This window comes from Acerihabitans sp. TG2 (assembly GCF_035013185.1).
Classification (GTDB): domain Bacteria; phylum Pseudomonadota; class Gammaproteobacteria; order Enterobacterales; family Enterobacteriaceae; genus Acerihabitans.
In genome coordinates, this window is record NZ_JAYGJO010000003.1 from 115,344 (window position 1) to 172,616 (window position 57,273).

The following is a 57,273-nucleotide window of genomic DNA, read 5'->3' on the forward strand; positions in this document are numbered from 1 at the left end:
CGGCGGTAAACTGCCCTTTTAACGACTGCACATCGTGCTGGACATAGGTGTTAATGCTGTCCCAGTGGGCACCGTCCTGACTGCTGTTACTGTAAGCGGAATAGTTGCGTAACCGCCAGCCGCCGAGATTGGCTCCGCTGCGCAGGTTGAGATAATGATTGTCGCTGCTGCCTGCTGGGTTATCGTACCAGGTCGTGGATCCGGAATAGGCATAACTCAGCATCAAGGCAGGCAAACCCTGGTCCCATTGCGCCGGATCGACATAGCCGCGCGCCTGGGCATCCAACGCGGCCTGGGGCACACTCAAATCGAGTCGCAACTGCTGAAAGTTCAATTTGCTGCCGGCGTCGGGAATGTACTGGCCCAGCACGGTAATGGGCTGATCGTCCGGCCGATCCCGCAAGGCTGGAAAGGCGGCGCGCTTGACCCCATAGTCGGCCAACTGCCGGGCGGTCAGTTCGGGCTGTAGCCCCGCCGTCGATGCGACAAAAGTGACGTCGCGGGTATCCACCCGGTTGCCATTGAGATAAATATCAACGCGATAGACTCCCGGCAACTGGCCGCCAGCGTCGGCGAACGGGCTGAGATCAATGGATTGCGTTGGTGTCCCCTTGAGTGTCAGCGCGTTGGGATTAAAATAATCCTGTGCCGACAGCGGCGACGCGAAAATCAATGATGAAACGGTCAAGGCCGGCAGAAGGGGCGGTTTGTACCACCGGTTAATCACTAACGGTGACCTATCGGTCGGCTGGGATCGTTGTTTTATCATCTTCGTTCTCTCAACCTGAACCGGGTAAATCACGCGTCCATGGTGATTACAACGGCACACTTGCCGGCGCGGACGTGCCGCCAAAATCATTGATCGCCCGCCAGCTCACATTCCCGCGCGCGCCGGTGGGCAAAGGCCAGCGTAATGTGCCCAGGGGGGCAATCATGCCGGGATGCTTAATCTCCTGGCCCCCCACACGTAAACTGGCAAAGGATATGTAGAACGGACTGGGATTGCGGGCGATGAGCTCCCCTCCCTGGCGGGAAAACGTTAGCGTTTGGTACGCCAGTGTGGCGTTACCGGCCAGATTTTTTGGGCGATAGAACAGCTTGATCCGGGTATTGACGCTGATCAGCAGTTGATTAGTGGCGTTTTTGTCCGTGGCGGGAATGGATTTGATATTCAACCAAAATACGGATTCTCGGTCTTCGGGCAGGTGACCGCCGGCGCGCACAATACGCAGCACATTTTCCTGTTCCGTATCCAATCGGAACAACGGCGGGGTGATAATAAACGGGACCCGTGTTGTGTCCCCCTCCTGCGGATTATCAATCCAGGACTGGATAAGAAAGGGGCGTGAACGGTCCGGATTACTGACCGAAATTGAGGCTTCTTTTTTACCGGCATCATACACCACCCGGGTTGCGCCCACGACCACGCCGGCGTCAGCCACACCGGCCCAGGCCAGTCCGGCCAACGCGCAGAGTGTTTTTAACCACAAATTCATCGCCATCCCTCGCAGGTCCATTTATCTAATAGGTTTGACCGGTGGGCTGTTGTGCTGCCATACCGCCCGGGTGACCGCTGTCGATGCCACTCCAGCAAGCTAAGGGGGCGATCAGTTGTAGATGACGGTAAAATTGGCTGTGGCGGTATAAGCACCCTCCACGATGGTCGCTGCGGTGGAGACCAGTTTGGCCACAAAGTTCAGCGTTGCGCCAGCGATAGGCACATCTCGGGGTGCGGAGTCGACCCCGAGATTGATGGCCGTGCTGCCGTCAGACTCGAACAACGCAATGCCAAAACCACTGGCCACCGAGCCGGAATCCAACGCCAGGAGTGTCGGATTGCCCGCATCGGCACTGCCGGAAAAACGGATGCTAATATTGGTCGGCGCGGTAGGACAATCGTCTATGACGATAGCCACGGGGGTTGGCAGTGCCGTCGCGCCAATACCTGCGGTGAGTCCGACATTACTGATGTTCCCCATACTAATAGTCTGGGTCGTGGAGGCGGTCGCAACAGTACAGGCGGCGGTCAGGATGGTGCCGGTAAAGGTAATAGTGCCGGTATCGGCGGCCGTGGCCTGGCCGCAAGCCATAATGCCGGCGATGGCTAATGCAGGAAGGGTTAATTTAATGGTCATAATAATGCCCCTGGTTCAGTTACATGGTCTGTTGATGGTTCAGTTCACGCGGCTTGATAAATAAAATCGGGTTTCATCGCATCGAATTATCATTACGCAATGGCTGTTATGTTGGTGACGTGCTAAAAACGGTTAAGGGTGAAAAATAACACCACCTGGCTATTTTTTGAGACAATTAAGCATGATGATTGAGTAAATACGCTATTAGGTAACTGACTGTAAATAGATGAAAGTTTATTTTTTTTAAAAAAATATAAAATTTTAGATAAATTATTTTTTTTAGTTTATTATTTCATTCATATGAATATTATCGATGTAATCTGTTGTTTTTTAGTGTTCGAGATAATATGAATAAATATAAGTAATTAATGTTAATGCTCTTTAATGACAAAATAAAGGCGATAACTCAATCTACGATTAACTATGTTGTGATCCTATTTTAGTTTGCCAGCATGAAACCGAATACTTAATCGCATAACATTATCTCGTTAGTACCAATAAATGTGAGCTAACATCAATAAATAACCAGGGTAATGACATTAACCAGCGCAAATAACATTCACTCAGCATCGGGCGCCAGATGGCAATAGGTAATAAAATTTATGTTTGGGCAGAATACGGCGTTTCTCATTGATATAAATTAATTATCAATTCTCGCGGATGTGACCTGTGGCGGGATGTGTTTGCGCGATGAGATGGCGGCGGTGAACGCCACCACCGTCATCTGATGCTGCCCCACGCTCAGAACCAGCGCGCGGCGGCAGTCGTACGCACTGGCTTCAAATATCGCGTTCTTTCAGCGCCCGCTGACGATCATAATATTCATTTTCAGCGGCAATGATTTCATCGAGCAGTGAGTCTACATCGGCTTTTTGTGTATCTTCGGCGAAGTGCCCGGTCAGAATGGTTTCCGGCGTCAGTTTACCTTCTTCATACAATGCCCAGATTTCTTTTGCATAATGGGTTTTCAGCAATTGCGGCGCGAAGCGGCCATAGTATTCGGTCATATTGCCCACATCACGCTCGAACATCGATTCGGCATGATTGTTCGCCGAGGCATCGACGGCCTGGGGCAGGTCGATAATAACTGGCCCGTTGGCATCCATCAGCACGTTAAATTCTGATAAATCCCCATGCACGATACCCACACACAGCATGCGCACAATATTGCGGATCATGGTATCGAAATCGGCCACCGCTTCTGCTTCGCTCAGCGTCACATCGCTCAGACGCGGTGCAACCACGCCGTCGGCGTCGGTGATAAGCTCCATCAACAGCACGCCATCCAGACAAATATACGGTTGAGGTACCCGTACACCGGCATTTGCCAGGCGAAATAGCGCATTGACTTCCGATGTCTGCCACGACTCTTCTTGCTGTTTCCGGCCGAACTTTGAGCCTTTTTGCATCGCACGGGTGTTACGGCTGTTACGGACTTTACGACCTTCCTGATACTGCACAGCCTGCTTGAAGCTGCGTTGGGTCGCTTCTTTGTAAACCTTGGCACAACGGATCTCTTCACCGCATAACACAGTGTAAACGTCGGCTTCTTTGCCACTTTTCAGTCGACGGACCACATCGTCTATCAGGCCGTCATCCACGAGGGGTTGGATTCTATTTGGAATTTTCATGCAGCCTTGTACCTTATTTCAGCGCATGAAGGAATGGCCTGCGCAATATTTTTGCGGGACAGGAATTATCTTGTAGCACTGAGTAGTCGCATTATCGGTTATCTTGCGTATGCCCGGGGTGAAACCATTATGCCACAATATTCATGGAAGCTGGGCGTTATGCGTGGTTTATTCGGTGATAATCAAGACAGTTACTCTATTCACTGGGTCGAATTGTCACCGCGATGCAGTGCAGATAGACAGTAAGATACCGCCAATCCAGTGTCAACAACGGCCTAAATGTCTTTGGGTGCACACACTCATGTTTAGGCGATATCGTCAGGTTTTCACTGACAAGAACATGTCCTGACGCCACACCTCCGGGATGCGCGCAAAGGCCATATTCACCCGCGTGATCCGAGCCTAGGGTGAGAGTGTGTGGAACGGGTTGTGTGATGTCATGATCTTGGCGAGCAGCGTATGCCCCTAATGGATGAACATGGCGTTGATACATCAGTTCCTTTTGTTGGTACCGCCCGTCCTGCATAACCGGGGTATCATTCATATAATGGAATCTATTGATGAGAGTTTTTCATTTATATAGGCGCATTTGCTATTTTTAAATGAAATTAATTGAATTGGATGTAAAAAAAATTTAAAAAACTTGTTAATTTTTTTAAAAGTAGATAAATTGTTAACGTAATGTTTTATTTAACACCTATGTGGATATTATTTTTTACATTGATTGAAAAAGACTACTCATATTCATTAATTTTCCTTAAGTCAGTGCGGGGAATATAACATTTTTTATTTTACTTAAGTCTGTAAAGGACATTTCGACGTCATTGATTTTCAGCAATCTATGTGGGGTATGCAACGTCATTGATTTTTAGCAATCTATGTGGGGTATGCAACATCATTGATTTTCAGCAATCTATGTGGGGTATGCAACGTCATTGATTTTCAACAGTCTATGTGGGTAATGCAACGTCATTGATTTTCAGAAGTCTATGCGGGCAATGCAACATCATTTATTTGCCATAAGTTAATATGGAGAATATAACGTCATTCATTTGCCTTAAGTTAAGGTAGGTAATTGAATGGCATTCATTCTCATTACATTAACCTGGGGGATAAATAGATGACAAACAAACTATATTGGTGATTTTTTAAATAGGCAGGGGAAATAATGAAAAGCTGGACTGTTAAAAATAAAATAATCTTTATTCTGGCAAGTATTATTGTTTTTTGTATGTTGCTGACGAGTTTTTTACTCAATAATCAAAGATTAAGTGATTATAAAATAAAAGAATTATACGATACGGATTACCATGCGGCCTCCGATTTGGCGGTGATCGATGGATTACTCACTCGTTCAGATATTAATATATACCGGATGATGTCTACAAAAGATCCGGTTGCAGTTCAGGGTTGGAAAAAAGAAAATGAAGAAAATTTTACCCGAGTTAGCCAATTAATTGCCAAATTCAAAAATCACAGTTATGGTTATGGCGAAGCCTTAACCAATATAAATGACCTTGATCAATCCTACTTGTCGATGCATGACGCAATGCTGGCCACGGTGACTGCAATTGAGTCAGACAATGTAAAACAGGCTGCTGAGATCATTCAAACTCAAGCCAAACCTTCCGCTGAGCGGGTTTTTTCTCAATTGGAGACCATAAAGAACCGGTTAAATGACCTCGCTAAAAAAAGCGTAGATAGTGAATTATCTTCCAGTAAGTTGTCTTTATTAACCTCAGTCGTTATCGCGCTGTTTGTGATGATATATGCTTTGATCACTGGTGTTTATTTGACGCGAGGCATTCTTCGTCAGTTGGGTGGAGAACCTACGGTTGCTGCGGATGCCGTAAACGCTATGGCGGGTGGAGAGCTCAATAGAATTATTCATCTAAATCCCAATGACTCTACTAGCCTATTGGCTCAGTTAAAGAACATGCAGTCTGCGCTTTCATCGTTGGTCAAAAATGTACGCAGTAATGCTGAAAATGTGGCTACGGCAAGTGCTGAAATATCGTTAGGGACGGATGACCTCAGCCAGCGTACTGAAGAGCAGGCCAGCGCGCTGCAACAGACATCCGCAACGATGGAAGAGTTGACATCAACGGTCACCAATAACGCTGAAAATGCACAGCAGGCTAATACCCTGGCCCACAGTACCTTAAATCTTGCCGAGGAAGGGGGAAAATTGGTTGAGGATGTCATTCTTTGCATGCAGGGGATCAGTGGCAGTTCCAAAAGAATAGCAGAGATTATATCTGTCATTGATGGTATTGCATTCCAGACCAATATACTGGCGTTAAACGCAGCGGTAGAAGCCGCGCGCGCCGGCGAGCAGGGTAGGGGGTTTGCCGTCGTGGCTACCGAAGTCAGGAGTCTTGCCCAGCGAAGTGCTGGTGCCGCCAAAGAAATACATAAATTGATCACGACAAGTGTCAGTCAGGTGACCGATGGTGCGGGGCTGGTAGATAAAACGGGCGATATGATGACCAATATTGTCAATGCCATTAAGCAGGTTTCACAGATCGTAAATGAAATTAGTGCCGCGAGTGTGGAGCAACGCAATGGCATTGCCGAAGTGGGTAAGGCCATCAGTCAAATGGATCAGGTCACTCAACAGAACGCCGCGCTGGTTGAAGAAAGTGCTGCCGCATCGGAAAGCTTAAAGGAACAGGCAAGTAGCCTGGTTAAAACGGTCGACGTGTTTATCCTGGCATAAACGGGGCTGTTCTTGAAACGATCGCTGCGTGCTGTGCTTAACGAGGGTCATTCAGGGAGGATAAGATGGTGCAGCACGCGTTTTTACACCGATTTTTTTTCGTGCTCATCAGTGGGCAGTGCCATGTCTGAACCATGGTCGCCTATTGGTTAGTCGAGGTCGTATTATCGACGTTTATCACTGATTCAACGAATGGGGGTGACGCCAGTGTAATTGCGCAGGTAAATAACGCTGGTTCCGTTCCGGTTGCTGTTCGTTGATCAAAGCAATCATCATCTCAAAACAATGAATCGCCAGTTCGTGGCAATCTTGTGCGACGGTGTCGATTTTTACTGATAGCGAATCATACAGATAATGATCATCGAAGCTACATAGATGGATGTCGCTTTCCAGTAGCTTGTGCTGACTCATATAGCGCAAAACTCCTTCCATGAGGCCACAAGACGCGACGTAAAGCGCTTTTGGCGGGCGGCCCAGGCTGGCGCATAAATTGGCAAACATCTCATAACCGGAACTCGGATGATAATTTCCGTACATGACCCATTCTGGGTTTAGGCTCACCCCGGCGCGTTCCAGACCAAGCTTGTAGCCGCTCAGTCGATCGCGAGTCGGCGAAATTCTCGGCTGACCGCCGATAAAGTAAAATTCATCTTGCTGATACCTGGCCACTCGTTCTACCAATGTGGCTGAGGATTCAATTGCTTCACTCGCCACCAGCGGCAACGTAGTGTCCTGCATATGGCGGTCAAACAGCACCACGGGTAATTGCCGGCTGATTTTTAGATATTCCATGTCATTAAGCAAACTGGACGCGACGATCAGGCCATCCACCCGCCGCTGGATCAGGTTGTTAACCACCATGGCCTCCTGGCTGGTATTTTCATCAGTACAGGCGATGAGTAATTGCATACCGTTTTCGCGGCACAAGGTTTCCAGTTCATTGGAGCACGCGGCAAAACCGTAGTTGGTCATTTCGGGCACCACCAGCCCCAGCGTATAGCTGCGCGACATATTGAGAGAACGGGCGTGAATGCTCGGTTGATAATGCTGTTCAGCGGCAACGACGAGGACGCGATCCCGAGTGGCATCGGAGATGCGAAACGCTTTGCTGTGCCCGTTAAGCACTTGGCTCGCGGTGGATTTGGATACGCCGGCCAATTCTGCAATACCGTTGATTGTGACGCGTTTACTTTTTTTCACTGCGTCATATTCTGTTATCGGGATCGTCATTTATTCTATCACGCAATCCGCCAACAACCAGCGACGCAGTGAAATGTGCTGATGTCCGCTAAAAATCAACTGTGCCGGTAGGGCAGGAAAATAACGTGAAGACATCACCGCTTCGCCCCGGTTGATGAAAATCTCCACGCTAGAGCTGTCGCATAGCAGCGTCAGGTGGCATAACTGGCCGTGCCAGAAGCGCTGCTCGGGCTCGCCACTGCGTCGATTGCGCCGCGTAAGCGTTAGCCACTCGCCGTCCCAGTGCAGCGACAGCGCACCGCCAAAATCGGCGTTGAACGGGCTATTTGTCTCAATCTCAATTTCAGCGCGGGTCATATCCCACACTGGCGCATCCTGCACATGACCTTGCCAGGCCTGCTCTGCCGTGCGCAGTTGTTGCAACTCGCGGGTCGGATGTTGGTGAAGTTTTCCAGCATGGAGCGTCAGCTCACGCACACAGGTCATGGTATGGATCCATCCATGAGCCAATGTTGGCTGATAAAACTCGTCGCCATCAGGAATACCCATCCAGCCGATCAGCAAACGACGACCATCCTCACTGAGGGTGGTTTGTGGCGCATAAAATTCAAACCCCAAATCCAGTTCGTGGAAATCGCCATGTGGGAAATGGCCTTGAACATAATCTAACTGCCCGACAAAATAACCTGACTGAAAAGTATTACGGTAATGGTGAGGTTGCGTCGGGAGTCCTTGCGGACAGCAAAGCAGTATCTCGCTGTTTCCCAGTCGAAACATATCTGGGCATTCCCACATATACCCGAAGCTGTTCAACCCGTTCAGTCCCGATCCGGCGGTAGCGCCAAGAGACTGCCATGTCAGCAAATCCGCAGAGTGCAGCTTGGTCGCGTTGGCAACGACCCTTTCGGTGATTTCTTGCGTCATACGCTTAATGATGAGGCGGTGAATATTGAGCATATGCATCAAGATCCCGATCAGCGAACCTCCACCGTAGTGGTTGAAAATGACCAGAACGGTGAGCGGTCTTTCACTTTTATGGTTCGCCCAAGCGCCGATTTGTTCCTGCAACCTGCTGATATTCCAGTGTTTGAAACAGGACAGTTCTTGCATCTTTGTTCGATTGCTCTTTCTGCTGAACCCTGTCGTTCTGCGGCCTTTTTGGCGATGGAGCAGATGAAAACGGCAGGCGGTTATGTCTGTTTTGATCCCAATATCCGTCACGATCTCTGGTCGAATGAAAACCAACTGCGCGACAGTGTGCACCAAGCGCTGTTGCTCGCAGACATCGTCAAAACCTCTGAGCATGAGCTGGAATATCTCACCGGAGAACCCCAAATATCGCAAGGTATTATTCGCCTGTGCCAGCGCTATGATCCTAAAGTACTCTTGGTGACTCAGGGCAAAGACGGCGTATCGGTTTATCACAAACAGAGTGCGTTATTGCAGCAGTACGCCGCACCGAAAGTCACTGCAGTCGATACCACGGGTGCGGGAGATGCGTTTATGGCGGGATTATTGGCGGGACTGTCACAGGGGTGGCCAGAAACATCGACGCCAACGTGGTCGGCGGTTATTCGTCAAGCGCTGGCTTGCGGTGCGTTGGCGACCACCGCCAAGGGGGCGATGACCGCCTTGCCGTATGCCGCAACATTAGCCGATTTTGCTACCCACGCTTGGTGAAGGCCTGAGTAGGCAACGGCCTCAGTCCGGGTGATCTCCACGTGAATGTCCAACGTCGTTACCACAGTAGCGGATATGGGCCGGTTATTCTGGCGTCATCCCGGTGGTGTTAACATCAAACCAGCCCAGGTTATCGAATAACATCGGCAAGCGTCGCGGGGATCAAAGATAACGTCATTTTCCCGTTTCTCCTTTGAGGCGATGGGAGCCTCTGCGGCGGGTACAGAGAAAAACCAACGGCACCGCAATGGCATAAATGACCACCACCGACAGCCAGATGGCGCCGGGCCACGCCTGCTGGAAAACGAAGTAGAGAGTCGAGAAAAACAGCGGCCCGACGATGGATGCCAGGCTTACAACTGATGCCAGCACTCCCTGAAACCGGCCTTGGTGGGTGGGGCCCACCTGCCGGGTAGCCAGGGTCTGAAGTGCTGGGGTGCCGATGCCCCCGAGCGCAAAGATAGGCATGATGGCAAACACCAGCCAGCCTTGATGGGTGAACGCGATGACGATAAGCGCGACGCAGGTACAGGCAATGCCGACAAGAATGGCCCAACGTTCGCCAAGTAATTTGGTCGCCGGACCGGGCAAAAATGCCTGTACCAGCGTTAAGCACACGCCGAAGGTGCCGAGCGACAGGCCGATCCATAGGCCATTCCAGCGGAAGGTGTCGAAACCCCACAGGGCCCAACAGGTACCATAGGCCTCACCGGTGGCACATAGGATAAAAAACACCGAGATAATAGGTAGCAGCCTTTTCATCGAAAAAATCCAACGCAGCGGCCGCAGTGGGTTGAGTTCGCCCAGCGTGATCTTTTGGCGGTTCGGCGTACGGGACTCGGGCAGGATGAATAACGCCAACAAGAAATTGCAGGCGTTCAGCACCGCGGCGGCGATGAAAGGCAGTCGCAGCCAGTAATCGCCGAGCAGCCCGCCTAAAACCGGGCCGATAATGAAACCGATGCCAAACATGGCGTTTAATAGGCCAAAGCGGCGGGCGCGCTGATTCAAGGGCGAAATGTCGGTGATATAGGCCATTGCCACAGAGACATTGGCGCTCGTCAAACCCGCAATGGCACGGCCGACAAGCAACATCCAAAGCTGCGGCGCGACCGCCAGGAGCACATAGTTGATGGCCGTACCCGCTAGGGAAATAAGCAGTACCGGTCGCCGGCCAAGGTTGTCGCTCAATGCGCCGAGCACGGGGGCAAAGATAAACTGCATGGCCGCATAGAGCGCGGTCATGATGCCAATATAGGGCGCGATATTCTGAGTCTGTATCACCTGCTCAAGAAGCCGCGGGAGAATCGGAAAAATAAGCCCAATGCCGGCGGCGTCAAGGCAGATTGTGGCGAAGATCACGACAAGGGATTTGTTCATCCTGGGGTTCCATATTCGCTGAGCCGCATTGCCTTCATCGTTTTCATCATCCTGCCCTTTGCTTTTCGCCCGCGTTACGCCGGGCTATCAGTGGATACGACCCCGACTTCGTGCGCGTGGCGACCCGTGCCTATCTGAAGTTCCTCACCAATATCAACACCTTTTAAAAATAAATTACACAAAAATCGCATGAAATTTTGATCAAGCTGCGTGTTGACTATTAAACATTTACGGCGTAGGTATTTTATGCAAGCAAATAAAGACCCAAAAAATTAAATATCTAAAATGAGTCTCTTTATGGTGTTGGTTTTTTTAGTTAAATATATAAAAATCAAAAAAATATATTAACAACTGATTTATATGCCGATTTATCGAAGGAAATTCACAACCATGAAAATCATGATTAAGAAATTAATCTTGATATCACATTTCCCCTCTGTGGCGACTATACTTAAATCAGTAGAGTAAATAAAAGTAGCACGCAATCCAATACTGATTTTTACATGGGTGTTGAAGGTTTTATTTTATAAAACGATTTATTACAGTTGGTTAGTTGATCATATAAAGATGGTTTCCTTATTGGCCTTGACACATTTTACTCAAAATAGTCACCCTATGTTGGGTGGGCGTGTTCTCACCGAAAGTCAGAACAAAGGAAATAACAGAATGGACGCCAAAGAAATACGTGAAAATATCCATGATCATAATTTTTCATATTTAATGTTGGCACAAAACCTGATTTATCAGGACAAACCCTTGGCAATGTTCCGTCTGGGTATAGATGGTGCGATGGCAGATACGCTGAGAAACTTGGCGCCATCGCAGATGACCAAACTGTCGGATGCCAGCCAACTATTATGTCAGTTTCGCTTTGATGAACATCAGACCGTAAAGTTATTAACTCAGGATTCCCGCGTTGATGAACTACAGCAACTGCATACGGGGATTTTACTGTCGAGTTCGTTTTCGCGCCCCCCCGACGTAAGTCGAATGGGAAAGTAACGATAGTTGGACCGTTCTCCATGCCATGTAGGCATGGTTATGGCGAGCAACGGACAAAAGGGGGTTATTGACGAAAACGCACCGCCTCGATAAAAAAAAAACGCCGTGGTGTGCTGTTTGCGACTGGGATAATAAAGATAATAGCCGGGAAAGGGCGGGCACCAGTCTTCCAGAACACGCATGAGTTGCCCACTTGCCAATTCGCCCTTGACGGCATCTTCAGGCACAAATGCCAGGCCAAACCCTGCGGCGGCGGCATCAATTCTTTGTCGTAAGGAATTAAAGGTCAATTGACCATCGACACGGGCCTTCAGTTCATGATGACCTTTTGCAAATTCCCAGGCATAAATTCCCCCTAGGGTGGGTAAACGCATATTAATGCATTGGTGATGCTGTAATGCTTGTGGGGTATCAGGTATGCCTTTGCTTGTAAAATAAGCGTTGGCACCCACCACCGCCATACGCATCACGGGACCAATTTGCACCGCAACCATATCTTTGGCCACGTGTTCCCCAAGACGAATACCGGCATCATATCGCCCGCTGACGATATCCGTCAGCGTGTTATCGACGGTAATTTCTACATTAATATCAGGATAGTTTGCCAAGAAGATTTTCAGAACGGGCCAAAGAATCGCATCAACTGCATGTTCTCCAGTGGTTATTCTGATATTACCTGCCGGGGTATCGCGCATTTCACTCAAGGTGTTAAGTTCTTCTTCAATTTCAGCAAAACGGGGTTCGAGTGAATTTAATAGACGCTCGCCAACTTCGGTAGGGGCCACACTGCGCGTAGTGCGGGTTAACAACCTGAGTTCCAGACGTTCCTCTAAACTCCGAATAGAGTGGCTTAACGCTGATTGTGATATGCCGAGTTTTGCCGCCGCTTTTGTGAAGCTGCGCTCTTTTGCCACCACCAAGAAAGAGATTAAATCATTGACGTTTTCTCTTAACATTTTGTCACCAGGGTTTTGCTACAAATTTGAAATTACTCTCATTTTATACAGATATCCTTATGGGTGTGAGGTTTATTCATTTTAGTTTTTATCCTTTTCCCAAATATCTTACCTTAAGTAATATCACTCATGGGCTACGGTGTATGACGTGGCCCATGCGGTAAATTGATAAACTCATTAATGAATTGCATTCATAATATTATTTTTATTGCCTCACTAATGTTACTCAATAATTCATAATATAATGTGAAAAAATTTCTTACTGTTATTTTTTTTGACCAACTTGATAGCGTAAAAATAGAGTCTCGATTATAATGCGTTTATTCCGAGGGTGCGGAGATCGTGAATAGATAAATTAACTCAGGTGACATGCAACGTTAGATAATCGCCAAATGGGTTTTTGACCCGATAACCCTACCGATTCTGTCATGTTGGAAAACGGTGCGACGGCAGTAACGTACCCGCATCCGGGGTAAACTGATGTCCATCATAATGATGCCAGTGGGGGGTGTTTGGTGCATCGTTATTTATTCGGTGTGCCGTAAAACCTCGGCCTTCGGGCGGGGAGGATGTCAGCGACAGAGTAAGTTGCATATGCCATAAACGAAGTGTATAAATAGCATATGCCATTTAGAGGTACTCATGCCAAGACCAAAAATTCCAAGAAATATCTGCGGCCGCCCCGCTGACAGCTGCTTCAAACCCAACGGGCTGCCCATGCATCAACTTGAACAGGTCCATCTTGGCCGTGACGAATTTGAAGCGTTGCGACTGGTTGATCTCTTAGGTATGCAACAGCAAGCGGCGGCTGTGGAGATGGGTATCTCTAGGCAAACCCTGGCGAATGTTCTGAAAGCAGCCCGTTTTAAAGTTGTGGACTGCCTGACTCAGGGCAAGGCGCTGATGATGTCCAATGAACCGATGGAGTGACAATGATGATAACGGCTATTGCGATGAATGAAGATCGTGTTGCGGGGCACTTTTCCAAGGCACAAAGCATTGCATTTATCAATGAACGGGGCAAAGAGTTAAGTCGCTTTGCCAACCCTGCATTAAATACCAACTGTGCAGGTAAACAGCATCTTATTGATTTATTATCGAAAAATAATGCTCAACGTGTCGTAGTGCGTAATATTGGCACCCAAATGTTAACCCGGTTGTTAGCCCGGCAATGGGCTGTTTTTCAAGTCAGCGGTGGGTTCCCTGATATGGCAACGTTGGCATCGTCAAATTCCAACGGGTTACTTCCTTTGACCGACCTGAGTCAAGCCCGGCCTTCACCCAAGCATGACGCAAAAAAGTTAAGTGGCTGCAATTGTCAACATGATGGCGACGCGTTGGGCACGATGGTGGCGTCGGGCAGGTGTTGCCAGCAAGATGCGGTTCATACACCTGATCATAGGGGACATGGACAGTGTCACTGCGCAGCAGAACAGCAGGATAACAGCGGTCATGGTCATGGACGCGGTAATGGAAAATGCTGCCATAGCTGATCGAGTAATACATGGATAGTGATAATACGAGTAAACAAAAAAATCTTGATTGTATGGTGTGTGGTGAACATTATCATGGGTTTGAAACGCTGTCATTGTCCTTCATTGATAAAATGGATGGCACGGTAACCACTTCATTTCTGGTAGCATCGCAATATCAAGGTTATCAGGGGATTATGCAGGGTGGTTTGGTTAGCACTTTGCTTGATGAAACCATGACGCAGTGTTTATTTTCCCAAGGGATTAAAGCATTAACGGCGGAACTCAGGGTGCGTTTTATTATGCCGGTGAGAGTGGGTATGCAGATTTCACTTGAAGCAAGATTATTGTCATGTAAACGAAGCATTTACCACGTCGAGGCCTTTGTGACACATAATAAGATAGTGTTATCCAGGGCAACGGCAAAATTCATTGAGCCAAAAAATGTGTTTACCTAATCAGAATATCGTTACTTTCTAGCAGAGCAGTCAACGACTGCTCTTTCGTAAACACATTTTCATTTATCCATATTACTTTACCAATTAGTCAATATCAAAGAATATCTTTCCAATGAGTGATGCCTTTTTCCCAGATATAGCTGTATTTTACCACCAGATTTTTTGCTGTAAGAGCGTGTTGGCCGGTGATCGTGAAAAAATCATCAGATTTCACATCCATAAGACCTTCGGCGATACTCGCCTCATTTGTCACCATATCATTACCGCACCATGGGACTGGCGATAGAGAAAAGTCCTGGTCAGTGTCTCGAGGAATATGAATGGAATCCAAATATTCAAAGAATTCTTCTTTTCCCACTGGGCAATATTCTATAGGAATACCTGAAACATGACTAACCAGTTGGCATAAATCCCTTTGCGATATCGATTCACTGCCAGTAATATTATATGCTCGTTTATCCTCACCTTTTCCTAGCAGTAACAACGCACCCACCAGGGCGCTGTCATCTTTGGCAATATAGGTTGCTTTTCCTTCTCCTGCAGTCGTATACCACTTATTGCCTGATAGCAACGACAGCATCACCGATGTTGTCAGATAGTTTTCCATATAAAGATTATTTCGCATAACATTATAGTTAATACCGCTCTTGCGTAAGTAAATTTCCGTCTCAGTATGGTCGGGAGTCACATAAACATGGGCGTAAGCGGGGTCCGTTGCACCAAGAAAAGAGGTATAGGTAATATGATCAATGCCTGCTTTTATCGCCGCATTTATGACGTTTTTATGTTGTCTGACACGTTTTTCGCCAATCAACACACCAGAAACCATAAACAAGCGCTGCCCGCCGGTAAACGCCACCACTAACTGTTCCGGATTATCATAATCGGCTGCCCGCAGAGTGATACCCAATTGCGACCATCGTTCGCGGATCTTGGCCGGAATGCGTTCAGGTAAAGGGCAAGTAAAAATCAAATTCGCGTGGGTGATGCCCTGAGTCATGAAATGGGTAATGACATTTTCAGCAACACGGCCGCCTAGTTTCCCATCAACGCCAGTGATCACATATTTCATTTTTTTCTCCTGATAAAAACAGTAAATTATTAGTTGAAACGTTACCGATAAAAAAGGTGGGTACGGGGTCCACCTATGCTCAAACAATAAAATATTGTCGTGGGTGTGATACGGGTTTGAACCCGGTGTCACAGGCGGATCCGACCTTTACAGCCGTTGCCCAGCATGGGCGGATTCTGTGTCGGGTGCGGCCTGATAAACGCACCAGCGATGGTATTGGACAGCGAGCCTTCAACGTCGAGGTCTATCGTGTCGGCTTCGACACGACTGGGTTGGTCAAGACCAGTGAATTCAGGCGTGTTTGGACATTGCAGGCTCATATATTCTCCGTTGTTATGGTGTTTAAGAATAGGATAGGCTTGTCGGGTTTCGCCAATAACTGAACGTATTCGTTCACCTTATACGTATTCTGGATCAAAGGTCAATATATCTGTACTATATCGTTCATGAAAAAATGAGGATGATCAAAGAATAATGCGAAGAAAAACTGAAACTCGCCGTTTGCAATTTGTCATGGCCGCTGGGGAATTATTTTTACATCATGGTTTTGCTGCGGTCACGATGGAATCGATAGCGGAAAAAGCGGCCAGTTCAAAAGTGACGCTGTACAACTATTTTTCTTCCAAGGACGCATTATTTGAGGCGTACGTCGTTGAGGTGGGAAAAGGGTTGGTGGAACGGTTGTTGGATGCCCCGGCGAACAGTCACACATTGACTGATACCCTGCATCGTTTGGGTATCTCCTATTTGGAGTTGGTGACCACACCGGAAATTGTCGCGCTTAATCGCCTGATTATTGGCGAGGCCGGTCGTTTTCCTGAGCTCGCTCGCTTGTTTTATGAAATGGGCCCCAAAAAAACCCTATCCCATATCAGTGAAGTCATGAGCGGGCTAATGGAGGAAAAACTGATATGTCAAGGCGATGTGCGAACGTTATCTGTGCATTTCAAGGCGTTGTGCGAAGCCGGTATTGTAGAGAGGATTCTGTGGGGGATAGACCCCGTGCCGACAGAGGCGTCAGGACTGGCGGCATCGGTAGCCTCGGCCACCCAGGCATTCATCCGGCTTTATGCCAATCTGTGAAGGCGGAAAAATTCAGTGGAGTGAACCACGCTACGTAGCCGTGTTTCTGTTCGGATCAGGATCCCTGTAGCCTGTGCCACCCGGGTTGAACAGCGCTCCGGGGCGGTTTTTTTTAGCCGCGTCATATACGGCTTTTTGGTTGGACAACAAGGTCATATCCCGTCCTTGATGATGTTGTTCTGGCGTCACATATTCAAGATATCGGATCCTTCAGAGGAATCCTGCATTTAACGTTTCTCTCTGGCGCGCTCTATTTTTTCAAACAGCAGCATGCCCGCGAGCATTGCGCCAACAAACACAATACCTTTAGTCACTCCAGCACCGAGCAACACCAACCCTGGGCCAGGGCAGATGCCGGCCAACCCCCAACCCAGACCAAACAGGACCGCGCCACCCACCAAACGTTTATCAATGTGTCTTTTGGTCGGTAAGTTCATTTTGCCGCCGAAGACCGACAGCGCACGCGACTTCACCGAACGAAAAGCGAAGAAACCGACACAAATAGCCCCCCCCATCACAAACGCCAGTGAAGGATCCCACACCCGGGTGATATCCAAAAAGCCGATCACCTTGGCTGGGTTTGCCATGCTACTGACCAATAACCCAATGCCAAACACGATGCCAGCCAACAGCGAAAAAAACAGATTCATGTGTGCTCCTTTGAGCGCATTACAGTGTGAACAGACTTGGCTAAATCAGTAAGCCCATCAGCCAGACGGTGACAAAACCCACGCCCATAAACGTCAAGGTCGCCACCAGAGAACGGGGTGATAAACGTGATAAACCACATACCCCGTGGCCGCTGGTACAACCCGAACCATAACGGGTACCAATCCCGACCAGTAACCCGGCCATGATCACCACCGGCCAGGAGGCAGAGATGTCAATGGCAGGAAGCGGTCGAAAGAGGCGATAAAGCACAGGAGAAACGATAAGGCCGATCAGAAAGGCCAGACGCCAGCCACGGTCTGAAGTACCAGGTGAGAGCAGTCCGCCCAATATGCCGCTAATGCCGGCGATACGCCCGCAGAAAAGGATTAATATCCAGGCTGCACAACCAATCAGTACGCCGCCGAAGAAACTGGGCCATGGGGTGAACTGCGTTACATCAATTGTCATAACTCGTACCTTCTGCTTCATCTTTAGGACAGTAAAGTTGATACAGGGTTTTAAGTAATATCAACACCTTCGGATCATCAATGCGGTAAAATATCTGTTTGCCCTCACGGCGAGTCGCCACCAACTGCAGGCGTCGCATCACGCCCAATTGCTGGGACAATGTGGGCTGAACAATGCCTAACTCGCGCTCCATTTGCCCAACCGAATCCTCCCCCTGACTCAGGTGACACAGCAACAGCAGACGGTCGTTATTGGCCAACGCGCGTAACATCGCCACTGCGGTACTTGCCGCGTCGCGCATTCTTTTCTGGTCGATAAGGTTGTTATCCATTGGCTCCCCTTGACATCCACAATGGTCTGCGGTAACACTTAATATTATTATATAATATGATATTGTATAATTAATGCAAGCGTAGCGCACCAGAAGACCAAACTAAGAAGGCATCAGCATGAATAAAATCAAGATAGTGATTATTGGCGGAGTGGCCGGTGGGGCGTCGGCAGCAGTAAGAGCCCGACGTTTATCTGAATCGGCAGAGATTATCCTATTGGAGCGCGGAGCCTATGTTTCTTTCGCTAACTGTGGCCTGCCTTATCACATCGGTGGGGAGATCACCGACCGTCAGCAACTTCTGTTAAAAACCCCGCAGGATTTTATTGACCGTTTTAACATTGATGTGCGTATAAAGCATCAAGTGTTAGACATCGATGCAGACCATAAAGTGGTGCAGGTCAAGAATCAGCATACCGGTGAAATCTACCGTGAGAGCTATGACCAACTTTTGATAAGTACTGGCGGAAATCCCATTCGCCCACCCATGCCGGGTTTTGATCTCCCAGGCGTATTTACACTGCGTACCCTGCCTGATATGGATACTATTCTGGCGCATATGCAACAGCATCCATTAACCCATGCCACCGTGGTGGGCGGCGGATTTATCGGCCTGGAAATGGTGGAAGCGCTGGTTAATCGCGGCATTAACGTCACGTTGTTGGAGTTGGGTGCACAAGTGATGGCCCCGGTTGATGCGGAGATGGTCGAGATATTACATCAGCTGATTCGGCAAAAGGGCGTCGACTTACGTTTACAATCCGGTTTGGCGGCAATCACATCGGCCGATGATACTCATGCCCTACAGCTCCGGTTAAATAATGGCGAGACGTTGGCCACCGATATGGTGTTATTGGCTATCGGCGTTAAGCCTGACGTCCAATTGGCCAAAGGTGCCCAATTGGCACTCGGACCCCATGGCGGGATCCGGGTTGATGAATTTATGCGCACGTCCGATGCCAGCATCTATGCGGTTGGTGATGTGGTAGAAACCGCGGAATGGGTAACCGGTAATACGATGTTAGTCCCACTGGCGGGACCCGCCAATCGGCAAGGACGTATCGCGGCAGCCAATATGGTAAACGGGCACGGATATCGTTGTTATCAGCGCAGTCAGGCAACGGCCATCTGCAAGGTCTTTGATTTTGCCATAGCCAGTGTAGGATTGAATGAAAAAACCTTGCAACGGTTGCAGATGGAATATGAAAAGGTGTATGTCCATGCGCCTAACCATGCCAGCTACTATCCAGGTGGCTCACCCATCTCGCTAAAGTTATTATTTTCCCCGGTTAGCGGCGATATTCTGGGTGCTCAGGCGGTGGGCAAAGCGGGTATTGATAAATGTATTGATGTGCTCGCAGTGGCACAGCGCGCCAACCTGAAAGTTCAGGAACTGGAAGATCTTGAACTGTGTTATGCCCCGCCGTTCAATAGTGCCCGCGATGTGGTTAATCAAATTGGCATGCTCGCGAGCAATGTGATTAATGGCGATACCAAAATCTGCCATGTGGCCGATATTGTAAATATTGATCCGCGGCGGCAATGCATGTTGGATGTCCGTACATCGAACGAGTTGAAAACACTAGGCATGTTTCCTGCGGCATTACATATTCCGGTGGATGAGTTACGTGCTCGTCTTAATGAATTACCGAAAGATAAAGAAATACTCATTGCTTGCCAGTCTGGTTTACGTGGGCATGTTGCTTACCGATTACTGATGCAACACGGTTTTCAGGCGAGAAATCTTTCGGGTGGCTATAAAACCTATAGGTTGTCGGTTGCTGAATTGTAACTTTCCCGCAAGATGCTTTTGACTACAATCATCGAACTCATAGAGGTTAATCGGGTATAATATATTTCACCCGAGCAAATCTTATCAAAAAATATGAGGGTTCATGAAGATATTTACCATTTTTTGGGCATATCTCGCACAGACGCAGTCCAGGTTTCTACGCGTCTTGCATTTGGCCATCGCGTTGTTTGTTATTATCCAGATTTTGAATAGTAACGGAATACAGGGTGATGCAGTGGCACAAGTGAATGAAGTTGGAATGCGTCTTAATTTCACCTGGATGCATATTGTTATTGGTATCATGCTTTTTTTACTTTCACTGGTGCTTACTGCCTATTGTTTATTCACCCGCGGGGTTAAATACTTTTATCCTTATTTATGGGGGGATTTCAGCCAGATAAAGCGGGACCTGAAACAGATATTGCGCTTGAATTTCCCGGAGGCCTCACCCAAAGGGCTGGCAGCCTGTGTGCAAGGCCTTGGTTTGGGTGCGTTGTTGCTGGTGGTCTTATCCGGCCTGTCCTGGTTTCTTCTTTCCCGTATGAACGTTTCTTGGGCGGCAAATGTGCTAGGTTTACATAAAACCTTAACCGCACTGATTGAAGTATACATTTTTGCCCATGGCGGCATGGGCATACTGCACGTTATCCTGAGCCACTATATGAAAAAAGGGGTGCTTCGCTAAGTTAACCTCCCCAGCATCAGCAATGCGGGGAGGCACCTGTGCTATTGCTTGTGCAGAAAATCACCGAAGACAAAGTTGCCCTGGCTATCGCGTGAGAAACTGGCCGGCACCTTGAGTGACGTAAACACCTTCAGGTTGAAGGCTTGGCCCTTACTGTTGACCGAGCGACCCTGGTGAATAAAAAAGTTGCTGTCATCAATGCGACCGACCACCGCATCGTCATAGGTTCCCGGCTTGGTACGCAATGAGATGTTATTTTTGAAGATCCCCTGCTGTTCTGGGCCTGAATAAGGGCTAGGACGGAAGATAAAGTTAAAACGATGGTTGTCGAGCGCGATATTGTTCTCTACCACCAATGCTCCCGGGTTAAAGTTATCGGTAAAGCCATCGAGCACATTACCGACCGCCAGACTGTTGCGGATCTGGTGCGCCACCGGCTGCCCCTCGCCACCCATTTTAAAGCCGTTGCTGGTGTTGTTCATGGCGATAGAGTTCTCAATTACCACCACGCCGTTGGCACCATCTTCAATCTTGTTGAACAGATCGTAGCCATCATCGATGTTATCGTGGGAGAAGCAGCCGCGCAGAACATTGCCTTCGCCCACGCGCATCTTCACGGCAAAACCATCGGCGTTGATCTTACCCGGATCCTGGTTGCCGTAGGACTCGGCGTTGAGGATCAGGTTATGGCTGGCCCACAGCGGACGGCCAATGTCCGCCGGTGAGGTGACCTGAATGCCGGTATCATCGGCATGGTAGGCCACCACCCGCTCAATCAGGTTGTGGCTGCCAAAGATCAAGAAACTCTTCTCGGTAACCTCGATACCCAAGACGTGCCAATAACTGGCGTTTAATTGCAGGCCATGGAACACGACCTTGCCTTTAGCGACCAGATTTTTAACCGCCTTGGCACTGCCGCTGGCGCTGGCGGGAACGGCGGTTGCGGGGTAGTCGCCGTCGGCAAGCCAGAGAGTGCCACCCGGTGACAGCGCGGCGATGGCGCTGGTCACATCAATAGGTGAACCCTGGGTTCCTTTATTGTCTGCTTTACCTTGCGGTGCGGCATACAGGGTGTTGGTATCGGCATAGGCAACTTTCGTCACGTTAAACACCGCTTCTTTGGCACTCTGGTCCGGTCCTTCGCTGGGGGTAAACACCAGTTTGAACTCGCTGCCTGCCGCCGGTACACGGGTTGCGTGGCTAAACATCTTACCCGCCAGCACCGGGGCATCGGCCACTTGTATTTTGCCATCCTGAGACAGGGTGATATGGCCGGCATAGTTGGCTCTGGCCTGAACGCGGTACTGCTCGGTGCCGGTTTTCTGTGACGAGGCAATTTCCAGCATCGGCTCATAAGCCTTGGCCTGAAATGCGGGGGAGGGTGTGGTGTGTGCTGGGCTGAGGTTCAGGCTGGCGTTGCTGATGGTGATCTTGGCGTTGCGTGAAGCGAAGAAACCAACGTAGATATTATCCTTATCGAGCTGGGTCACCAGATCCGCGCCCTTCACGGTTTTTGATACCCATTCATTGCTGCCTAACGCGGCATAAGAGGTAATAAAACCGTCATCGGTGCGCTCCAGCTTCATCTGGAAACTGGGGGTCTGGGTGATATCGATATTTTCCTGAAAACTGCTCTTGCTGATGCTGGCACCGGCATTGCCCCAAGGGTGGATGATGCCCGCACGGCTGATGGCTTGTAGCTTCACCTTATCATGGGACTTCTTGTCTTGGGTCATGATGGCGTTCATGACCATATTGGAGGCCGCCGGAAACTCTTCATAGCCCGGTTTCAGCGGTTCTTGGCGCGGTACGCCGATGATATCGCGTACCAACAGTCCAGCCCCTTCCTGCGCGGCAGGCTTGCCGCCATTCTCGGGTCCAAACTGCTCGACGGTGACTTCCGACTGGAGGGTAAAGTTGACGTTGGCCGGGAGTTTGGTATAGAAAAATGTCAGGCCGTCATGGGTGTTGGCGATCTTGCCCCCGCGACTTTCGATAGTAATAGGGGCGCTAAGGTCAGCACTGGCGCCGGGTAATAACTTCTTGCCGTTGATGGTCACGTCGTTGACGCCGATCTTCTCTGGCAGGACATTAGACGAGAAGTTGACGTCGGTGGACTGACCGAAGGCGATACTGTGCCAATGTAGGGTGCTGGCATTGGGAACGGCGGCGGTGGCGAAGGCACCGGGCATCACCAGTGCGTTAGCCAGCAGTGCCGTCACCAAACGAGAGGATGTTCGTTTCATAATCTTCCTTTTTTTTTCTGTTTAATAACAGATTATTGCAGAAAATGAAACGGCGTTTCTTTTATATCGATCACAAAGTTAATATATTAAAATAATGGTTTATTTTTATTGGAATTATTTTTTATTTTTAAAGATTAATCCGATCAACCATGAAGCACCGCATCCTTTTACCATTACCTCAGCAGACCCACAGGTATTGCGCTTTGCGATTAAACCGCTGGGGACGTTTACACGCCGGTTCGGCCATGTATTACAACCCGGCCAAGCCGTTGAGGTAGACGGGCCTTATGGACAGTTCAATTTTCACTCGCCACGACCTCATCAGGTATGGGTGGCCGGCGGCATAGGTATTGCTCCTTTTATGGCCCGGCTGGAAAAACTGGCTGCAGACGGCGGTAAATCACAGAATGTGGATTTATGGTATTGCACGCGCACCCTCGGTCAAAACCAGTACCCGCCACAGTTGGAAACCCTGTGCGAACAAACCGGGGTGAGGCTGCACCGTCTTATTGATGAACACGGGCAGCAGCTTTCACCAACCCATGTCTTGCATGGTGTTCAGGATATTTCCCGCATCAGTGTCTGGTTCTGCGGCCCCGCTGGATTTGCCAGCGTGTTACGCAGTGAATTCACCCAACTGGGCCTAGATGATCGCGATTTTCATGTAGAGCGTTTTACTCTGCGTTGAAGCCACTGTCCCTGTGGCGTTTTCAGTCCGGCATCAGGGTGATGTGTTCCTGATGCCAACGTTTTATTCCACGCCAGCCTTCATATAACCCATCGCATGGCGGGTCGCCCGGTCATGTCGCGCAATAAAACGATAACACCCACCCGCCAGGAAAGCGCCAATGAACCAGCTGAAATTCGCCACCTGATGCAGCTCAGGGGTAAAGCTGATAATCAGGCCAATCACCACGGCAGGAACCAGCGCGGCGATAGCTTTCGGGTTGAACCCGTTACGGTACCAGTAACGGCCGGAGGAGGTGGCGTTAAACAAGGCATCCACATCCATATGGCCACGTTTAATCAGATAATAGTCCGTCAGCAGGATGCCGAATAACGGCCCGATAAATGCCCCTAGCACGTCCAGGGTGTAATGGATCAATTCCGGTGACTGGAACAGGTTCCACGGCGTCAGCAATACCGACCCGACCGCGGCAATCATGCCGCCAGTGCGAAAGCTGATTTTTTGCGGTGAGCAGTTGGAGAAATCGAATGCCGGTGACACAAAATTGGCCACAATATTGATGCCGATAGTGGCGATGATCATGGTCAGCAGACCTAAGGTCACGGCGACGCTGTTGCCCACACGACTGACGGTTTCGATCGGATCGGTGATCATCTGGCCGAACAGAGATTGGGTACCGGAAACAATCACCACGGTCACAATGGAGAACAGGAGAAAGTTAAACGGCAGGCCCCAGCGATTGCCTCGGCGAATTTCACCCATACTTTTGCCGTAACGGGAGAAGTCGCCAAAGTTCAGCAGCGGGCCGGAGAAGTAAGAAACGACCAGTGCGGTGGCGGTCAGCATTTCCCAACTCTGCTGACCGACGGTCAAAGTTTTGCTCGACAGTGTGAACGAAATATTGCTCAGGCCGGTTTTATACAAGATCCAGCCCGCCAGCAGCAGCATAACCAGATAAACCGCCGGGCCTGCCACGTCGATGAACCGCTTGATCGCGCCCATACCGTGCCAAAATACTATCGCCTGCAATACCCACATGATGCCAAAACAGATCCAGCCCAGTGCCGACAACCCCAGCAAATGTGGCACGGTCAGTGGCGTCAGTGACGGAACAAATTTCAGCACGACCAACATTAAGGCATTCGCCGCCAGATAGGTCTGGATCCCGTACCAGGCGAACGCGATCAACCCGCGGATCACCGCCGGAATGTTGGCGCCGAACACGCCAAACGCCTGACGGCAAATGACCGCGTAAGGCACGCCGGCTTGCTGACTCGGTTTGGCGACCAGATTGGCACAAATTTGCACGATACAAATCCCGCATAGCAGACACAGCAGCACCTGCCAACTGCTCAGACCGAGCGTGAAGAAACTGGCCGCGACCACGTAACCGCCCATGCTGTGCACATCTGACATCCAGAAAGAAAAGATGTTGTACCAGCTCCAGTTTTGATCGCGTGTCGGCGCTAAATCATCATTACATAGCCGCGGGCTGTAATACGGTTTGATGATCCCTGCGCGCTGTTCAGATGACCCCGTGGCGGAGGTGATTTCCTGATTTGGCATAAATCGTGCTCCTGTCATTAACAATAGGTGAGAATCAAAAGCCGAATTCCGGCGATCCAAAGATGAAAAACAGTCACGGAAGTACTGCAGGATTCAGGCCAAATGTCGCTTTTTGTATACAAAAAAAATAATTAACGTATACAATTAATTCATCAGACAGTATATGGAGTAACAGCAATGACCAGTGGCAGCGGGTTGAATACGGCTTATTTTACTGAGGATAAGGACGATCACATTTATAACGCGCTGGTGACGTCAATCGTTGAACACCGGCTCTTGCCCGGCAGTAAATTGCCGGAAGAAGCGCTGGCCGAGGTATTTTCTGTCAGCCGTACCGGCATTCGCCGGGTGTTACAGCGACTCGCGTCAGTGCAATTGGTGACGTTATTGCCCAAACGTGGTGCGCATGTCACTACGCTTGACGCTGAACAATCCCGCCATGTGTTTGCCACCCGAAAGATTCTGGAATGCGCAAACTTGCCACAGGTGATTGCCCATTGTCAGTCCACGCATCTGATGGCGTTGAAAAAATTGGTGCAGGAAGAAGAGCGTGCCCACGACGAGCGCAATGGTGCTATGGCGATCCGCCTTTCTGCGGCCTTCCATGTCCAGCTTCAGGCGATTTCTGGCAACACCGTGCTGACTGAATTTGTCTCTCAACTGACGCTGCGATCCTCGCTGGTGATAGCCGCGTGGGGAGCACCATGGCAGCAGGGGTGTCGCTGTCACGATCATAACGATCTGCTCGATCTGTTAAAAAAACGCGATGTTGCGGGACTGACCAATCGCATGACACATCACTTTGACAGCATTGTTGCCAGCCTGCGTTTTGAGCAGAGTCAGGGGCAGATACCTGATTTCGCAAATATTTTTTCCGAACAAATGGCGGTTGTCGCCAAGGAGACCCATTGATGGCCCCGCCCCTTTGTATACAATTGATCAATCCCAATACCAGCGCGGCCATGACCGACGTGATGGCGAAAACCGCACGCTCGGTGGCGGCGTTGGATACATGCATTCTTGCGGTGTGCCCGCAACAAGGTGCGCCGTCAATTGAAAGCCATTTCGACGAAGCGATTGCCACGCTGGGTGTGTTGCAGCAGATAAAAGCAGGGCGTGAAGCGGGGGTGGACGGACATATCATTGCCTGCTTCGGCGATCCGGGTTTGCTGGCGGCCCGCGAACTGGCGCGTGCGCCGGTGATCGGCATTGCCGAGGCGGCGATGCACCTGGCAACCCTGCTGGCGACGCGTTTTTCGATTGTCACCACCTTAGCGCGCACGCTGACGATGGCGCGCCATTTATTGCATCAGTACGGTTTCGAGCGTCACTGTGCCGCGTTACATGCCATCGACTTACCGGTGTTAGCGCTGGAAGACGGGAGCGGACTGGCGCAGCAGAAAGTCCGTGAACTCTGTATTACCGCCAAAAAATCCGATGGCAGTGGGGCGATAGTGCTCGGCTGCGGCGGCATGGCGGATTTGGCGCAGGAACTGACGTTAGAGCTGAACATTCCGGTGATCGACGGCGTCAGCGCCGCTGTCAAAATGGTGGAGTCGTTGGCGGCGTTGCGCCTGACGACCAGTAAACATGGTGATTTGGATTATCCGCTGGAAAAACCGTTGTCTGGTGCTTTTTCCGGGCTGAATCTGAGAGGTAATGATGTCTGGTATTGATTACCGTTTTACTGATGATTACCCGCGCGACCTGATAGGTTATGCCGGTCAGCCGCCGCACGCCAACTGGCCGGGCAATGCTCGTATCGCACTACAGTTTGTGCTCAATTACGAAGAAGGCTCGGAAAATAATGTCTTGCATGGCGACGCCGGTTCTGAGCAATTTTTGTCGGATATTATTGGTGCGGCCAGTTTTCCTGACCGTCATATGTCGATGGATTCGCTGTACGAATACGGCTCCCGCGCGGGTTTTTGGCGTATCCACCATGAGTTTCAAAAACGTGGTCTGCCGCTGACGGTATTCGGTGTGGCTATGGCGCTGGCGCGCAACCCTGAAATCGTCAACGCCATCAAAGCGGCTGACTATGATGTGGTCAGTCATGGCTGGCGCTGGATTCACTATCAGAGCATGAGTAAAGCGCAAGAAGCGCAGTCCATGCAACAGGCGGTGAGCGTACTGCGCGATCTGTTCGGCAAAGCGCCGCTCGGCTGGTACACCGGGCGCGACAGTCCGAATACCCGCCAGTTGGTGGCTGAATTCGGCGGGTTTCAGTATGACAGCGATTATTACGGTGACGATCTGCCGTTTTGGATGCCGATCAAATTGGACAGCGGCGACGTCAAACCGCATTTGGTGATCCCCTACACGCTGGAAGCCAACGACATGCGTTTTGCTTCACCACAGGGGTTCAATACCGGTGAGCAGTTCTATACCTATCTCAAAGATACCTTTGATGTACTGTATGCCGAAGGTGAAACCTCACCGAAGATGATGTCGGTGGGTATGCATTGCCGGATCTTGGGGCGCCCGGGACGGTTTCGGGCGTTGCAGCGATTTTTGGATTATGTGCAATCCTATGATCGGGTGTGGGTCTGTACGCGGCAGGATATCGCGGATCATTGGATCAAGGTACACCCAGCGGCTTTTTAACGCCAAGCGCTCGGGTGACGACCCATTTACCCCATCAAACTCACATGCGCCGCCACGATCTTCCAGCCACTGGCCATTTTCACCCAGGTCTGCTGCTGACGGCCAATCTTATCGGCGCCTTCCCGGCGGAATTCGGTACTGGCGACCGCCATATCATCGCCAAAGGTGGTGATGACGGTGTTGACCAGTTGGCGCTCCAGCCCTTGCGATGGCCGTGCCGCGCGGAATGCGCGGATAGCGTCGATGCCGTAAAGATTTTCGCCCGCGCCGTAGCGCACGGTACGCGGATCGTGCCAGAACAGCTCGTCGAGTACCGTGATATCATTGGTGATCAGCGCCTGTTCGTAGCGATAAAATGCCGCATTCATTTCGGCGAGGACCGCCGGACGTTCGATATGTTCAGTTTTCATGGTTTATGCTCTTTATGCCATTCTGGACAATGCCGGCTGGCACCACCGGAGAACTGCTGACCTTCACGATACCTTGTTGCTCCAGCGCCCAGGCAGCACGCAGGCAAAGGTCTTCCCGCCACGGGGGGGCAATCAGTTGCAGGCCGATTGGCAAGCCGTTTGCCGTGGTCACCGGTACGGTTACCACGGGCAGGCCGAGGAAAGAAATCGGCTGGGTCAGCATGCCCATATTGGCCCGTGTCGGCAGGTCATGACCGTTGATATGCAGGGTCTCCTGACCGATCAAGGTCGCTGAGCTCGGCGTGGCGGGCGCAATCAGGATGTCCCATTGATCGAACAGGGGTAAGACCTGTTGCTGAAAGTGTTGACGGAAACGCTGAGCCTGCACATACCACGCGGCCGGGATCATGGCGCCGGCAAGCAAACGCTCACGTGACAGCGGCTCGAATTGTTCCGGCATGCTGCGCAATTTCGGCAAATAAAGATTGCCGCCTTCTGAGGCGCTGATAATAAACGCGGCGGTACGCGCAAGTTCGGCCTGCGGCAGGTCGATTTCGTCCTGAGCCCTTAGCGCCTGGGCGACCTGCAAGACGGCGGTTTTGGCATGATCGTCACACCAGGTCGAAAAATACCCGCCGAGCATCGCGATGCGCAAACCGTGCTGACCCTGGCTGAGCTGCGAAAATGTCTCGCGAGTCGGTTGGTCGGCCTGGAAATGATCGTGCGGATCGCGCCCCTGAATGGCGTCATAAACGTACGATAAATCTTCACTGCAGCGCGCCATGGGTCCGAGGTGATCGAGGCTGGCGACAAACGGCTGACTACCACGACGGGAGAGGCGTCCGAAGGTGGGTTTCAGACCGAGAATGCCGCTTAACGAGCTGGGAACGCGGATTGAACCATTGGTGTCGCTGCCAAGGGTGAAATGTACCAGGCCGGCGGCGACGGCCGCTGCCGAACCGCCGGAAGAGCCCCCGGCGATGCGTGTCAGATCGCGTGGGTTGCGTGTCGCACCGTAATGGCTGTTTTCAGTCGTGAAACCGTAGGCGTAGGCATCCATATTGAGCATGCCGGACAGCATGGCACCCTGTGCCGACAGACGCGAAATCGTCCAGGCATCGTGGCACGCGACGGCGTTATGGCGATTGAGGCTGGCACCGGCCAAAGTCACTTCGCCCGCCACATCCAGCAGGTTTTTTACCGCATAAGGGATGCCGGCCAGTGGCGGCAATGTCATCCCGCTGGCGCGGGTTTTATCCACAGCCGCCGCCTCATTTAACAGCCGTTCGCGGGTAATGTGGGTATAGGCGTTGATCACCGGATTGGCCTGTTCAATCGCCTCCAGCGTGGTGGTGGCAATCTCGCTGGCGGAGATGTCCCCCTGTTCAATCGCCTGATGCAACTGGCCGATGGTGAAATGGTCCAATGATGTCATGCGCGATACACCCCGGCGATTTCCAGTCGAGGGTCGAGCGCTAAATCCATTAGCGGTTGTGCCATCTGCGCGATACGGCTGAACTGCACCAGCAATTCCTGGCGACGGTGGTCATCGAGTTCCAGCGCCAGAACGGATTCCATCTGGCGAACATACGCGGCCCAGTCGGTCGCGGTAGGCGTCTTTTCCATCTTATTCCTTACCTATATCAGATCAAAAACCGGCGGCGCTGCCGTTGCTGCGCGGGTCAGCCGCGCCTTCAAACATGCCGTTGGTGTGGCGCACAATCGCACCTGCATGGCCGACAACTTCACTGAAATCCGGCAACAGTTCGACGTTGTGACCCCGCTGGCGCAATCCGTCAAGTGTTGCAGGACTGAAGCGGCCTTCCAGTTTCAGTGAATCGGAGCTCTCGCCCCAGGTTCGCCCGAGCAACCAGCGTGGACCGCTGATGGCCTGCTGCAACGATTGTCCCTGCACCACGTGACGGATGAATACCGCCGCCTGGGTTTGCGGCTGGCCATCGCCCCCCATCGAGCCGTAAACCATGGTGCGACCATCGGATAACCGTGCGGCGGCGGGGTTGAGCGTGTGAAAAGGTTGCTTACCTGGTGCCAGTGCCAGCAGGTGTGTCGCATCGAGGCTGAATGACGCGCCACGGTTTTGCCACAGCACACCGCTGCCCGGCAGTACCACACCACTGCCGAATTCATGATAAATGCTTTGGATAAATGACACGGACAAACCACTACTGTCCATGACGCCCATCCAGACGGTATCACCCGGGCCTTTACCTTTGGCTATGTCGGCGGCGCGCAGCGGGTTAATGTGGCTGGCGAGCGTATCCAGATAGTGCGGATCAAGCAGGCTTTGCGCGTCCAGCGTCATCAGACGCGGATCGGTGATAAAACGATCGCGCAGGCCGAACGCCAGTTTGGTGGCTTCGACCACGCTGTGGATAAGGGCGCTGTCATCCATGTTAACCAGCGGCAGACGGTCAGTCAGGCCGAGGATCGCCAGTGAAACCAGCCCCTGCGTCGGTGGCGACAGGTTATAGATGTCGCCCTGACTGTGTTTGAGGTGTAAAGGGGAACGTCGCTGCGGTTGGTAGGCGGCAAGATCGGCACCGGTGACCGGCATACCGAGTTTTTCCATGTCGGCAGCCATGTTATCGGCCAGTTCGCCGCGATAGAAACTGTCCAGCCCGTGTTTGCTCAGTAGGGATAACGTCTGTGCCAACTGCGGCTGAGTAAATCGACTCCCGGCGCGCGGCACTTCGCCGTTCGGCAGGAACACCTCGGCAAATGAACGAATAGCGTGCAGTTCATGCTGTTTGGCGCGGGTCGCCGCTTCCTGCGAACGGGTCACGGGAATGCCGTGGGCCGCATAGCCGATCGCATCGCGCAGCAGGCGCGACAGCGGCAGTGGCGCACCGCCAAACTCGGCGGAAATGTTCAGCGCCTCTTGCCAGCCGCCGACGGTGCCTGCCACGGTCAGCGCGGCTTTTGCACCACGGTGAGGAATATGGCTTTCACCGGCGTAGAAATCGAGCGACGCGAGAGATCCGGCGGCACCACTGGCGTCGATGGCCAGCGGATTGCCCTGCGCCGGTACTATCAGCCAGAAACCGTCACCGCCGAGTCCGTTCATATGCGGATACACCACCGCTATTGTCGCGGCAGCGGCCACCATGGCGTCGATGGCATTACCGCCTGCGCGTAATACCGCAAGCGCACTCTGACTCGCCAGATGATGCGGCGTGACCACCATACCCTGCGGAGCGCTGTTACTGTTAATCATGGGATGTCCTTCTTGGTGTCTCTTTTTAAGCGAGCTTGCGCGAGCCGCATTGAGCGAGCGACAGGGTCAGCTTACGTTTAAGCAATAGGTGTTCCACTTTGGCGCCGTCTGCCCAGGTTAATTTATCATTTTGCTTGCATTGGCCAGCATAATGCATGTTATGTTCCGTTGAAACATTGGTTACAGAAGGGCCGGAGATGAAACAGATTGATGAGCGTCTACGTGACCATTACGCCGCGCTGACGCCGCAGGAACAGCGGGTGGCCGATTTTATTTTTGGCAGTATTGATGACCTGATGAGTTATAACAGTGCCGAGCTGGCACGGCTTAGTGGGGTATCCAAAGCCACGGTCAGCCGCCTATTCAAGCGTCTTGGCTACCCGAGTTATCGGGATATGCGTGATGAAGTGCGCACGCTGCGTCAAAGCGGAATGCCGCTGACCGACAGCCGCGATGCGGTGCAAGGCAATACCTTATTGTCACGCCATTATAAGCAGGAAATGGCCAACCTGACGCAGTGGATTAACCAGATCGATAGCGGCCAGTTTGGTGCGCTGATCGCCACGTTGAGCCAGGCTCGACAGGTGTATCTGTTGGGTTTTCGCAACAGTTATCCGGTGGCGCTGCACCTGCGCCAGCAACTGATTCAGGTGCGTTCCGGCGTGGTGATGATGCCGCAGCCGGGACAAACGCTGGCGGAAGAGCTGGTGGATCTGAGCCGTCAGGACGTGGTGATTTTCGTCGCATTCCGCCGCCGGCCGCGCACGGTAAAGGCCATACTGATGCAACTTCAGGCACTGGGCGTGCCGACGCTGCTGATATGTGAGCCCCAGGCTCAAGCGCTGATCCCGCTGGCGACCTGGCATCTTGCCACGCCGCTCGACAGCGTGTCGGCATTCGACTGCTATTCTTCGGCGATGAGTTTGGCGAATTTGCTCAGCAATGCGTTGTTGCATGCCATGCTGGCATCGGGTCGTCAGCGGATTCATCAGATCAGCGATTTGTACACTGATCTTGATGAGATCGAGCCACGTTGATTGCCGATTGGCGCGCATTCCAGGCACCCTTTTGGTGCTAAAGCACGCTTAAGGTGCAACGCAGTTTTCTCCATTTCCCGATTTTTGCCCTAATGCAGGGCAAAAAAACGTCCTCAGATCGCCTCTCTATTTTGCTAATAACCTGTCAAAACGTGACTTTGTGCACAATTTTACCGTTGAGAATTTTTTGGCACATTCGTTGCAGAGTTTTATTAATAAGAATCTATTGTTCCAAAATTTTATGACTGGAGATAATCTATGAAGATGAACAAAAGGCTGTTGGCGTGGGTGGGTGCTGCAATGTTGGTCCTTCAGGTATCCAGCGTGATGGCAGATCAGCTGCAGGATATCCAAAAACGTGGTGTGCTGCGTGTGGCCGTCCCTCAGGATTTTCCACCGTTTGGCTCAGTGGGCAAAGATTTGCAGCCGGAGGGTTATGATATCGATATGGCGCATTATTTGGCCGATAAGATGAAACTTAAGTTGCAACTGGTGCCGGTGACCAGTGCCAATCGCGTGCCATACCTGCAAACCGATAAAGTGGATCTGGTGATTTCTAGCCTCGGTAAAAATGCTGAGCGTGAAAAAGTCATCGATTTCAGCAACGCCTATGCACCGTTCTTTCTCGGTGTCTTTGGCGCTAAGGGTGACAAACTGACTGACCTGAAAGCGCTGTCTGGCAAGACGATCGGTGTGACACGCGGCGCGGTGGAGGATCTGACGCTGACCAATGTGGCACCGAAAGATGCCAAGATTCAGCGTTACGAGGATAACAGCACCACCCTGTCAGCGTATCTGTCCGGTCAGGTGGAATACATCGCCACCGGTAACCTGGTGGTGGCGGCGATTGCCCGCATGAACCCGGAAAAAGCCCCGGTTTCCAAAGTGATGCTGAAAGATTCGCCGTGTTACGTGGGCCTGCGAAAAGACGAACCGGCGCTGAAAGCCAAAGTGAATGAACTGATTGCCGCCGGCATCAAAGACCAGACCCTGAACGGGTTATCTGAAAAATGGATGAAAGCACCACTGCCGACTTCCCTCGGCGCATAACCGGGTGATTCACGGAGACCTTTCATGACCTATCAGCTTAACTTTGGCGCGCTGTGGCCTTATCTGCCGGAACTGCTGGCCGGTTTATGGACCACCATTGAGCTGACGGTGATGGCAACGATCGGCGGTATCGCAATCGGTATTTGCGGTGCAGCTATTCGCTGTGGCAACCATAAAACCCTACGGGCGGTCTGGGGGGGGTATGTGGAAGCCATCCGTAATACCCCGTTTGTGGTGCAGCTGTTTTTCATCGTATTTGGTTTACCTAGCATCGGTTTGAAAATGACCGCCGGTGAAGCGGCGCTGCTGGCCATGCTGATTAACCTTGGTGCCTACAGCACGGAAATTATCCGTGCGGGCATTCAGGTCACGCCGAAAGGCCAGTGGGAAGCCGGGCGGGTGCTGGGTTTAACCCGCGGCCAGACGTTCTTGCGCATTGTGTTGCCGCCATCGCTGAAGCGCATTTATCCGGCGCTGGTCAGCCAATGTATTATCGTGATGCTGGGTTCTTCCGTGGTCTCGCAGGTGTCTTATGAAGAGCTGACGTTTGCCGCGAATTTAATTCAGTCGCGCACGTTCCTCAGTTTTGAAGTGTATCTGGTCACCACGTTATTGTACCTGTTGCTGTCAGTGGCCATGCGCCAGTTATTGCTGCTGGCCGGCCGCCGTTTCTTTGGGAGTGACCACTGATGATGACGTTCACCGACTGGGACATCGTGCGCAACCTGCTGTTGGCGGCGCGCTGGACGCTACTGCTGTCGCTGACCGCCTTTATCGGCGGCACGCTGGTGACCTTGCCGCTGCTGCTGCTGCGCCTGACCAAACGTCGCTGGCCACGGCGAATGGTGTATCTGTACTGCGAACTGTTTCAGGGAACACCGTTGCTGATGCAACTGTTTCTGGCCTTCTTCGGCCTGGGTTTGTTTGGCGTTAACGTCAGCCCGTGGACGGCGGCGGCGCTGGCGCTGACATTGTATACCAGCGCCTATCTGGTGGATATCTGGAGCGGCAGTATTGCGGCGTTACCGAAAGGGCAATGGGAAGCCTCGCGCTGCCTGGGACTGGATTTCGGCCAGACGTTATGGCGGGTGATCACCCCGCAGGCGCTGCGCATTGCCATTGCGCCAACCGTCGGTTTTGCCGTTCAGGTGGTAAAAGGTACTGCACTGGCATCGATAATCGGGTTTGTTGAGCTAACCAAAGCCGGAACCATGCTCAATAATGTGACCTATCAACCGTTTAAAGTGTTTGGTTTGGTGGCGCTCGGTTATTTCCTGATGTGCTATCCGTTATCGCGTTACAGCCACTATTTAGAAAAATCGTTGCGTGGAGATAAACAATAATGCCGCTAATCACGATCAATCAGGTGCAAAAATTTTACGGTCAAAACCACGTACTAAAAGGCGTGGATTTGGATATCGACAGCGGCGAAGTGATTTCCATCATCGGGCGCAGTGGTTCGGGCAAAAGCACTTTACTGCGCTGCATGAATGGGTTGGAAGGGTATCAGGACGGCAGCATTAAACTCGGTGGCATGACTGTTACCGACCGCGATTCGCAGGCGCGGGATATCAGTCGCTCCATCGGCATGGTATTCCAGAGTTTCAATTTGTTCCCGCATATGACCGCGCTGGAAAATGTCATGCTGGCACCGCGCCGGGTGCTGAAGATGTCCGGTGCCGAATGCCGTGAGCTGGCGGCGCAGATGCTGGAAAAAGTTGGCCTGTCGGATCGCATGGACTATTACCCGGCCAATCTGTCCGGCGGCCAGCAACAACGTGTGGCGATTGCCCGTGCGCTGGCAATGAATCCGAAGGTGCTGCTGTGTGATGAAATCACCTCGGCGCTCGATCCGGAACTGGTCGGCGAAGTATTGAAAGTGCTCGAGCAACTGGCAAAAGAAGGTATGACGCTGGTACTGGTGACGCACGAAATGAATTTTGCCCGCGAAGTGGGCGACCGCGTAGTGTTTATGCATCAGGGCACCATCTGGGAACAGGGCGAAAGCCGGACGCTGTTTGCCCATCCGCACACCGTCGAGCTTAAACAATTTATCGCCTCCGTTCGTGGCCTGAACGACACTGCACTGTGATCAGACCCGGTATACCCCCAATCATTCAAGTGGCGGGAAAACCAACGCCGCTGCAACGCGAAGGATGACGGGTATCACCCTGCATTTTAGAGGATTAACTATGTTGGATATCCAAACACTCGGACAAATCAATCCGCCAACCCGTTTGTTAATGGGCCCAGGCCCGATCAATGCTGACCCGCGGGTGCTGCGGGCGATGTCCAGCCAACTGGTGGGGCAATATGACCCGGTGATGACGGGCTATATGAACGAAGTGATGGCGCTGTATCGCGCGCTGTATAACACCGATAATCAGTGGACTTTCCTGATCGACGGCACCTCGCGTGCGGGTATCGAAGCCGTGCTGCTTTCCGGTATCCGTCCGGGGGACAAAGTGCTGGTGCCGGTGTTTGGCCGTTTCGGTCACCTGCTGTGTGAAATCGCCCGCCGTTGTCGCGCGGAGGTTCATACCCTTGAAGCGCCCTGGGGTGAAGTCTTTACGCCGCAGCAAATCGAAGATGCCATAAAAGCGGTGAAACCGCGCTGGTTGCTGACCGTGCAGGGTGATACGTCCACCACCATGCTACAACCGCTGGAACAACTGGGTGACATTTGCCGTCGTCATGGCGTGCTGTTCTACTCCGACGCCACGGCGTCTTTCGGCGGCAATGCGCTGGAAACCGATGCGTGGGGCCTGGACGCCGTCTCCGCCGGTTTGCAAAAATGCCTTTGCGGTCCCTCCGGCAGTTCACCGGTTACCCTCAGTCCCCGTTTTGCCGATCATATCCGCCGACGTAAATGTGTCGAGCAAGGCATCCGTACCGCCGACCATGCTGATGGCGACGAAGAGATGATTTACTCCAACTACTTCGACCTCGGTATGATCATGGATTACTGGGGGCCTGAGCGTTTGAACCACCACACCGAAGCCACCAGCATGCTATTTGCCGCCCGCGAATGCGCGCGCATCATTTTGGAAGAAGGCCTGGATAACAGTATCGCCCGCCATAAACTGCATGGCGGCGCGCTGCTGGCGGGTATTCAGGGCATGGGGCTGGAGGTGTTCGGCGACCTCGATCACCGCATGAGTAATGTGCTTGGCGTGGTGATCCCCACCGGGATTCATGGCGAACAGGTGCGTCAAATGCTGCTTAACGATTTCAGCATTGAGATCGGTACTTCTTTTGGTCCGCTGGCCGGAAAAATTTGGCGCATCGGGACGATGGGGTACAACGCGCGTAAAGATTGCGTGCTGCAAACGCTGGTGGCGCTGGAAGCGGTGTTGCACCGTCTGGGTTTTGCGGTGACATTTGGCGCCGGGGCGCAGGCTGCCTGGGATCATTACGCAGGAGATCAGTAATGGTTGATGCCACTACGCTGGCGGCGGTTGGCCAACAAGCCGGACTGGCGGCACAACGGGTGATGGAACGCTGCGATGCACTTGCGGCGATCAGTGAAACGCCGGGACAACTGACCCGGGTTTATCTCTCGGCAGAACATGTGCAGGCCAATCGTCTGGTGGGTGAATGGATGGCAGCGGTGGGAATGCGCGTCTGGCAGGACAGCGTCGGCAATATCTGTGGGCGCTACGAAGGGCTAGACCCGAGTGCACCGGCGCTGTTGCTCGGCTCGCATCTGGACAGTGTGCGTAATGCTGGGCGCTACGACGGCCCGCTCGGCGTATTGACGGCACTGGAAGTGGTGTCGTATCTGCATCACAACGCCGTGCGTCTGCCGATGGCGGTGGAAATCGTCGGGTTCTGCGATGAAGAAGGTACCCGTTTTGGTATCACGTTGCTGGGCAGTCGTGGACTGACCGGCACTTGGCCAGCCGACTGGCTGGAACGTCAGGATGCGCAGGGCATTACGCTTGCACAGGCGATGCGTCACGTCGGGCTCGAACCGCGGGATATTGGCGCGTCACAACGTGCGCTCAGCGATTTTTGCGCCTATCTGGAGCTGCATATCGAGCAGGGACCCTGCCTGCAAACCGCCGATGTGCCGCTTGGCGTGGTGACGGCCATCAACGGTGCCCGTCGCCTGAATTGTGAGTTTATCGGCCACGCGGGTCATGCCGGCACCGTGCCGATGGGGCAACGTCAGGACGCGTTGACCGCCGCCGCCGAGTGGACGCTGGCGATTGAACGCATTACCGCGGCAACCGGCCATAATCTGGTGGCGACCGTTGGCTCGTTGGAATGTCTGCCCGGTGCGGTGAATGTTATCCCGGGGCAGGTGAAGCTGTCGTTGGATGTGCGTGGACCCCGTGACGATGATTTGGCGGCGTTACTGGAACAACTGCTGGCGCAAGGCCATAAGATCGCCGCGCGTCGCGGGCTCAGTTTTGCTGCTGAACAGTTTTACTGCATTCAGGCGACGCAGTGTGATGCGGGTTTACAGCAGCGTCTGAGCCAAAGTGTTACACAGTTGCACGGGCTGGCAATGTCGTTACCAAGCGGTGCGGGGCACGATGCGATGGCGATGGCTACATGCTGGCCGGTCGGCATGTTATTTGTGCGTTGCAAAGACGGTATCAGCCATCATCCCGACGAATCGGTAACCCCCACCGATGTGGCTTTTGCGGTACAGGCCTATATCAATACGGTATTAAGTTTCGGCACAGAGCCGGTATGTGAAAGGTGATATCAGCAGTCTAAGCTGGGTGGTGATCGTTTTATTGGCTACGCAGGAAAAGCAACGCCCCACATGACCACAGGTGGGGCGTTGCTTTTCCTGCATCCGTCAACGCGCTGTGCGCCATGGACGAGGGACGACAATAAAAATAAGCGAACATTATCGGCAAACGCTGGGCAGTCTTGAGGGGAATAGGGGGTGTTGGCCGGAATTGCAGCCATTCTGTCCGGATTTGCAAGAAAATGTACTTTCTCCTAACGTCGGTAACAGTTATATTGGTACTTAATAATTACCGGGTAAAATATTGGATCTATACTCCCATTAATTCGAGTTGTTTGAAGGGGATGATGTAGCGAATTTCTAAACAATCGTTAATCGGCTAATGGGGGTTTTAACACTATTTTGTATAAGTGTGTTTTTATATTTTATACCAAAGAGCATAGCGCTTGGTAAATACTGTTTTTTTAACAAAAAATGCTATTCTTGGTACTGTTTTGAAAAAAAGATTATCCATCAATATACCGGCATTGGATCCTGATTTATTGCCGAGTATGTCTGTTATTTTTTCTTTTTATACTGCTTTTTTTTAACGTTGTCGGCCGGATAATAATGATTATGCTCTATAATAGCAGGATTTTGTATTTTAACGGCATTCAGTCGGTTGGGTACGCCGATGTAACCTATCCGTCGCTGCGGCGTTACTGAGCATGATGCAAGCAGACGCGGACGTCCAAAGGATTGCCATTCTCACTTATCCGGGCTGTTTTTTTGGCGAGGTCATCCAGTTGCTGGAAATGCTGACATCACTGCGTGATTCCATGGTGGTGCCAGATCAAGGCAACAAACGTAATCTGGTTCACCTCTATTCTTTAACTGGCGAACGCCTATTTTCACCCTCATCCCGGCTGATTTATATGGATACCCGGATGATCCAGGGGGCAAAACCATTACAGACGGATCTGCTGATTATCGCCAATGGCGCCTGGCCAGTGGAGGAGCCTGCCGAGTCGGTGTCAGGTTGGCTGCGGGCAACCTGTCCCGGGGCGAAGCAGATTGTTGCGCTGGGTTCCGGCGTACTGCGACTGGCGAGCGCCGGCCTATTGAATCATCGTATCGTCACCACCCACTCGGCGGCGGCGGCATCGCTGGCGGAACATTACCCGCTGGTGTGCGTCGATGCGCTGATGTCTTTGCAAATTGACGGTAATATCTTTACCACCAACGAACATATCAATTTGCGGGAATTGGCAATGCTATTGATAAGAAGGGCATTAATCCACAATCGTCGCCCAATATATCCTTACACGATGCCACAAAGCAGTGCGGGTGTAGCCCCGGGCGATCCTATCTTGATCCAACCGGATTCCATTGCCCATCGGGTCATCCTGTGGTGGCTGGCGCATGTTGGTGAAGACATCAGTATGGAGCGGTCGGCAGCGTTTTTGTCCATGAGCGAACGCAGTTTTCGTCGTCATTTTAAGCTGGAAGTGGGTTACCCACCTTATCTGTTTTTGCTGCTGTTGCGCCTGGAATTAGCCCGCCAGGCGTTAGTTGACAGCCAACTCCCCATCGATAAAATTGCCCGGCGCGGTGGTTTGCACGACGGTCAGCAACTGGCACGCATGTTTCGCAAATTTATTGTCACGTCGCCTCATCAATACCGGTCAGAAAAATCCCGTGGTGGATTGTCGATGCCCCATACCGCCTACGCCGCGCTGTTTGACGGTTGCAGTACGCCCCTGTGGTTGCGGGAACTGCAATTTGCCGCGCAAGGGCAAGTACAGCCAGTGTAGCCTCAGATCATCGTGTTTTTAAGCGTATTTTTTATATCATCATAAATTATGGCGATATAATTGGCCGGAAAAAATAAAAATATAAATCATGGTGACATAAAATAATGACTTGTCATTGCAATACCGACGATAATTTATATTTTTTTAGTGATAGTGTCGTCATTGTTCAGTGAAATGAAATAAAATTTTCCTTATTTGGCCGATATTGCGCTTGTTCAGTCCGTTTTTACCTAGGTTTACATTACTATTCAGTCGCCATAAGCGGTACTCTCTCTTTGAGAAATGGCAACGTTGATGTGCCAAATCCATTCACAATATTAGTCGCGTCTTTCAAGGAAATATCATGTCCTGCAATCGTCTATTTAAAGTCGGTGCCCTGTCCATCCTTTGCCTCGGTACCGCAGTTTCTACCCCGGCCTTTGCGGCCGGTACCCAGAGTGCCAATATTGCGGTTACGGCCTCAGTTGAATCAGCCTGTACCATTTCCACTACCCCGCTGACTTTCCCTGCTTACGCGGGTAGCGCGGTGGTGGATACCACGGCCACCTTGTCGGTAACCTGCACCAACGCGGCGCCTTATGTTCTGGCTCTCGGCCCGGGCACCGGTGCCGACGCCACGACGACGACGCGTGTATTGACCAGCGCCACCACCACCTCCGTGATGAACTATGGTCTGTATAGCGATGCGGCCCATAGTGTAACCTGGGGTAACACCACCGGTACGGATACAGTAGCCGGCACCGGCAATGGTGCGGTCCAAGACGTCACCGTATATGGTGAGATTGCTGCCAATCAGCTCTCTGCACAGGTGGCGACCGATTATATCGATACCGTCGCTGTGACCGTGACCTACTAATAAAAGACCCGTCTAATGTCCAGTAATATCATGCTTGTCCGGGCGCTAATACTGGCAGTCCTGTGGGCCATCGTGCCCCAGGTCTGTGCTCAGTCATTGGCCATTGTACCTATTCGTCAGGATTTATCGTCGGCACATCGTTCCGCCAGTTTTACCTTAACCAACACCTCCGATAGCCCGGCATTAATTCAAATCCGCAGTTACAGCTGGATCCAGAAGGGTAATGACGACAGTTTTATTGCTAGTGACAAACTCACCGTCAGTCCGCCTTTTGCCACGCTCGCCCCAGGTAAATCCCAAACCGTGCGTTTGCTGTTACGTTCCCCGGCCACGAACGGCGAAGAGTCATATCGTATTGTATTTGATCAGATACCCGACCGCCTCGGCAACAAAGTTCAACTGACGCTGCGTTTTACCGTGCCGGTGTTTTCTGCAGGGAGTACGCCTGGCCACGCCGATGTACAGTGGCGCATTGAACGCCAAGGCGACAACCTGACGTTGGTGGCGGTCAATCGAGGATTGGCCCACAGTATGCTGACCGGCCTGAACGCCACCACTGTCGGCGGTGAAGCGCTGAAACTGGTTGGCCCCGGCATGCCCTATATCTTGGCCGGCAGTGAGCGCCGCTGGATCATCAACGATCCCCATCATGTGTTGAATACCGGTTCACGGGTTCATGTGGTGAATCCAGGTCCCCGGAATAAATCGGATCAATGGGTGAATGTCGGCCCGAATCATTGATATCACCACCCCATTGGCGCGTGGTGAGTGGTGTGCTCGCCATGGCGCTGATCTGTCCGTTGACGGCCAGCGGTGCCGAGCCGCCTGCCGGACAAACACTGCTCCTCAATGTGGTGGTTAACGGGCAGGACCATAATAATGTTCAGGACATTATCCAACGACAAGGTGCGCTGCTACTCACCCGCGAACAGCTTAGCGCAGCCGGATTGATCATGGCAGGGAAACCCGGCGATACCGATGGTGGGTTGATTTCGCTTGATACTATTGAGGGTTGGACTTGGCGGCTTGACGCCAATTCACAAACCCTGTTTATCGAGGTGCCGGTGCAAAGCCAGATTGCCCAGCAGTTAACGGCCGATGGGTTGCCGGTCGACCACGTAGCGCCCCATAGTAACACCGGTGCGGTATTGAATTACGACACGACGTTTAGCCACTATGCAGGGCAGAGCAGCAGCAGTGTACTGGGGGAACTGCGTTTGTTCGATGATCGGGGCGTATTAAGTAATAACGCGCTACAAACCCATAATGCTTATCTTCACCAGACAGTACGGCTGGAGAGCACCTATTGTATTTCCGATGTGGCGACACTGCGTACCTGGAACGCTGGCGACTATATCAACGGCGGACTAGACTGGACCCGCCCAGTGCGCATGATTGGCCTGCAGATGACCACCAACTTTGGATTGCGACCCGATTTGGTCACCTACCCACGGCCCGGTATCAGTGGCGAGGTGGCGGTACCTTCATCGGTGGATATCTATGTTAACGGCCTGCACCAGATGACTACCCAGGCGGAACCCGGCCCTTTTGAAATCAATCAACTGCCGGTAACCAATGGCGGCGGAGACGTGTCGATGGTGGTCAAGGACGCCAATGGCAAGCAGACCCAGCAGACCATGCCGTTTTATGCCAGCAACACCTTGCTGCAACAGGGACTGGATTCTTTGTCCATTGAAGCCGGTTCGGTGCGCCGCAAATATGCCAGTCGCTCCAATGATTATGCCGGCGGTGCGGCCTCGGCCAGTTACCGGCGGGGCGTTACCCATTGGCTAACCCTGGAAAGTCATCTGGAAGCCAGCGAACAGGTGGTGATGGGCGGTGTTGGCGCCGGTATGCTGGTCAGCGATCTGGGGGTATTGTCTGCTTCGCTGGCCGTGAGTGGTTACGGCCATCAGCGGGGTACCCAATACGGATTGGGTTTTTCCCGTGACGTGCCTGCCTTGAGCTACGGTGTCAGCATAGTGAACGCCGGTCCGGATTTTTACGACCTGGCCGCGGCTTATGGCGACGGCACCCCCGGAACCACTCTGCGTGCCAATGTCGGTTTTCCCATCGCCGGCAAAGGTTCATTCAGCGTGGTGTATGCCCAGCGGCTAGTTAATTATTATAATGATTATAATTATGAGTCGACGCGAATAGAGACCTCGACCCTCTCCACCACCTATTCCGCGCCGTTACCGTTTTTGCGGGCCTCTGGTTACGTTACAGTACTGCATGATTTTGACTACCAACATAATAGTGGTCTGTTTGTGGGAATCTCCCTGCCCATTGGACGCCGGGCGATGATGAGCACCAGCAGCAGTATCAGCGGCGGGGACAGTTCTCAAACCCTGCAGGCGCAACAATCAGCGGTTAAACCAGGCGACATAGGCTGGAGCCTGGCGGAACAAAACGGGTCGGCATCCACTCAGACGGCTGGGCTTGAATATAAATCCAACTGGGCATTGCTGGGGACCGAGGTTGAACAGGAGGCATCGGGTCAAGCGGTGCGCGGCACCATGCGCGGCGCCCTGGCCGTCATGGACAGTCATATCTTTGCGGCTAATACCATTCAGGACAGTTTTGCGGTGGTGGATACCGATGGTTTACCCGATATCGGCGTGTTGCAGGAAAACCGCCCGGTGGGCAAAACCGATCAGGACGGGTTGCTGTTTGTCGGGGATCTGCGTGCTTACGAGAACAACCGCCTGTCCATCAACCCCAATGATGTGCCGATGGATGTCTCATTAGACAATGACATGCTTAATGTTGAGCCGAACCAACGATCCGGTGTGTTGGCCAAATTCCCCATCCATCACACCCACGGTGCCACTTTGCGGTTGGTGGACGCGCACCATGTGCCGATACCGCTTGGCAGCGTAGCAACGCTGTTAAATAGCGGGGTGCAGGCCATGGTGGGTTATGAAGGCATAACGTACTTCGAGCAACTGACGCAGCACAACCTGCTGAGGGTTACCACCACCGGCCAGCCAGACTGTACATTGACATTCGATTACCAGCCGCAAACCGGCACCATACCGGAAATCGGACCTTTGATCTGTAGCACGGGAGCGTGATTATGCGATTACACAATATAGCGGGTTTAGTGCTGATGTTAAGCACCGGGCCGGCATTGGCCTATGACTGTACCCTTTCCGCCACGCCGCTGAATTTCGGCTCAGTTGAAGGTGTGGCCGGGCAGACGCGTCAAAGTACCGCCACCCTGACCGTGGTTTGTCACAGCGGGGATACCTCGGCCAACGTAAATTACCAAATCCTGATAGATGGGCAGGGGAGCGGGGCCGAGCGTCAAATGACGGTGGGCGACCATAACACCGGTTATCAAGTCTATACCTCGGGAAGTTATCAGCAGGTTTGGAACAATACCGGCAGTGGCATGGTGAACGACAGTTACAGTCTTGCGGCCAATGATACTGTTTCACGCACCTATACCGTTTATGCCAAAATGAAAACCGCGCGTAAAGATCCCCCGGGCACGTATCTGGCAAATCTTACGGTACAGCTTGTGTATTGAGCATGTAGTCGAAAATCGGACGGCTTACTGGAAAAATGGACCACGCCCGACGCCGCCTTCAGCTCTCTGGCCCCAGGTCGGCACACCGGGCGCGGCCGATCCAGGCGGCTCCGCACCGCACCCCGCTGGACGCCGGGCGAGGGGATGACGACACATCACTGCTTTATCGGCGAGTTTGATGGCCCTTATCCCTTTTTTGATGCTAACGGGCTGATAGATTAGATGATGGCATCAGTATAAGCCGAGCAGACGCCACCAAAGCAAGCCGACGACCAACGTAATCATCACGTTCATCGTCACGACACAAAAATTGATTTTGTAAAAGCGAGGACGCTCGAAATATCCCTGAGCAAAATAGATAGGACCGGGGCCGCCGCCATATTCGGTATTACCCCACATGAGGTTACTGAAAATCCCGAAGCAGATGGCAACCATCATCGGTGGGGCGCCTGCGGCGATCGCCGTGGCGGCGAAGGGAGCGTATAGCGCGGCAACGTGTCCTGAGGCGGTGGCGAACAAATAGTGAACGTAAATATACAGCAAGGCGAGAATAACAAAGGTTTGCATGGCGCCAAAGCCATGGACCGAATTGCCCAGTTTGACGGTCATCCAGGGTATGAAACCAAGATCCGACAAGCCTGTAGCCAGACTGATGATGACGCTGAACCAAATCACCGTATCCCACGCGGCATGATCTTGCAGTAGCGCTTTCCAGTCAACGGCGCCCGAGGCGAACAGATAGGCTGCCAATCCCAATCCGACGCTGGTTGCCGACAGGCCGGTGATGAGGCTGGTTCCCCAACCCACAGGGCGAGTAAAAATCCGACTGCGACCTTTTTTTCGGTGAGCGTCATCGGGCCAAGCTCAGCGAGCGCATGGCGGCCCATCTCTTTGGCCTCAGGCGTCTTTTTGAGCTCTGGATTGATGATGCGGTAGACCAATAGCGGCATCAGACAAAAACAGACCATGGCAGGCCCGACCGCAGCAACAAACCAACTGCCCCACGTGATTTCTACCCCCAAAAGGTCTTCGCCAAGCTGCCCGCTAGCGGGTTGGCTGCCATCCCCGGCAGGAATATGAATTTGATGACATTGTAATCTCCTCAATCGAGTGGGTCGTTTGGTTTCAGACCATCAGTTTTTAGCAGCCGAACTCTTTAACACCCGATCCACCATTTCTGGTGCAGAGCATTGCTTCGGGTAAGTATCCGGCTGGATCTTTGCTGCCGTCGGAGATGGAGTTGTGCGAGCATTATCAGGTAAGCCGTCATACGGTTCGCGAGGCCTTGCGCGATCTGACAGAAAGAGGGCTGATTTCTCGGCACAAGGGGATCGGCACGCTGGTCTGCGCACAGGTGAAGGGCAGCATGAATCACCCGTTAGCCTATCTGGAGGACCTGCTGGTACTGGCCAAGAATAATATGCGGGTGGTGAAGAAGATCGACGACATTGTCGCCGATCATGCGTTGTCGTTGGTTATCGGCTGCGAACCCGGCTCCCGCTGGCTGCACATCGCCAGTATTCGTGAAGATAGCCAGAAAAGCGATGCCGCCATCTGCTGGACCGACAGCTACGTCAGTATCGACTTTACCAAAGTCAAGCAACTGGTGCGTAGCGATCCCTATGCGCTCATTAGCGATTTGATTGAAGAACACTATGGTATCCACGGCGAAGAGGTCAGGCAGACCATCTCGGCCGTGGGGGTGCCGCCAAAGATTGCCAAGGCGCTGTGCGTCGAGGCCGGTTCGCCGGCGCTGAGGATTGTCCGCCGCTATATCGATCGCCGCAGAGAGACGTTTGAGACCACCGTATCCATCCACCAGGCGGATCGTTATACGTGTTCGATTGTGCTTAAACGCCAAGCACCCCATAACTAGCCCGTCTGGTGGTGAATGGGCGCGAGACTAACGGCGCTGATACCTGCCGCCGCGGGTAGCCCCGGTGCGGTTAACACTCTATGGCACTGGGCAACTAGGCTAAGGAATAGAGTTTCGCCACTCCCCTGTACTCGGATGAGAGCCGCCCATTGATTTTATTTACTGCTTAATATCAGCTTCAAACCCAGTAAACCCATCACGCCGCCCGCAGTGCGGTCAACCACGGTTTTACAGCGCAGATACGCGGCGCACGGTTTTTCAGCCGAGAGTATCAACGCCACGATGGAATACCAGCCGGCGTTGATACAGAAGGTCACCAGCGGTATTACCGCAAAAAAATAGCTCGGAATGTCCTGTGGCAATAATGCCGAAAATACCCCGGCAAACACGATAGCCCTTTTGGGGTTACTTAGCTGCGTCAGCAAGCCAAAACCATAGGCTCGCCGCAGTGAGATTGCGGATGTTTTATTCAGCTCCTCGACCTGCATCGGCTGACGCGCCGAGCGCAAAATTTTCGCGGCCAAAAAAAGAAGATATGCCCCACCCAGGATTTTTAAGACCCAAAAGGCGGTTGGAACCGCACTAAACAAGGTATGTAATCCGAGTAAGGCCAGCACCGAAAAGATAAACGCGCCCGAACCCATACCCAGGGCGGTGGTTAACCCATGCCGGCGGGATAAGGACATCGCATTCCTGGCCACCACGATAAAACTTGGCCCCGGGCTGACGGTGCTCGCGGCCAATGCGCCGGTAATGGCGATAAGCGATAGATAAGCCTGCATCATGACCTCATGTGATAAGGGAGTGAGAAAAATCCTTCTTTTATCACCCCGAGGTACCGCAATAGTAGGCATGCGCACAGTGCGCTAACGAGCTGCCAATGATAAGCCGTCGCTGATGCGAAACAAATGTAGCCGCTGCGTCGGCAACGCCAGATGCAGTAAATCGTTTTCATTTACGCTGATATTATCGGCCAGATGAAAGGTGGTCTTGCTGCCGTTTTCTTCAATATGACCATACATATAGGTTTCGGTACCGATAAGCTCCGCATAATCCACTCGGAACGGCACGGTGTCGTTATTCGCCTGTGCTTCTAGACGCAGATGGCTTGGACGGATTCCCAATTCGATCGCCATACCAACCTGAGCGAGCTCGGTGTTCACCGGGACGACGATTTTCGGGAAAGCGGCGATCGCTAAGGTGGCCAGATTGCCAGCCAAGGCGGCTATGGTACCCCGGTAGAAGTTCATCTTAGGTGAACCGATAAAACCGGCGACGAAGCGGTTTCTGGGGTGACTAAACACCTCCAGCGGCTTATCGAATTGTTCGACGATGCCTGCGTTGAGAATGGCGATGCGATCGGCCATGGTCATCGCTTCGATCTGATCATGGGTGACATAAACGATAGTACTTTGCAGACGCTTATGTAGGTTGATGATTTCGGAGCGCGTGTCAACGCGCAGCGCTGCGTCAAGGTTAGACAAAGGTTCATCAAACAAAAACACGCTTGGCTGGCGCACGATGGCCCGGCCAATAGCGACGCGCTGACGCTGACCACCGGATAAAGATCGGGGTTTACGGGCCAGATACTGCTCGATTTGCAGCATTTTGGCTGCCTCCAGCACCCGCTGTTGGATCTCGGCTTTCGGCATCCGGGTATTTTCCAGACCAAACGACAGATTCTGCTCCACGGTCATATGCGGATACAGGGCATAGGTCTGAAACACCATGGCAATACCGCGGTCGCTAGGTGAAACGTGCGTAACGTCGTTACCGCCAATGCTGATCTGGCCGGACGTGCATTCTTCCAGGCCCGCGATAAGACGCAACAGCGTGGATTTACCGCAGCCCGACGGGCCGACAAACACCACAAACTCCCCATCTTTGATATCCAGATCTACCCCTTTGATGATCTGCGTATCGCCAAATGATTTGGTGATAGTTGCCAGCGTAAGTTGTGCCATCAGATTGCTCCGTCCTCGGCTAAAATGACAAAATTTATCATGTGGGCTAACGGTAAACCCGCGACGCGATAAAAGCATAGCGCCATAGTGAGGTAAAAATATTTAGTTCGTCAATATGCCGAACTAAATAATTGCAAATATGTGACGAAACCCAAAGAAGCGGGATTTGAATCAAACACTGGTCAGAGACCCGGCTGGCTATGCTTCGGCAACTGAATTTTTTTTGGTAAATCTTCTAGCCCAAACAAGAGGTTGTGAAGTTTATTCAGTGAAATAGCCACGGCGCCGGTTAAGGTGGCCTGTGCGCCCAGCGCACTGCATTCCAGCGCTACGGGATGGGGCGAACAGGTTGCAAGGTAATAGCGTATGCGTTCAATTAGCTCGGGGCGAGAGCCGATATTGCCGCCGATGATTATTTTTTCCGGATCAAACATCGATGATATCGACAGCATCAATAGTGCGACGATCCGTGCCGTTTCCTCAATGGCAAGAATGGCGGCAGGCTGTTTGTTCACATAATGCTCCAGGATTTCACGCACCGACGTATCCGCAGGACCGCCGGCGAAATGATAACGACGGCTGATGCCCGCCGCGCCAATCACTGACTCTAGGGTACCCTGGCGCAGATTTTCCGGCGCATAGGCATCGGCGCCCAGCGGCAGATATGAGACCTCGCCTGCCGCGCCCAGGGCGCCCCGCAGCAGTATGCCATCGAGCAGCAGCCCCATGCCGATGCCGGTGCCAAGCGAAACGAAAACCAGGGATTGAGTATCCTGGCCCCGCCCGCGCCAATACTCCCCGATAACCGCCGCATTCACATCGTTTTCGATCAGCACTTCGCAATTGAAGGACCGCTGCATGGCGCTGAGCAGTTCAAATCCTTCCATTTTATTCAGATTGGGGGCAAAGGCGAGGGTGCCGGTTTTTTGATTTACCACCCCCGGAATCGCCATACTCACGCTGTGGAGCTTATGCGGTTTTATTGCGCATCGCATAAGCATTTCATCCTTGAGCCGACAGAGTTTGTTGACCAGATTATCCCCGCCGGTGTTGTCGTTGGCTTCTTCATAATGGGCGATCTCGATACCCTGCAGGTTAACCAGACTAAGCCGAATGGTGGTCGCCCCCACATCCATACCCAATACGTAAAACAGGTCGTCGGATATTTCATAATTCATGGCGGCACGGCCCACTTTACCGGATGACAGGCCGCATGGTCGCACCCAGCCACGTTCTTCCAGCGTGAGGATCACCTCTGACATGGTTTGTTTGGAGAGTTTGGTTGCTTTAGCCATTGCGGCACGAGAGGCCGGGCCTGAATGCAAAAGATACTCCATCACGGCATGGACTGAAATTTGGCGCAATACTGGAACATCATTATTTATATCAATCATTTATATACTCTCGATACTAAGCTGATCCGGTTTAAACGCCCAAACAGACTGAAAAAAAAGGGACAACCCGGTAGCAAAAGTGCTACCTACCTCTCTTTTTTGCAATTTTTCCGCGATAAATCCATTGGGCATATTGACGTCAAACACCAGGAACGCTATTAATTCGTAAGGTTGATGAACTAACTATATCGCAACCCGCTGCTGGAGAAAAGGACAGCATATGGCGAACCTTAGGCCACTTAATAAGACAATTTCATTAGTATTATCACAATTGGAGCGTCTGTCATCACAGCGATCCTCCGACTGGGTGTCAGCGCTGGATGTTTCGCCCGCGGTTGAGCAACAAGTGCTTGATATGCTGGAACAACAGCAAATCATTCAGCGGACCTTACAACGCGTTCAACTGCACCCGCAGTCGCCGGTGGTGATGGGGTTCGATCTGGGGGGCACCAAAGTAAAAGGGCGCTTGGCGGCATTAGACGGCCGGATACTTGCGCAAACCGTGCAGTTTACGCGCAAGGGCGACGAAACGGCGGCGCTCGATCAGATGGGACAGTTGGCCGGCGATATGCTGCAACAGGGCGGTGTCGATCCTCGGCGTCTGCAGCATGTTGCTATTGGTATTCCCGGTGCGATTGACCAGCAGGGCAATGTCAATCTCTCGCCCAACCTGCATCTACCCTCACGATTGCCGCCGGTATTTACGTTGGCCGATGGACGGCAGTGCCCGGTGACCTTTGAGAATGACGTCAATTTGGCGGCGCTGGGGGAATACCACCAGGGGCATGGGCAAAACAGCGATTCGCTGGTGTTTATCGCCTTTGGCACCGGCGTCGGGATGGGCATTATCATCCAGGACTACATCATCCGCGGTCATACGGGCATGGCGGGGGAGATCTCATTATTGCCGTTAAGCGCCACACCCTATGATGATGCGCAGGTGTCCGCCTGCGGAATATTTGAAGATCGGGTCGGCAGCCATGCTATTCGCCAGCGTTACCCGCACGGCGATACGGCGGTGATTGATATTTTCCGTCAGGCCGAACGGGGTGATGTTCAGGCCAAAGAGGTCATGGCAACAACCGCACGCATCGCCGCCCTTGGCGTGGCCGCCGCCATCAGTCTGCTGAACCCGGAGTGGTTGATTCTGGGCGGCGGGATTGGCGCCAGGCCGGCATTTTATCAGCAAATCCAACATTTCGTGCACCAGTTACTCCCGATGCCCGTTCAGCTAACCGGCAGCGCGCTGGGTGATGATGCTGGGGTGATCGGTGCCGTTTACCTTGCCCACCAGCGCTGTTTGGACGCGATTGTTCAGGCAGATAGCGAGAGGATCCCAGTATGACATCCGTTAACCCTTGTCCATCCGAATGCGCGCTTATTCCGCAAAATGATGGGCAATTAGCCGGCCAATCGGCAATGTTGTTACCCTTTATGGCGCATCGCCTGCAGGGCACTTTTTCGCCGCAAGGCGTGGTGCAATTGGCGTTATGGGGCAGCGGTTCTTTTGGCAGCATCTATCTGTCGGCGTTTGACGGTCCTTATCTGCTGGCGCCTAATCGGCTAACGGCAGGCCGGCAGGGTTTTTATGTGGCTCAGTCGCAGCCGGTTATTTTGCTCAGCAACACGCGCTTCCAGCGTTTTTATCCGGCGCGTAAGCGAGCCTGGTGGGATCAGTTGGGAGGCAAATCGAATAAAGCGCAATCAGGTTCACTGCGGCGTTGGACGTTGCCCTGGGGCGTGGTGATAATTGAACAGCGCGGCGCGGATGTACTGATTGCCGCCGGACAGGATAATGTGGAGGCTGAACGCGGCCTGGCGTTGAGCGCCGAACAAATCCGCCAGGAAGCGCAACGCTATATTACCTATTGCGACCGTCTCCCTCTGGCGCAGCCGCTGATGCGCAGCATGGTACTGCAAAGTACCCATGCCGCGTTATCCAGCATTCGCCACGACCATAACGGACGTTTTGCCGGCCTCGCTGCGGGCCTGGATTACAGTGCGCCCGCCCGCACCTATTACCGTGATGGATACTGGACGCTACAGGCGTTGCTTATGCTTGAACCGCACGTTGTGCTAGAACAAATCCACCTGCTGGCTACGGGCATACAGCCAAACGGGGAAGCGCCCAGCGGCGTGATTCACAATGGTCCCGGATTGTCCGAGGCCTGGGAAGCGGCGCGGCTGAATAATCCGGCGGTAACTGAGAATCACAGTCGAGCGCAGGACTGGTGGAGCGACCATTTCGACAGCCCGTTATTTTTTATTCTGACTATCGCCGACTATGTGCGCGCCACCGGCGATCGCTCGCTATGCCGGCAATATTGGCCGCAAATCAGCGCCATAATTTCCCGCTATGAGCGCTTTATTCAACACGATAACGGCTTGCCGCGCAAACCGGTCAATAACGATCGCGATTGGGCGGACAATGTTTATCGTTCCGGTTACGTGGCTTACGATTTGGGACTGTGGATCGGTGCCGTGGATGCGGTCGCCGACTGGGCGCAAGGGCAGGATCCAACGCTGGCCGTGCGCTGTGAAAAACTGGGTGCAGATGCGCGCCGCCATCTCGATGATGCCTTGCTGCAACCCGCCGGCCATTATGCCGACTATGGTGATCCAAGCGATTTTGTTGAAGATCATTTAACGCTGGATAGCCTGACGCTACTGCGCTATGGCGCGGTGTCCGCTGAACGTGCGCGCCAGGTGCTGCGCCAAGTACAAACCCGCTTGGAAACCCGCTATAACCCCCAGCAGAAATATGGTGACTGGGGCGTTATGTGCGCCTGGCCGCCGTTTAAACGTCGCTGTGATACGCGGGCAAAATCGGCGTTTGTAATGCGCTATCACAACGGGGCCGACTGGCCGTATCTCGACGGCCTATACGCCGATACCCTACTGCGCTTTGACCTGCCCGGCTGCGAATATCCCTTGACCCGCTGGTGGCAGACCTGTCTCGAACAGGGATGGGCTGGGGCGGTGGAGTATTTTTCTCCGCCGTTCGGCCGAGGATCGTTGTTGCAAGGATGGAGCGGGATGCCCGCCGCCGTGGTGATGAAATACCCCCATCATTTTCAGCCGGACCCGTCATAACCCTTTTTTGCGACCGTGTTTAACGTTGTTACATTGATCAGGACAATACATTATGAAAAAGCAAGTTGCTATCGCAGTATTGACCGGCGCCATCACCTTGGCATGTTCGTCCCTACAGGCTGCCGAACTCACTGTCATGTGGTATGAAACGGACAAAAATGAATCCACTATTCTTAAGACGTTATTGAGTGAGTACACTCAGCAGCACCCGGCAACCACGTTTAACCTGCAGTTGGTACCTTACGACAATGTGATCCAGAAATTCCGGCAATATGCAGCGTCGGGTTCAGGTATGCCGGATATTTCCAAAACCTCTTCCATGGAGGCGGTGATCCGGCCTTATCTCGTCGATTTCAATCAATACTTTGGCAAAGATTATCTTGATCATTACATCAAAGGCTGGGCCGACGGTGCGCGTCTGGACGGCAAGGCTATCGCCGCCCCCTTATATGTTACCTCAACCGGTCTGCTGCTGAACGCCGATGCGTTTAAGAAAGCGGGCGTGGCGTTGCCTGACATGAAAACCGGCTGGACCTGGGAAGAATTCCTGCCGAAAATCAAAGAAGTTGCTCAGAAAGCGCATATCCGCTATCCCTTGGTATGGGATGTATCCGCCAGCCGTTGGATTATTCATGAATACCAGTATGGAAATTATGTGTTTTCCACGCAGCCGCCTTACAAAGTGGTGATGGATAAGCAGAAGGCCGCGAAAACCCTCGCCGATTTTGTCCATATCGCCGACGAGTATCTGCCGCGCGGCCAATGGTCGGGGGCGAGTTCGGACAACCCCAAAGAGTTGTTTATCGGCGGCCAGGCGGTGGCTTGGATGACCGGCAGTTGGCAGCTTAGCTCGCTGGCGCAGCGCGCCAAATTCGACTGGCGTGCCGGTTATACACCGAAAGGTACCGTCAGCTCCAGCGTCTATGGCGGTGAATATGTCGTGGCGTTTAATACCAGCCAGCACCTGCAGGAAACGACTGACGTGGTGAAATGGCTCACTTCACCGGCCATTCTAAAGCGCCTTTCGGTACCGATTGGTATGATCCCGGCAACGCTCTCGGATGAACCCATCGATTATAACAATGCGAAAATAAGTCAGGCGATGGCGCAGATGCAGCGTGAACTGGTGGATAGCCCCGCCTACGCGGCGACCGACCAGGCAAACCAGGCAATGCAGTTTGTCTGGGCGCCGATTAAGGATGCGGTGATGCAGGCGGTAACGCATCAGATCACGCCGGAACAGGCGATTGATAAAATCACCAAGGCGGCATCGGATGGGTTAGAGGCGGCAAAATGAACGCGATCCATCAGCAGCCAACGGCCTTGCGGGAACCTCAGGGCAGCTCATCGTGGTTAACGCGCCATGGCAGGACGCTATGGCCTTATTTGCTGATCTTCCCTTCGCTGGGATTGTTGTTGCTATTCACCTTTTACCCGTTGGTGCAGGGCTTCTGGATGTCGATATTCCAGCGCGGAGTGGTGGTACTACCACAGGTGCCCAGCACGCTACCTAAGTTTGTCGGCATCGACAACTTTATTCATGTTTTCGGCGATCCGGAATTTCAGCAGGTTCTGCTGAGAACCGTAATGTTCGTCGTGTTTGCCGTGCCGCTCAATCTGGTGGTGGCGTTGGGAATGGCGCTGCTGCTGGCGCCGCAAATCCGAGGTTTTGGCCTGGCGCGTACCGTGGTGTTTTTCCCCTCAATGATCAGTTTGCTGACGATCGGCATTATGTGGAAATGGCTGTTTGGCTACAACTCAGGGCTGATTAATTATGTACTCAGCCTGCTGAACGTCAATCCGGTGCCCTGGCTGCAGCAGGATACCATGGCCCAGATTGCCGTGGTGATTGTCTGGGTGTGGGCCAGCGCCGGTTTTAATATGATGATACTGCTCGCTGGATTGACGGCGATCCCGGAAGATCTCTATGAGGCCGCCCGCATAGACGGTACGAAGCGCTGGCGTACCTTTGCCAGGATCACGTTACCCCTGCTGCAGCCCAGCGTGGTGGTGGTCATCGTACTGTCGTCCATTGAAGCGTTCAAAGTCTATGAGTTGGTGATTTCACTGACCGGCGGAGGACCCGGACGCTCGACGGTCTACCTGATCCAGACCATCTATGAAAACGCCTTTATGCAACCGGCCACGGCGGGCATTGCGGCGGCGCAGTCGGTGGTGCTCTTCGTCATTTTGTTTGCTCTCTCGGTAGTCCAACTTCGCTTGTCGAGGAATATCAAATGAATCGTTCATCTCATCGGATGCGCTGGTTAATTATTGGCATTATGCTGGTGTTTTTTCTGCTGCCGCCGATCTGGATTTTTTCCAATGCGCTCAAGTCAGTGGATGAGATTTTCGCTTGGCCACCGTCGTTATGGCCGCAAAACCCATCATGGGATAACTTCCTCGATGTGTTTCAAAACACTAATTTTGTCCAAACGCTGAGAAATTCTTTTTTTGTTTCCATAACGTCGGCGGCGATTTCGGTGTCCATCAGCGTCATGGCGGGATATGCGTTGGCAAAGTTTCGCTTCTATGGCGATACGCTGATTTTCATGATAATCATGTGCGCATTGATGATCCCGCTGCAAATAATATTGATCCCCATTTTCCTGCTGCTACGCGATTTACATTTGCTCAACAGCCTGTGGGGCGTCATTATCGCGCCGGCCGCCACGCCCACCGGGGTCTTTCTGATGCGGCAGTATATCCGCAATATTCCCGATAGCTTGCTTGAGGCGGCGCGTCTCGAAGGCACCAGTGAATGGCGGATCCTATGGCGCATTGTCGTGCCATTATCGCTGCCCGCGATTGCCACCCTCACGGCGTTCAACTTTGTCTGGCGCTGGAACGACTTTTTATGGCCATTTCTGGTGATAAGCGATCAAAGCCAATGGACGGTACAGCTGGCGCTGGCCAGTAATGTCGGCCAGTTTGACATTAACTGGCCACGCCTGCTGGCGATGTCGGCGTTGGCCGTGGTGCCGATGCTGGTGATTTTTCTATCGCTACAGCGCTACTTTATGAATGGCCTGATGGCGGGTGCGGTGAAGGAATAACCTTACCTTGAGTGCTAATTGTTGGGAAGGCTCCTGCTGTCGGGACCCGCTGACCACAACCTCGACCGGCAGAGCCAGCACGTGCGGCGGAGAACCCACATGGACAGCATTGTCCATAAGGTCGTTAATCATCGATTTTATCGGTTATCCTGGCGGCTTCGCCCGTGTCGTCATCGGGCAGATAGTCCAGAATGTCGCCGGGCTGGCAGTTCAGCACTTTGCACAGCACTGAAAGCGTGGAAAATCTCACCGCCCGTGCTTGTCCGTGCCCTGCCCGGGTCATGGCGAATGATAAAGTACGCTCGGCTTACCCGAACGGTAATCAGCTCGCCGGCCCTCGGCTGGCTAACCGGGCGCGACCAATCCAGGCGGCTCCGCGCACCCCGCTACTGTCGCCGTGCTTCGCCGGTACAATACGGGTTGTGAACTGGTCGGTAAAAACATGCTCCGCCACCCGTGCCGCCAGATCCTGGCGGGCAGCCAACGCATTAGACAGGCCGCCACCGAGCACGATAACCCCGGGGTCGACCAGATTGATGATTGATGCCAACAACTTTGACAACTGATCCAGATACAGCTCAAACCGGTCAACCGCCGCCGGGTCTCCCCGCGCCGCCAGTGCTATCACCTCCCGCGCGGTGGCCGTTATGCCGGTGGCCAGCGTAAAGCGCTGGGCCAGGCCAGTGCCGGACACAAACAGTTCCGCGCAGTTTTGCTGCCCGCAGTAACAGCGGAACGGCGGCCCATCCCGATCAAAGGCATAACCAGGTAGCGGGTTGTGGCCACACTCCGCGGCATTGCCATGACTGCCGGCAATAATCCGTTGACCGATAGCCAGTCCTCCGCCGCAGCCGGTGCCAAGGGTGACGCCAAACACGATGTCGTGCGACTGTCCTGCGCCATCCACCGCCTCCGAGAGAGCAAAACAATTGGCATCGTTACCGATCGCCACCTCCCGTCCCAGCCGCTGACGCAAATCCTGCTGCAAAGGTTGGCCGTTAATCGATAAAATATTGGAATTTCTGATAAGGCCGGTCAGCAGTGATACGCTGCCCGGCAATGCAATGCCGATTGACAGTGGCGCCGGAAATCGCGTTTTGAGATCGCAGATGAGCTGACAGACAAAGGTGAAAAATTGCGGATAACTCTCGGTTTTGGTGGCACTGCGGTGTCGATAAAGCTCGCCTCCCTCAGCGGTGAGCACCACCGCCTCGGTTTTCGTGCCGCCAATATCCAAACCTATATGCAACATAGTGTATTCCTGGTGCAATGTTCAACAGGATGATACGCGGGCGGTGTCATCGGGGCCTGCCCGACACCGCCCCCGGTGAGATAACACCCGGACCGGCGGTTGCCGCCTGCCCGGTGGGGCTTAATACAACGAGGCTTTGCCGGTCGACCCGAACAGCGACATTTTGTAACGGATCACCTCTTTGGCGGCCAGGAT

General features: G+C 52.5%; 54 protein-coding genes and 3 pseudogenes (2 of these 57 running past the window's edge). 31 read left to right on the top strand and 26 right to left on the bottom strand.

All coding sequences use genetic code 11. From position 1 onward, the window contains the following. The 4 genes from SJI19_RS03760 to SJI19_RS03775 form a co-directional block, all read right to left on the bottom strand. Nucleotides 1-769, bottom strand: partial view of a fimbria/pilus outer membrane usher protein gene (locus SJI19_RS03760; protein ID WP_323476936.1) — the 5' end (the start) only. The gene continues 1,784 nt to the left of window position 1, outside the view; the window shows 769 of its 2,553 coding nt (coding positions 1-769); its start codon is at nt 767-769; its stop codon lies beyond the left edge, outside the window. A gap of 46 nt (nt 770-815) precedes the next feature. Beyond that, nucleotides 816-1,490, bottom strand: a complete 675-nt coding sequence (locus SJI19_RS03765; RefSeq protein ID WP_416347498.1) for a molecular chaperone — start codon at nt 1,488-1,490, stop codon at nt 816-818. 117 nt (nt 1,491-1,607) lie between these two features. Beyond that, nucleotides 1,608-2,135: a fimbrial protein gene (locus tag SJI19_RS03770; RefSeq protein WP_323476938.1), complete on the bottom strand. Its 528-nt coding sequence runs from the start codon at nt 2,133-2,135 to the stop codon at nt 1,608-1,610. Nucleotides 2,136-2,914: 779 nt separating this feature from the next. Next, the gene (locus tag SJI19_RS03775) at nt 2,915-3,766 is read right to left on the bottom strand and encodes a PA4780 family RIO1-like protein kinase (RefSeq protein ID WP_323476939.1); all 852 of its coding nucleotides are present in this window, start codon (nt 3,764-3,766) and stop codon (nt 2,915-2,917) included. Between the two features lie 1,168 nt (nt 3,767-4,934). Between SJI19_RS03775 and SJI19_RS03780 the strand changes: the two genes are divergently transcribed. Beyond that, nucleotides 4,935-6,485: a methyl-accepting chemotaxis protein gene (locus SJI19_RS03780; protein WP_323476940.1), complete on the top strand. Its 1,551-nt coding sequence runs from the start codon at nt 4,935-4,937 to the stop codon at nt 6,483-6,485. A 177-nt stretch (nt 6,486-6,662) separates the two neighbouring features. Here the strand turns inward: SJI19_RS03780 and SJI19_RS03785 are convergent, their stop codons facing one another. Both SJI19_RS03785 and SJI19_RS03790 read right to left on the bottom strand, forming a co-directional pair. Further along, complete coding sequence (locus tag SJI19_RS03785; protein ID WP_323476941.1) at nt 6,663-7,685, bottom strand: substrate-binding domain-containing protein; 1,023 nt, start codon at nt 7,683-7,685, stop codon at nt 6,663-6,665. 30 nt (nt 7,686-7,715) lie between these two features. Then, entirely contained in the window at nt 7,716-8,609 is an 894-nt protein-coding gene (locus SJI19_RS03790; protein ID WP_323476942.1) for a GH32 C-terminal domain-containing protein, read from the bottom strand. Here SJI19_RS03790 and SJI19_RS03795 point away from each other — a divergent pair. Next, nucleotides 8,601-9,365, top strand: coding sequence for an aminoimidazole riboside kinase (locus SJI19_RS03795; RefSeq protein ID WP_323476943.1), 765 nt, complete (start codon nt 8,601-8,603; stop codon nt 9,363-9,365). The genes SJI19_RS03790 and SJI19_RS03795 overlap by 9 nt on opposite strands. Before the next feature lie 174 nt (nt 9,366-9,539). On the opposite strand, the pseudogene SJI19_RS03800 reads toward SJI19_RS03795, so the two are convergent. After that, nucleotides 9,540-10,766 (bottom strand): annotated as a pseudogene (locus tag SJI19_RS03800) (TCR/Tet family MFS transporter); the annotation flags it as partial. A gap of 645 nt (nt 10,767-11,411) precedes the next feature. On the opposite strand from SJI19_RS03800, the gene flhD reads away from it, so the two are divergent. Further along, on the top strand, nt 11,412-11,747 hold the full coding sequence (flhD, locus tag SJI19_RS03805) for a flagellar transcriptional regulator FlhD (protein ID WP_323476944.1): 336 nt from the start codon (nt 11,412-11,414) through the stop codon (nt 11,745-11,747). Nucleotides 11,748-11,811: 64 nt separating this feature from the next. On the opposite strand, the pseudogene SJI19_RS03810 reads toward flhD, so the two are convergent. Continuing rightward, nucleotides 11,812-12,703: pseudogene (locus tag SJI19_RS03810) on the bottom strand (LysR family transcriptional regulator). 642 nt (nt 12,704-13,345) lie between these two features. Between SJI19_RS03810 and SJI19_RS03815 the strand changes: the two are divergent. From SJI19_RS03815 to SJI19_RS03825, 3 genes are read left to right on the top strand one after another with little or no spacing between them, the layout of a single operon-like run. Beyond that, complete coding sequence (locus SJI19_RS03815) at nt 13,346-13,633, top strand: DUF134 domain-containing protein (RefSeq protein WP_323476945.1); 288 nt, start codon at nt 13,346-13,348, stop codon at nt 13,631-13,633. Nucleotides 13,634-13,635: 2 nt separating this feature from the next. Next, a complete protein-coding gene (locus tag SJI19_RS03820) occupies nt 13,636-14,196 on the top strand; it encodes a NifB/NifX family molybdenum-iron cluster-binding protein (RefSeq protein ID WP_323476946.1) in 561 nt (186 codons plus the stop codon). An 11-nt stretch (nt 14,197-14,207) separates the two neighbouring features. Continuing rightward, the gene (locus tag SJI19_RS03825) at nt 14,208-14,633 is read left to right on the top strand and encodes a PaaI family thioesterase (protein WP_323476947.1); all 426 of its coding nucleotides are present in this window, start codon (nt 14,208-14,210) and stop codon (nt 14,631-14,633) included. A gap of 94 nt (nt 14,634-14,727) precedes the next feature. Here SJI19_RS03825 and SJI19_RS03830 read toward each other — a convergent pair whose 3' ends face one another. After that, nucleotides 14,728-15,705, bottom strand: coding sequence for an NmrA family NAD(P)-binding protein (locus SJI19_RS03830; protein ID WP_323476948.1), 978 nt, complete (start codon nt 15,703-15,705; stop codon nt 14,728-14,730). Between the two features lie 128 nt (nt 15,706-15,833). Further along, nucleotides 15,834-16,025 carry a hypothetical protein gene (locus SJI19_RS03835; protein WP_323476949.1) on the bottom strand — a complete coding sequence of 64 codons (192 nt, stop codon included), beginning with the start codon at nt 16,023-16,025 and terminating at the stop codon, nt 15,834-15,836. Nucleotides 16,026-16,179: 154 nt separating this feature from the next. Between SJI19_RS03835 and SJI19_RS03840 the strand changes: the two genes are divergently transcribed. After that, complete coding sequence (locus SJI19_RS03840) at nt 16,180-16,788, top strand: TetR/AcrR family transcriptional regulator (protein WP_323476950.1); 609 nt, start codon at nt 16,180-16,182, stop codon at nt 16,786-16,788. 227 nt (nt 16,789-17,015) lie between these two features. Here the strand turns inward: SJI19_RS03840 and SJI19_RS03845 are convergent, their stop codons facing one another. The 3 genes from SJI19_RS03845 to SJI19_RS03855 are packed head-to-tail and all read right to left on the bottom strand — an operon-like array spanning nt 17,016 to nt 18,238. After that, a complete protein-coding gene (locus SJI19_RS03845) occupies nt 17,016-17,438 on the bottom strand; it encodes a DUF6691 family protein (protein WP_323476951.1) in 423 nt (140 codons plus the stop codon). A gap of 40 nt (nt 17,439-17,478) precedes the next feature. Beyond that, nucleotides 17,479-17,907 (bottom strand): YeeE/YedE family protein, encoded by a 429-nt coding sequence (locus SJI19_RS03850; protein WP_323476952.1) that lies wholly within the window; start codon nt 17,905-17,907, stop codon nt 17,479-17,481. Continuing rightward, the gene (locus tag SJI19_RS03855; protein WP_323476953.1) at nt 17,897-18,238 is read right to left on the bottom strand and encodes a metalloregulator ArsR/SmtB family transcription factor; all 342 of its coding nucleotides are present in this window, start codon (nt 18,236-18,238) and stop codon (nt 17,897-17,899) included. The genes SJI19_RS03850 and SJI19_RS03855 overlap by 11 nt, the downstream gene beginning before the upstream one ends. Before the next feature lie 118 nt (nt 18,239-18,356). Between SJI19_RS03855 and SJI19_RS03860 the strand changes: the two genes are divergently transcribed. After that, on the top strand, nt 18,357-20,030 hold the full coding sequence (locus SJI19_RS03860; RefSeq protein WP_323476954.1) for an FAD-dependent oxidoreductase: 1,674 nt from the start codon (nt 18,357-18,359) through the stop codon (nt 20,028-20,030). A 103-nt stretch (nt 20,031-20,133) separates the two neighbouring features. Then, entirely contained in the window at nt 20,134-20,715 is a 582-nt protein-coding gene (locus SJI19_RS03865) for a cytochrome b/b6 domain-containing protein (protein ID WP_323476955.1), read from the top strand. 41 nt (nt 20,716-20,756) lie between these two features. On the opposite strand, the gene SJI19_RS03870 is transcribed toward SJI19_RS03865, so the two are convergent. Continuing rightward, nucleotides 20,757-22,961: a right-handed parallel beta-helix repeat-containing protein gene (locus SJI19_RS03870; RefSeq protein WP_416347494.1), complete on the bottom strand. Its 2,205-nt coding sequence runs from the start codon at nt 22,959-22,961 to the stop codon at nt 20,757-20,759. A gap of 94 nt (nt 22,962-23,055) precedes the next feature. On the opposite strand from SJI19_RS03870, the gene SJI19_RS03875 reads away from it, so the two are divergent. Continuing rightward, nucleotides 23,056-23,649, top strand: coding sequence for a hypothetical protein (locus SJI19_RS03875; RefSeq protein ID WP_323476956.1), 594 nt, complete (start codon nt 23,056-23,058; stop codon nt 23,647-23,649). 63 nt (nt 23,650-23,712) lie between these two features. Here the strand turns inward: SJI19_RS03875 and SJI19_RS03880 are convergent, their stop codons facing one another. Beyond that, complete coding sequence (locus SJI19_RS03880) at nt 23,713-25,215, bottom strand: NCS1 family nucleobase:cation symporter-1 (RefSeq protein ID WP_323476957.1); 1,503 nt, start codon at nt 25,213-25,215, stop codon at nt 23,713-23,715. Nucleotides 25,216-25,392: 177 nt separating this feature from the next. Here SJI19_RS03880 and SJI19_RS03885 point away from each other — a divergent pair, with 177 nt between their 5' ends. Genes SJI19_RS03885 through puuE form a run of 3 tightly spaced genes read left to right on the top strand, consistent with a single transcriptional unit; the run spans nt 25,393 to nt 27,822 of the window. Continuing rightward, entirely contained in the window at nt 25,393-26,127 is a 735-nt protein-coding gene (locus SJI19_RS03885; protein ID WP_323476958.1) for a GntR family transcriptional regulator, read from the top strand. Beyond that, nucleotides 26,127-26,891 (top strand): aspartate/glutamate racemase family protein, encoded by a 765-nt coding sequence (locus SJI19_RS03890; RefSeq protein WP_323476959.1) that lies wholly within the window; start codon nt 26,127-26,129, stop codon nt 26,889-26,891. Before SJI19_RS03885 ends, SJI19_RS03890 begins: the two co-directional genes overlap by 1 nt. Further along, a complete protein-coding gene (gene puuE, locus SJI19_RS03895) occupies nt 26,878-27,822 on the top strand; it encodes an allantoinase PuuE (RefSeq protein WP_323477072.1) in 945 nt (314 codons plus the stop codon). The genes SJI19_RS03890 and puuE overlap by 14 nt, the downstream gene beginning before the upstream one ends. 26 nt (nt 27,823-27,848) lie before the next feature. Here puuE and hpxZ read toward each other — a convergent pair whose 3' ends face one another. From hpxZ to SJI19_RS03915, 4 genes are read right to left on the bottom strand one after another with little or no spacing between them, the layout of a single operon-like run. Then, complete coding sequence (gene hpxZ / locus SJI19_RS03900; RefSeq protein WP_323476960.1) at nt 27,849-28,232, bottom strand: oxalurate catabolism protein HpxZ; 384 nt, start codon at nt 28,230-28,232, stop codon at nt 27,849-27,851. After that, nucleotides 28,222-29,667, bottom strand: coding sequence for an AtzE family amidohydrolase (locus SJI19_RS03905; RefSeq protein ID WP_323476961.1), 1,446 nt, complete (start codon nt 29,665-29,667; stop codon nt 28,222-28,224). Before SJI19_RS03905 ends, hpxZ begins: the two co-directional genes overlap by 11 nt. Continuing rightward, nucleotides 29,664-29,858, bottom strand: a complete 195-nt coding sequence (gene hpxX, locus SJI19_RS03910; protein WP_323476962.1) for an oxalurate catabolism protein HpxX — start codon at nt 29,856-29,858, stop codon at nt 29,664-29,666. Before hpxX ends, SJI19_RS03905 begins: the two co-directional genes overlap by 4 nt. Nucleotides 29,859-29,880: 22 nt before the next feature. Then, nucleotides 29,881-31,467, bottom strand: coding sequence for a gamma-glutamyltransferase family protein (locus SJI19_RS03915; RefSeq protein ID WP_323476963.1), 1,587 nt, complete (start codon nt 31,465-31,467; stop codon nt 29,881-29,883). 197 nt (nt 31,468-31,664) lie between these two features. On the opposite strand from SJI19_RS03915, the gene SJI19_RS03920 reads away from it, so the two are divergent. The 12 genes from SJI19_RS03920 (at nt 31,665) to SJI19_RS03975 (ending at nt 44,443) form a co-directional block, all read left to right on the top strand. Next, complete coding sequence (locus SJI19_RS03920) at nt 31,665-32,504, top strand: MurR/RpiR family transcriptional regulator (RefSeq protein ID WP_323476964.1); 840 nt, start codon at nt 31,665-31,667, stop codon at nt 32,502-32,504. A gap of 264 nt (nt 32,505-32,768) precedes the next feature. Beyond that, nucleotides 32,769-33,554: a transporter substrate-binding domain-containing protein gene (locus SJI19_RS03925; RefSeq protein ID WP_323477073.1), complete on the top strand. Its 786-nt coding sequence runs from the start codon at nt 32,769-32,771 to the stop codon at nt 33,552-33,554. A gap of 24 nt (nt 33,555-33,578) precedes the next feature. Next, nucleotides 33,579-34,244 carry an amino acid ABC transporter permease gene (locus SJI19_RS03930; protein ID WP_323476965.1) on the top strand — a complete coding sequence of 222 codons (666 nt, stop codon included), beginning with the start codon at nt 33,579-33,581 and terminating at the stop codon, nt 34,242-34,244. 2 nt (nt 34,245-34,246) lie between these two features. Next, entirely contained in the window at nt 34,247-34,897 is a 651-nt protein-coding gene (locus tag SJI19_RS03935; protein WP_323477074.1) for an amino acid ABC transporter permease, read from the top strand. After that, nucleotides 34,897-35,646, top strand: coding sequence for an amino acid ABC transporter ATP-binding protein (locus SJI19_RS03940; protein WP_323476966.1), 750 nt, complete (start codon nt 34,897-34,899; stop codon nt 35,644-35,646). Before SJI19_RS03935 ends, SJI19_RS03940 begins: the two co-directional genes overlap by 1 nt. A 100-nt stretch (nt 35,647-35,746) precedes the next feature. Continuing rightward, nucleotides 35,747-36,985 (top strand): alanine--glyoxylate aminotransferase family protein, encoded by a 1,239-nt coding sequence (locus SJI19_RS03945; RefSeq protein ID WP_323476967.1) that lies wholly within the window; start codon nt 35,747-35,749, stop codon nt 36,983-36,985. Beyond that, complete coding sequence (hpxK, locus tag SJI19_RS03950; RefSeq protein WP_323476968.1) at nt 36,985-38,268, top strand: allantoate amidohydrolase; 1,284 nt, start codon at nt 36,985-36,987, stop codon at nt 38,266-38,268. Before SJI19_RS03945 ends, hpxK begins: the two co-directional genes overlap by 1 nt. Before the next feature lie 698 nt (nt 38,269-38,966). Then, nucleotides 38,967-40,052, top strand: a complete 1,086-nt coding sequence (locus tag SJI19_RS03955) for a helix-turn-helix domain-containing protein (RefSeq protein WP_323476969.1) — start codon at nt 38,967-38,969, stop codon at nt 40,050-40,052. Between the two features lie 343 nt (nt 40,053-40,395). Then, on the top strand, nt 40,396-40,908 hold the full coding sequence (locus SJI19_RS03960; protein ID WP_323476970.1) for a spore coat U domain-containing protein: 513 nt from the start codon (nt 40,396-40,398) through the stop codon (nt 40,906-40,908). A 15-nt stretch (nt 40,909-40,923) separates the two neighbouring features. Then, nucleotides 40,924-41,649: a molecular chaperone gene (locus tag SJI19_RS03965; RefSeq protein WP_323476971.1), complete on the top strand. Its 726-nt coding sequence runs from the start codon at nt 40,924-40,926 to the stop codon at nt 41,647-41,649. Next, a complete protein-coding gene (locus SJI19_RS03970) occupies nt 41,622-43,985 on the top strand; it encodes a fimbria/pilus outer membrane usher protein (RefSeq protein ID WP_323476972.1) in 2,364 nt (787 codons plus the stop codon). The genes SJI19_RS03965 and SJI19_RS03970 overlap by 28 nt, the downstream gene beginning before the upstream one ends. Nucleotides 43,986-43,987: 2 nt before the next feature. Then, nucleotides 43,988-44,443 (top strand): spore coat protein U domain-containing protein, encoded by a 456-nt coding sequence (locus SJI19_RS03975; RefSeq protein WP_323476973.1) that lies wholly within the window; start codon nt 43,988-43,990, stop codon nt 44,441-44,443. A gap of 231 nt (nt 44,444-44,674) precedes the next feature. On the opposite strand, the pseudogene SJI19_RS03980 reads toward SJI19_RS03975, so the two are convergent. After that, nucleotides 44,675-45,521: pseudogene (locus SJI19_RS03980) on the bottom strand (anion permease); the annotation flags it as partial. A gap of 99 nt (nt 45,522-45,620) precedes the next feature. Between SJI19_RS03980 and SJI19_RS03985 the strand changes: the two are divergent. After that, the gene (locus SJI19_RS03985; protein WP_323477075.1) at nt 45,621-46,319 is read left to right on the top strand and encodes a GntR family transcriptional regulator; all 699 of its coding nucleotides are present in this window, start codon (nt 45,621-45,623) and stop codon (nt 46,317-46,319) included. A gap of 155 nt (nt 46,320-46,474) precedes the next feature. Here the strand turns inward: SJI19_RS03985 and SJI19_RS03990 are convergent, their stop codons facing one another. The 3 genes from SJI19_RS03990 to SJI19_RS04000 form a co-directional block, all read right to left on the bottom strand. After that, nucleotides 46,475-47,101, bottom strand: coding sequence for a LysE family translocator (locus SJI19_RS03990; RefSeq protein ID WP_323477076.1), 627 nt, complete (start codon nt 47,099-47,101; stop codon nt 46,475-46,477). An 84-nt stretch (nt 47,102-47,185) separates the two neighbouring features. Continuing rightward, on the bottom strand, nt 47,186-48,283 hold the full coding sequence (locus SJI19_RS03995) for a sn-glycerol-3-phosphate ABC transporter ATP-binding protein UgpC (protein WP_323476974.1): 1,098 nt from the start codon (nt 48,281-48,283) through the stop codon (nt 47,186-47,188). A gap of 182 nt (nt 48,284-48,465) precedes the next feature. Continuing rightward, nucleotides 48,466-49,677, bottom strand: coding sequence for an ROK family transcriptional regulator (locus SJI19_RS04000; protein WP_323476975.1), 1,212 nt, complete (start codon nt 49,675-49,677; stop codon nt 48,466-48,468). Nucleotides 49,678-49,897: 220 nt separating this feature from the next. Between SJI19_RS04000 and SJI19_RS04005 the strand changes: the two genes are divergently transcribed. The 5 genes from SJI19_RS04005 to SJI19_RS04025 are packed head-to-tail and all read left to right on the top strand — an operon-like array spanning nt 49,898 to nt 55,826. Further along, a complete protein-coding gene (locus SJI19_RS04005) occupies nt 49,898-51,022 on the top strand; it encodes an ROK family protein (RefSeq protein WP_323476976.1) in 1,125 nt (374 codons plus the stop codon). Next, complete coding sequence (locus SJI19_RS04010) at nt 51,019-52,770, top strand: GH116 family glycosyl hydrolase (RefSeq protein ID WP_323476977.1); 1,752 nt, start codon at nt 51,019-51,021, stop codon at nt 52,768-52,770. Before SJI19_RS04005 ends, SJI19_RS04010 begins: the two co-directional genes overlap by 4 nt. A 52-nt stretch (nt 52,771-52,822) precedes the next feature. Then, nucleotides 52,823-54,067: an ABC transporter substrate-binding protein gene (locus SJI19_RS04015; protein WP_323476978.1), complete on the top strand. Its 1,245-nt coding sequence runs from the start codon at nt 52,823-52,825 to the stop codon at nt 54,065-54,067. Then, entirely contained in the window at nt 54,064-55,011 is a 948-nt protein-coding gene (locus tag SJI19_RS04020; protein ID WP_323476979.1) for a sugar ABC transporter permease, read from the top strand. The genes SJI19_RS04015 and SJI19_RS04020 overlap by 4 nt, the downstream gene beginning before the upstream one ends. Continuing rightward, on the top strand, nt 55,008-55,826 hold the full coding sequence (locus tag SJI19_RS04025; RefSeq protein WP_323476980.1) for a carbohydrate ABC transporter permease: 819 nt from the start codon (nt 55,008-55,010) through the stop codon (nt 55,824-55,826). The genes SJI19_RS04020 and SJI19_RS04025 overlap by 4 nt, the downstream gene beginning before the upstream one ends. A gap of 124 nt (nt 55,827-55,950) precedes the next feature. Here SJI19_RS04025 and SJI19_RS04030 read toward each other — a convergent pair whose 3' ends face one another. From SJI19_RS04030 to SJI19_RS04040, 3 genes are all read right to left on the bottom strand, one after another. After that, on the bottom strand, nt 55,951-56,109 hold the full coding sequence (locus SJI19_RS04030) for a helix-turn-helix domain-containing protein (RefSeq protein WP_323476981.1): 159 nt from the start codon (nt 56,107-56,109) through the stop codon (nt 55,951-55,953). Between the two features lie 39 nt (nt 56,110-56,148). Further along, nucleotides 56,149-57,078, bottom strand: a complete 930-nt coding sequence (locus SJI19_RS04035; protein ID WP_323476982.1) for an ROK family protein — start codon at nt 57,076-57,078, stop codon at nt 56,149-56,151. A 120-nt stretch (nt 57,079-57,198) separates the two neighbouring features. Beyond that, nucleotides 57,199-57,273, bottom strand: partial view of a ketose-bisphosphate aldolase gene (locus SJI19_RS04040; protein WP_323476983.1) — the 3' portion only. 786 nt of this gene lie beyond the right edge of the window; 75 of the gene's 861 nt are visible here — the last part of the coding sequence; its start codon lies off the right edge, out of view; the stop codon is at nt 57,199-57,201.

Coding starts and splice junctions, on each gene's coding strand:
- SJI19_RS04005 (WP_323476976.1), top strand. CDS start 49,898: ATGGCGAACCTTAGGCCACTTAATAAGACAATTTCATTAGTATTATCA.
- SJI19_RS03885 (WP_323476958.1), top strand. CDS start 25,393: ATGACCAGTGGCAGCGGGTTGAATACGGCTTATTTTACTGAGGATAAG.
- SJI19_RS04025 (WP_323476980.1), top strand. CDS start 55,008: ATGAATCGTTCATCTCATCGGATGCGCTGGTTAATTATTGGCATTATG.
- hpxK (WP_323476968.1), top strand. CDS start 36,985: ATGGTTGATGCCACTACGCTGGCGGCGGTTGGCCAACAAGCCGGACTG.
- SJI19_RS04030 (WP_323476981.1), bottom strand. CDS start 56,109: ATGACCCGGGCAGGGCACGGACAAGCACGGGCGGTGAGATTTTCCACG.
- SJI19_RS03830 (WP_323476948.1), bottom strand. CDS start 15,705: ATGAAATATGTGATCACTGGCGTTGATGGGAAACTAGGCGGCCGTGTT.
- SJI19_RS03995 (WP_323476974.1), bottom strand. CDS start 48,283: ATGGCACAACTTACGCTGGCAACTATCACCAAATCATTTGGCGATACG.
- hpxZ (WP_323476960.1), bottom strand. CDS start 28,232: ATGAAAACTGAACATATCGAACGTCCGGCGGTCCTCGCCGAAATGAAT.
- SJI19_RS04000 (WP_323476975.1), bottom strand. CDS start 49,677: ATGATTGATATAAATAATGATGTTCCAGTATTGCGCCAAATTTCAGTC.
- SJI19_RS03825 (WP_323476947.1), top strand. CDS start 14,208: ATGGATAGTGATAATACGAGTAAACAAAAAAATCTTGATTGTATGGTG.
- SJI19_RS03840 (WP_323476950.1), top strand. CDS start 16,180: ATGCGAAGAAAAACTGAAACTCGCCGTTTGCAATTTGTCATGGCCGCT.
- SJI19_RS03925 (WP_323477073.1), top strand. CDS start 32,769: ATGAACAAAAGGCTGTTGGCGTGGGTGGGTGCTGCAATGTTGGTCCTT.
- SJI19_RS03850 (WP_323476952.1), bottom strand. CDS start 17,907: ATGACAATTGATGTAACGCAGTTCACCCCATGGCCCAGTTTCTTCGGC.
- SJI19_RS04020 (WP_323476979.1), top strand. CDS start 54,064: ATGAACGCGATCCATCAGCAGCCAACGGCCTTGCGGGAACCTCAGGGC.
- SJI19_RS03835 (WP_323476949.1), bottom strand. CDS start 16,025: ATGAGCCTGCAATGTCCAAACACGCCTGAATTCACTGGTCTTGACCAA.
- hpxX (WP_323476962.1), bottom strand. CDS start 29,858: ATGGAAAAGACGCCTACCGCGACCGACTGGGCCGCGTATGTTCGCCAG.
- SJI19_RS03940 (WP_323476966.1), top strand. CDS start 34,897: ATGCCGCTAATCACGATCAATCAGGTGCAAAAATTTTACGGTCAAAAC.
- SJI19_RS03865 (WP_323476955.1), top strand. CDS start 20,134: ATGAAGATATTTACCATTTTTTGGGCATATCTCGCACAGACGCAGTCC.
- SJI19_RS03960 (WP_323476970.1), top strand. CDS start 40,396: ATGTCCTGCAATCGTCTATTTAAAGTCGGTGCCCTGTCCATCCTTTGC.
- SJI19_RS03975 (WP_323476973.1), top strand. CDS start 43,988: ATGCGATTACACAATATAGCGGGTTTAGTGCTGATGTTAAGCACCGGG.
- SJI19_RS04010 (WP_323476977.1), top strand. CDS start 51,019: ATGACATCCGTTAACCCTTGTCCATCCGAATGCGCGCTTATTCCGCAA.
- SJI19_RS04015 (WP_323476978.1), top strand. CDS start 52,823: ATGAAAAAGCAAGTTGCTATCGCAGTATTGACCGGCGCCATCACCTTG.
- SJI19_RS03945 (WP_323476967.1), top strand. CDS start 35,747: ATGTTGGATATCCAAACACTCGGACAAATCAATCCGCCAACCCGTTTG.
- SJI19_RS03790 (WP_323476942.1), bottom strand. CDS start 8,609: ATGACGCAAGAAATCACCGAAAGGGTCGTTGCCAACGCGACCAAGCTG.
- SJI19_RS03770 (WP_323476938.1), bottom strand. CDS start 2,135: ATGACCATTAAATTAACCCTTCCTGCATTAGCCATCGCCGGCATTATG.
- SJI19_RS03855 (WP_323476953.1), bottom strand. CDS start 18,238: ATGGATAACAACCTTATCGACCAGAAAAGAATGCGCGACGCGGCAAGT.
- SJI19_RS03820 (WP_323476946.1), top strand. CDS start 13,636: ATGATGATAACGGCTATTGCGATGAATGAAGATCGTGTTGCGGGGCAC.
- SJI19_RS03880 (WP_323476957.1), bottom strand. CDS start 25,215: ATGCCAAATCAGGAAATCACCTCCGCCACGGGGTCATCTGAACAGCGC.
- SJI19_RS03845 (WP_323476951.1), bottom strand. CDS start 17,438: ATGAATCTGTTTTTTTCGCTGTTGGCTGGCATCGTGTTTGGCATTGGG.
- SJI19_RS03815 (WP_323476945.1), top strand. CDS start 13,346: ATGCCAAGACCAAAAATTCCAAGAAATATCTGCGGCCGCCCCGCTGAC.
- SJI19_RS03780 (WP_323476940.1), top strand. CDS start 4,935: ATGAAAAGCTGGACTGTTAAAAATAAAATAATCTTTATTCTGGCAAGT.
- SJI19_RS03935 (WP_323477074.1), top strand. CDS start 34,247: ATGACGTTCACCGACTGGGACATCGTGCGCAACCTGCTGTTGGCGGCG.
- SJI19_RS03775 (WP_323476939.1), bottom strand. CDS start 3,766: ATGAAAATTCCAAATAGAATCCAACCCCTCGTGGATGACGGCCTGATA.
- SJI19_RS04035 (WP_323476982.1), bottom strand. CDS start 57,078: ATGTTGCATATAGGTTTGGATATTGGCGGCACGAAAACCGAGGCGGTG.
- SJI19_RS03905 (WP_323476961.1), bottom strand. CDS start 29,667: ATGACATCATTGGACCATTTCACCATCGGCCAGTTGCATCAGGCGATT.
- SJI19_RS03955 (WP_323476969.1), top strand. CDS start 38,967: ATGATGCAAGCAGACGCGGACGTCCAAAGGATTGCCATTCTCACTTAT.
- SJI19_RS03990 (WP_323477076.1), bottom strand. CDS start 47,101: ATGCAGGCTTATCTATCGCTTATCGCCATTACCGGCGCATTGGCCGCG.
- flhD (WP_323476944.1), top strand. CDS start 11,412: ATGGACGCCAAAGAAATACGTGAAAATATCCATGATCATAATTTTTCA.
- SJI19_RS03920 (WP_323476964.1), top strand. CDS start 31,665: ATGAAACAGATTGATGAGCGTCTACGTGACCATTACGCCGCGCTGACG.
- SJI19_RS03875 (WP_323476956.1), top strand. CDS start 23,056: ATGGTTTATTTTTATTGGAATTATTTTTTATTTTTAAAGATTAATCCG.
- SJI19_RS03965 (WP_323476971.1), top strand. CDS start 40,924: ATGTCCAGTAATATCATGCTTGTCCGGGCGCTAATACTGGCAGTCCTG.
- SJI19_RS03970 (WP_323476972.1), top strand. CDS start 41,622: ATGGGTGAATGTCGGCCCGAATCATTGATATCACCACCCCATTGGCGC.
- SJI19_RS03870 (WP_416347494.1), bottom strand. CDS start 22,961: ATGAAACGAACATCCTCTCGTTTGGTGACGGCACTGCTGGCTAACGCA.
- SJI19_RS03915 (WP_323476963.1), bottom strand. CDS start 31,467: ATGATTAACAGTAACAGCGCTCCGCAGGGTATGGTGGTCACGCCGCAT.
- SJI19_RS03860 (WP_323476954.1), top strand. CDS start 18,357: ATGAATAAAATCAAGATAGTGATTATTGGCGGAGTGGCCGGTGGGGCG.
- puuE (WP_323477072.1), top strand. CDS start 26,878: ATGTCTGGTATTGATTACCGTTTTACTGATGATTACCCGCGCGACCTG.
- SJI19_RS03890 (WP_323476959.1), top strand. CDS start 26,127: ATGGCCCCGCCCCTTTGTATACAATTGATCAATCCCAATACCAGCGCG.
- SJI19_RS03930 (WP_323476965.1), top strand. CDS start 33,579: ATGACCTATCAGCTTAACTTTGGCGCGCTGTGGCCTTATCTGCCGGAA.